The organism is Streptomyces sp. NPDC058701, from assembly GCF_042715295.1.
Classification (GTDB): domain Bacteria; phylum Actinomycetota; class Actinomycetes; order Streptomycetales; family Streptomycetaceae; genus Streptomyces.
The window spans coordinates 1-55,573 of record NZ_JBHXSY010000025.1 but is presented as its reverse complement, the minus strand read 5'-3'; the positions used below and the strand labels follow the sequence as shown (position 1 = coordinate 55,573).

Here is a 55,573-nt window from a genome sequence, read left to right as displayed (position 1 = left end):
CACACCTTCCGCCTCGTCAACGCCGAGGGTGCCGGCACCCTGGTGAAGTTCCACTGGAAGCCCAAGCTGGGGGTGCACTCCCTGATCTGGGAGGAAGCACAGATCGCCGCCGGCGTCGACCCGGACTTCCACCGCCGCGACCTCGCCGACGCCATCGAGGCAGGCGCCTACCCGCAGTGGGAACTCGGCATCCAGACGTTCCCCGACACCCCCGAGCAGACCTTCGCGGGCATCGACCTCCTCGACCCGACGAAGATCGTTCCCGAGGAACTGGCACCGGTCCAGCCGATCGGGCTGCTGACCCTGAACGCCAACCCGTCGAACTACTTCGCCGAGACCGAACAGGTCGCCTTCCACGTCGGCCACCTCGTCCCCGGCATCGACGTCACCGACGACCCCCTCCTGCAGGGCCGGCTCTTCTCCTACCTCGACACCCAGCTCACCCGCCTCGGCGGACCCAACTTCGGACAGCTGCCCATCAACCGCACCCACGCCCCGGTCAACGACATGCTCCGCGACGGCATGCACCAGACCGCCGTACACCGCGGCGTCGCCCCCTACCGGCCCAACAGCCTCGACGGAGGCTGCCCCTTCCTCGCAGGCGCCGACACCGGAGCGTTCATCGAAGTCCCCGCTCCCATCGCGGAAAGCCGCAAGATCCGCGAAGCCCCGGCATCCTTCGACGACCACTACAGCCAGCCCCGCCTGTTCTGGCTCAGCATGACCCCGCCCGAGCGCGAGCACATCATCGCCGCCTACACCTTCGAGCTGGGCAAGTGCTACGAGCAGACGATCAAGGAAAGGGCCCTGTCCGTCCTCGCCAACATCGACACGCAGCTGTGTGAGCAGGTTGCCGCGGGGCTGGGGCTGCCCGCGCCCGATGCCGCCGGCCGGCTCGCCGATCCGGAGCCGAGCCCCGCCCTCTCCCAGCTGGGTCAGACCTGGCCGCTGGACGGCCGGATCGTCGGAATCGTGGCCGACGCGGCCGCCGACCTGGACGGCGTCACAACGGTACGCCAGGCCGTCCTGGACGCCGGCATGGTCCCCCTCGTCATCGCCCCGGCAGGAGGCACGATCGCAACCGACGGCGACCCGATCACCGTGCAGCGGACCTTCGCCACCGCCCGCTCCGTCGAATTCGACGCGCTCCTGCTGGCAGGCCCTGTCTCCGCCGGGGGCGATGCCCACGGCGCGCGCGATGCCAAGGCCGCCCACTCCCAGCCTGCCGCCACCGACCCCAGGCTCCTGCTCCTTCTGAACGAGGCCTTTCGCCACGGCAAGCCCATCGGTCACTGGGCGGGCGCCGACAGCATCCTGCCCGCCGCGGGCATCCCCGCCGGCGCGTCCGGCGTCGTGCAAGGCGACAACGGCAGCGTCGTACTGGAGCAGATCACCCAGCTGATGGGCTCCCACCGCGTCTGGGAACGCTTCCCAACCACCGTGTGACCAGCGCCCCCGTGCTCCGCGCCGACGGTTTTCCGTCGGCGCGGAGCTGCGTTCTCCGGCATCCCCGTTCGGGGACGGTCGGCAGGGGACCCGCCCGTGGTCGAGGCACCGAGGCCGTTACATGGATCGTGACTGCAGACGATGCGCGCGGGGTACGTCCGCGTGCCCTTCCTCCACGATCTTCGCCAGGCGGGGGAGCATGCCGCGGTGGCGGAGCTGGAGGACGGCCTCCACCGCGGAGTTGTGCAGGGTGCCCCCGAGGCCGCGCAAGGGGTGCTCGTCGCAGACGACGAGGGTCTCCTCCCCCCAAGGCCGCAACTGCAGGAAGATCCTCGCCGTGCCGAGGGGCTTGAAAGCCGCCTCCAGCTCCAGTTCCCTGATCGGGTCCTGATGGCGGACGGTCGTCACACCCTCAGCCGACCAGGGACCGAGCTGCACGGTGTAGCGGAGCCGGGAGCCCACGGCAGGCCAGACATCGTCCAGCGGAGCGGACTCCGACGGCCCCACCACCCACGCCCCGTACAGGGTGGGATCAGCGAGAACCGCCCAGACGGCAGCAGGGGAACGCCTGACCAGCTGATTTCGGACAGCCATAGGAAATCCTTCCTCGTGTGTCCCGCAAGAACATTCCGTAGCGCCGAGATCAAGGACCGCAAGGCCGCAGCCCGCTGTAGCCGCCCGCCACGCGGCGTCAGTCGTTCCCCCTGCGACCCCGTCGCCTCGGGGGACCGTGGTGAGCAGGACGAAGAACGACCGCTCTACGAGTGGTCAGCCCCGCCCGGCGGGGCTGCAAGGGGCTCCTGCCCCGCCGCGCGGCCCCCACACGTCCCTGCGGGCTCCGCACTCCGCAGCAGGGAGGCGTGTTTCGTCGGTACGTGCATCCCTGTCGTGGCCGGCCAGAAGGACCAGCTGGACCACCGCAGGCCGGTCGCTCTGACCGGCTGATGTGCCGGGCGAAGCGCCACCGCGCGCCGCGGCGGTCGCAGAATCAGCAGATCCAGGCGTTTGAAAACGTCGACGCGGTGAAGACGGTTGTTAACACCGGCTTTATTCATCGAGGTAGGAGAAGCGCATGGGCATCATCGCCTGGATTTTGATCGGACTGCTCGCGGGCTTCATCGCGAAGGCGCTGATGCCGGGCAAGGACCCGGGCGGCGTCATCATCACCATGCTCATCGGTGTCGCAGGTGGGCTCCTGGGCGGCTGGCTCGGCAAGGTCATATTCGGGGTCGATTCGATCGACGGGTTCTTCGACCTCTCGACCTGGATCGCCGCGATCATCGGATCCGTCATCCTCCTCGCCGTCTACCGGCTCGTCACGGGCAACAAGCGCCACCACCGCCACGCCTGACAGACCCGGTCCCGCACGCAAACGGCTCCCGCTCACCGAGCGGGAGCCGTTTCCGTGCCTCCGCCAGCAGGGTGACAGCCAGGGCCGAGCGCGGAGGTTCGGTGTGGGCTGTGGTGCGGGGGAGGGCGTGCCCCGGGCCGCCTCGGGGTGTTGGTCAGGTGCCGCGTTGGCCTTGAGAGCTCTGGCGGAGTTGGTGGATGTTCCGGGTCAGGGCGTCGATGTGGGCGGCGAGTTCGGTGTCCTGGGGTCGCAGGTGGGGCCGGGTGTCGGTCAGGGGGCGTACGAGGCGGGCGGCGTCGTCGTGGCCCAGGGCCAGGTTCAGGGCGCCGACCGCGTCGGCGGGCAGGCCGGTGAGGGCGGTGATCTGTGCGGCGAGGCGTCGGAGGTCGGCTGCGTTGTCGCGGGCCCAGGCGGTGACGGTGCGGTCGGCGGCGCGCGTGTTGCGGGTGGACTGGACGCGTTCTTCGCCGGTGGAGCCGGGGGTGCCGGGGCGCAGCCGGAGGTATCGGCGTTCGGCGGCCTGGCGGCTGGCGACTCCGAGGGGTCCGGCGAGGTCGGCCCAGCTGGCACCCTCGCCGCGCGCGGTTTCGATCAGGCCGCTCTCCCAGCCGGCGAGTTGTTCACGGACCTCGCGCAGGGTGAGCAGCGCGGCCAGGGCCGGGTGTGGGCCGGAGCCGGCTGCGGACGGCGCTGTGGCAGGCGGGTGCGTGGAGGACTGTTGCGCGTCCCTGACGGACTGGTTGATGGCCTCCAGCGCCGCTGCGGCGGCGGGGAAGGGAACCGGCGTGGCGGGCGGGGCGGGTTCGGTCATGGGACTCTCCGTCATCTCGTCGTCCTCCGGATGACTCCTTGCTTGTCATCGTTCCGATGACATGTTACAACGGATGCACGTTGAAGCGCATTGGCAGTTTCTGCCTGAACCAACTGGAGGTGTTTCGCGATGTTGATGCGCACTGACCCGTTCCGCGAGATGGACCGGATCGTCCAGCAGCTGTCGGGTACGTCGGGGACCTGGTCGAAGCCGTCCGTGATGCCGATGGACGCCTACCGTGCGGGCGAGGAGTACGTGATCGCCTTCGACCTTCCCGGCGTGAGCACCGAGGCGATCGACATCGACGTCGAGCGGAACATGCTGACCGTGAAGGCGGAGCGCCGCCCGGTCGCGAAGGCCGACTCCGTGAAGGTGGAGCTCTCCGAGCGTCCTCTCGGTGTCTTCTCCCGGCAGGTCATGCTGGCCGACACCCTGGACACCGAGCGCATCCAGGCCGACTACGACGCGGGCGTCCTGACCCTGCGGATCCCGATCGCCGAGCGCGCCAAGCCCCGCAAGATCAGTATCGGCGGCGAGGCCGGCCGCAAGCAGATCTCCGGCTGAACCCTCCAGCACCAGCCGGCAGCGGAGGGTGGGAAGAGCCTGTTCCCCCTCCGGCATCCCGCCCTCCGCACCCCCTTCTGGCCTCTTCGCCCCTTTCCGGAGGTGACGCGATGTCGATGCGCAGGGAAGCGTTCCTGGCCCACGTCCAAGAGCGCGGTGAGTACGAAACCCCCGAAGAGGCCGACCGCGTGGCCCGCGTCGTCCTGGCTCTGCTGGGCGCACATCTGGTCGGCACCGTGCGGGCCGAGCTCGCCGCCCGCCTCCCCGAGACCTACGCCCTGATCCTCCTCAACCCCCTCCAGGCCGCAGAACCGCTCTCACCGGAGCGGTTCGTCCGCGCGACCGCCGCCTGGATCGACGGAGCCACCGAGAAGACGGCCCTGTGGGACATCGGAGCGGTCCTGTCCACCACGGCCGCCGCCGCGGGCGACGTCCTCACCCGCGAAGTCCTCCTCCAGCTCCCGCACGGCTACGACCTCCTCTTCGGCCACCCCCAGTCCACCTGACCCCAGCCCACCTGACCTCGGCCCGGTCGACCCTCACCGGCCGCAGGCCGGATCCTTCTCAGAGAAAGGCAATCGCAGCCATGTACGACCAGCCTCGACCGAACCGGGCCACCCCCGCCATGACGTTCGAGCAGATGCTGGAACGCGTGCGCTACGAAGGCGCCTACCCCACCCGCGAACGCGCCGCGGAAGCCGTCCACCACGTCCTGGCCGCCCTCGGCCGCCAGCTCACCGGCGACGAACGCGTCGACCTCGCCCAGTGCCTGCCCCTCGAGGCCGCCCTCACCCTGACCGCCCAGATCCCCGACACCCAGCACCTCACCGGCTGGGGCTTCGTGAAGGACCTCGCCGCCCGCACCGGCGCCACCCCGGCGACCGCCCGCTGGGACACCGGCGCCGTACTCGCCGTCGCCCGCCGCCTCGCCGGACCCGACCTCCTCGCCCGCATCCTGCGCCGGCTCCCCGACGGCTACGCCCTCCTCTTCGGCCAGGCGGAACTGCGCCGGCCCGAGCCCGCCGCCGCCTGACCCAGACGCGCGGTACGACGTCCCCCGGGCACTGGCAGGGAGCCTTCGCCGCCCCGGCGCCCGGACGGTGTCACGAGGCGTTAGCCGCACAACACATGAGCACGTCAGGGCCGGCACCGCTTCCGCGGTGCCGGCCCTGACGTGCGGCGATCCGTGCTCGAAGACGTCCTCCGGCGCCGCCACCGTGGCGCAGAGCGTTCCCGTGCGGGCCCAGCCGTGATCCCTCGCGCAGGTCCTCCCTGCGGCGATGCTCCATCCCTTACGGGCGCACACGCCCGGCCGCGAAGTCGGCTGGTCCGGCATCGCTGCTGACGGCGGCGGCGCTTCAGTGCCCGCTCCTCGCTGTCGGACTCGAGTGCGTTGTGCGGCGCGTCAGGGGTAGGAGGGCGCTATCGCCCGCGAGTGGAGGAGGTCCCCTATGTCGGCCGCTGGACCAGTGCCCGAGCACGAAGTATCAGGTGGACGCGGCGACGTTCTGGGTGGCCGGTATCTGCTTCAGGGCCCCATAGGGTGCGGCGGAACGGCCGACGTCTTTTGCGGCACCGACCAAGTGCTGGGCCGTGAGGTGGCCGTCAAAGTCTTCCGCGCCGGCACGGACACCGTCACTGCTGATCGTTTTTGCGACGAAGCGCGGATGCTGGCCCGACTGTCGCACCGTGCGCTCGTCACCGTTTTCGACGCCGGACGTCACAAGGACGGCGCCTTCATGGTCACGGAGTTGATCCGCGGCGTCACCTTGCGCACGCGGATGGATGCCGGTCCGCTGAGCCTCGTCCAGGTCGTGCGGATCGGATCCGACATCGCGTCCGCACTCGACCACGTGCACGCCAACGGCGTCATCCACCACGACGTGAAACCCTCCAACATCCTGCTGAGCGAGGGAGGGGCACCGCACCTGGCTGACTTCGGACTTTCCAGGGCCGTGCACGACCGCTCGCACGGTGACCCCGACACCCTGGTCGGTACGCTCGCCTACATGGCCCCCGAGCAGTTCCTCGGACACGGCGCGAGTACGGCCAGCGATGTCTACGCCCTGGGAGTCACCCTCCTGGAAGCGCTGACCGGGCACCGTGAGTACCAGGGGACTCCGGTGGAGATCGGTACCGCCCACCTCCTGCGGCAGCCACAGATACCCGATGGACTGCCGGACGGTCTTGCCCGCCTGTTGAAGGCGATGACGGACCAGGCCCCTCAGGCCCGCCCCGACGCTGCCGCTGTGCACGAGCGCCTGCAGGCCCTCGCACACGCCCCGTGGCCCCGGACCGCAGAGGGCGGCACCTCCACTCACCGTACTCCGTCACCGCCGTCCGCCAGCCGTGCCGGGCACGGGCCGAAGCCGTTGCGGACCAGGACAGTCAACCGGCGGCGTGCGGGATGGTTGGGCCTGGCTGCCGCGGGTGTGGCGGGTATCTGCGCCCTGGCGACGGGCGGCATCCCGGCAGGGGAGAACACACCCACCACCTCTCCCTCGCGCGGGCACCTGTCGGAGCCGCGGAACACCGAAGCGGCCGGCCCGGCAGAGTCTCAGCCGGCGGTGCCCGCGCCGCGACTGTCCACCGCGTCGGAGTCACCCGTTCAGCGGGCGGCTCAGGTGCCGTCCGCCACGGGAGAACCCCGCGCGTCCACCGCACCGTACACCTCGTCGCCTGTCCCCGACCCTCCGGCGAAGGCTCCGGCGGCAGGGAAGGCCAAGGAGAACCCCGGCAAGGCCAAGGGGAAGAAGGACAAAGGCCGGTGACCGACCGCTGCGAGGGAGACCCCGGTCGGTGTAGGTACGGGTCGCATGCGGCGATCACGGGCGTGGACGACGGTGAGCTGCCGATCCCGACAAGCGTGCTGCCGTTCGGGGAGGGCGTGAGTCCCCCGACGGCGCAGTCGTAACCCCTTCCCGGTTCCGTGAACATCACCGGGCGGTTACGCATTGGACCCATCGCCCTGACGGGCCGACAACTCGTCGCTTCCGCCGGCCGATTGGATGCCTGTATGTCGATTGTGACGTGAGTCGCGCAGAGCGAGAGTGGCGGCCTTCCCGTCGGCTACCGGCCGCCAGTATCGAGAGGGCGTTCATGTCCCACAGTCCCAGCGGTGAAGTCCACCGGCTCAAGGCGAACTCGGTCGGTCTGGTCGGGGTGGTGTTCATGGCGGTCGCCACCGCGGCGCCGATCACCGCGATGACCGGCAACCTGCCGATCGCCGTCGGGTTCGGCAACGGCATCGGCGCCCCGGCCGGATACCTCTTCGCCACAGTCGTCCTGACGGTCTTCGCCGTCGGCTACGTCGCCATGGCCAAGCGGATCACCGCGGCCGGGGCGTTCTACGGATACATCTCACACGGCCTGGGCCGGATCGCGGGCATGGCCTCCGGGATGCTTGCCGTCCTCGCCTACATCGTCTTCGAGGCGTCGATCGTCGGCGTCTTCTCGTACTTCGCCAAGACGACGGTGCACGACCAGCTCGGCGTCGATCTCCCCTGGATCCTCTACGCGGCCGTCATGCTCTGCGTCACCGCCGGCCTGGCGCACTTCGACATCAACCTCACCGCCAAGGCGCTCGGCGTGATGCTGGTCGGGGAGATAGCCGTCCTGTTCGCCGTCGCGATCGCGGTGCTGGTCGCGGGCGGCGGCCCGGACGGCATCCCGCTGGAACCGGTCAACCCGAAGAACGCCTTCACCGGCGCCTCCGCCGGCCTCGGTCTCTTCTTCGCCTTCTGGTCCTGGGTCGGATTCGAATCAACCGCCATGTACGGCGAGGAGTCCCGCGACCCCAAGCGGGTGATCCCGAAGGCCACCCTGATCTCGGTCGTCGGCGTCGGCCTCTTCTACATCTTCGTCTCGTGGATGACCATCGCCGGCAACGGCCTGTCCAAGTCCGTGGAGCTGTCCGCCTCCGCGAACCCCCTGGACCTGTTCTTCGCCCCCACGCAGCAGTTCATCGGCTCCTGGGCCGTCGACTCCTTCCAGTGGCTGCTCCTCACCGGGTCCTTCGCCTGCGGCATGGCCTTCCACCAATGCGCTGCCCGATACCTCTACGCGATCGGCCGCGAAGGCTTCCTCCACCCCGCACTCGGACGCACCCACAACCGGCACGGATCCCCCCACGTCGCCTCCCTCGTGCAGAGCGTCATCGCGGTCGTCCTCGTCGCCGCCTTCTGGCTCACCGGCCAGGACCCTTACATACACCTCTACACCCTGCTCGCGATCCTCGGCACCATGGCCATCCTCATCGTCCAGACCCTCTGCTCCTTCGCCGTGATCGGCTACTTCCGCACAAACCACCCCGAGGACCGGCACTGGTTCAAGACGTTCACCGCCCCCCTGCTCGGCGGGATCGCGATGAGCGCCGTCGTCGTCCTGCTGGTCGTCAACATGAAGACCGCGGCCGGACTCGCCGCCGACTCCCTCGTCTTCGCCCTCATCCCCTGGATCGTCGCCGCCGTCTTCCTCGGCGGCGTGGCTCTCGGCCTCTATCTCAAGTTCAAAGCGCCCGAGCGATACGAGGTCATCGGCCGGATCGTCCTGGAAGACGCCACCGAACGCACCGACCCCAGCACCGAAAGCGCCGCCCCCTCCGCCGCGAACGTCTGACACCCGAGGAGCCACCCACCATGGCCCGAACCCCCGTCATGCACGCCCTGAGGCAACTCGCCGCCGAACACGCCGCCGCCCGAAAGCTGTCCCTGCCCGCCGCCGACGTACGGGGCCTGAGCCGCCGCGCCCTCCTCGAGCGCGCCACCGCCCTCGGCCTCGGCACCGCCCTGGCCGGCGCCGCATCCACCGTTCCGGTCCGGGCCGAGACCGCGCCGGACAGCGCCAGACCACCGATCGGCAGCCCGCGCGTCGCCGTCGTCGGCGCGGGCATCTCCGGCCTGACCGCGGCCCTCACCCTCAAGGACGCGGGCATCGCCTGCACGGTCTACGAGGCCAACCCCACACGCGTCGGCGGCCGCATGTGGACCCAGCGCGGCCACTGGGCCTACGGTCAGATCTCCGAGATCGGCGGCGAGCTGATCGACACCAGCCACAAGAAGATCCTCGAACTGTGCCGCCGCTTCGACCTGCCCACCGAGGACTTCCTCGGCGGCGGGCCCAACGGAGCCGAGGAAGTCCTCTGGTTCGACGGCGCCTACTACCCCCGCGCCCAGGCCGACGAGGACTTCAAGGCCGTCTACCAGGCTCTGCGCCGCGACCTCCAGGACGCCGGCGAGGTCACCTGGAACTCCACCACACCTACCGGCACCGCCCTGGACAACATGTCCCTGTACCAGTGGATCGAGACCCGGGTCCCCGGTGGCCACACCTCACGCCTCGGCCAGTTCATCGACGTCGCCTACAACGTCGAATACGGCGCCGAGACAGTCGACCAGTCCGCCCTCGCCCTGGTCCTCCTCATGGGCTATCAGCCCAACCCCGGCCACTTCAACGTCTGGGGCCTGTCCAACGAGCGCTACCACATCACCGGCGGCAACGACCAACTCCCCCACGCCATCGCCCAGACCCTGCCCGCAGGCTCCCTGGTGATGGGACGCGAACTCACCGCCGTCCGAACCAACGCCGACGGAACGCAAACCCTCACCTTCCACGAGGCCGGCACGACCCGCACCGTCACCGCCGACCACACCATCCTGTGCCTGCCCCTGCCCGTACTCCAGCGCATCGACCTCACCGCAGCCGGATTCGACCCCCTCATGAAGAGCCTCCTGCGCGATGCCCGCATGGGCCACTGCACCAAGCTCAACATGCAGTTCACCAGCCGGCCCTGGCGCGGAACCGGCCCCTGGCCCGGCGTGTCCGCAGGTGACTGCTTCACCGACTCCGACGTCCAGCAGACCTGGGACACCACCAAACTCCAGCCCGGCAACGGCGGCATCCTGCTCCAATACGGAGGTGGCACCCTGGCGGGCGCCGTCAGCCCGGCCACCCCTTTCGCCACCGAGACCGACCCCTACGTACGCACCCTCGCCAACCGCATGCTCACCGGCATCGACGCGTTCTTCCCCGGCGCCAAGAACGCCTGGAACGGACGCGCACAAGTCTCGGCCTGGCACCGCAACCCCTACTCCCTCGGCGCATACTCCTACTGGCCCACCGGCTACCTCCACCGGTACGCCCGCTACGAGGGCACCGCCCAGGGCAACATCCACATAGGCGGCGAGCACTGCAGCTACGACTTCCAAGGCTTCATGGAAGGCGGCGCCACCGAAGGCGAACGGGCGGCCCGCGAGGTCATCGCCGCGCTCACCTAGCCGACGCCACCTGGGAGCTCCACCACCTCCCCGTGAAGGGGCGGGTGCCCGTAGCCTGCGACAGTCGTCCAGGGACCGGACAACACGTCGCCACCTCCGACGTCCGGACGCGGCCCCCGTCCCGTCACCGTGTTCCCGTACGGTGCGCCAGGCACCCGCCGTAGCGACCCCGGGCCGGTGGTGCAGCCCGCGGGCAGGAATTGCGGCAAGCCGCCCACGAGGGGAAGCTGTCAGTGTGTCGTGCTCAGCCGGGCGCGGGCGGACGGCAGTCGGTTCTGGGCGAATTTCCTGTTCGCCAGGGTCTGCTTCCGGTAGGAATCGGGTAGGTCAGACAGCTCCAGGAGCTGATCGCACGCGCGCAGTGATGCTGCCATGTCCCCGACCCAGTACGCGGTGATGGAGTACTCGAAGAGCAGGCCCCAGCGGTATACCCAGGGCTGCACGAAGAGCAGGTCGTCCGGACGGGGCTTTCCCACAGTGGACGTGGCAATGGCGTGGGCGGTGCGGTAGCGGCCCATCACGCGGAGCCCGGCGACCAGCTCGTAGCAGGCTTCCAGGCGCTCAGGCCGGACCTCCCAGGCCCGGGACAGCGCATCCATGGCGGCCGGCCAGTCGCCGGACTCGGCATGCAGCACACCGGCCTGGAAGAGTGCGTAGTAGACCTCTTCGTCCCAGCCGCCCATGGTTGCCCGGCGCTCGTAGAAGCGGATCGCGGCGGCCCTGTCGCCCATGTCGCGCATGGTCTGGGCGAGGTAGAAGACGGTGCGGGTATTGGACGGATCCCGTTCGAGCTCGGCGCCGAGCAGGCGGGCGTCACGCTCGAACTTGTCGTGCCGGGAGCCGCCGTCGGCGTAGTCCTCGATGACGAGGGCGTCCAGGTTGCGCTGTTCTTCCGCACGGTCGTCGCGGTCGCACGTGAGGTACTCGTGGGTGACGCCCACGTAGCGCCAGGGCAGATCCCCGCGGACCAGACGCTTGATGCGGTACTCCGTCGTGCCCTCGTGACGGATCATGTAGGAGTCCGAGGTCAGAGCGGGGAGCTCGCCCTCCTGACGCAGGACCAGATCGGCGTCCAGGAGCAGCAGATAGTCGGCGCGGCCGACGGCCCGCGCGATGTTGAGGCTGCGGTTGTGCCCGAAGTCGACCCACGGCTCCTCCCGGAGTTCGCCCGGGATGCCGTGCAGTGCTGTTCGGATCAGATCCTGAGTGCCGTCCGTGGACCCGGTGTCGGAGATGACCCAGGTGTCGATCAAGCCTCGGACGGAGGAGAGACAGCGCTCGATGACGGCCGCTTCGTTCTTGACGATCATGCACAGACAGATGGTCGGCTTCACGGCGCGTGACCCTAGGCAACGCACCGCCTCTCCCGGGCGCGGCGCGCCGGGGACCGGCCCGGCCAGCAGGGAGTGCACCCGAGTGGCTCCAAACGCTGAGCCGTTCCGCTGACGTTCGGGCGGGGCGTACGCCGATACCCAGCGGGATTTCACACCATGACGTCGGAGATCCGGGACCGCGTACGGGCTCCGGAACAGCCTATGACACGGCTTCGACAAAGGAGTGGCCATGAGTCCTGCCTTCAGGACCCGCTCAACCCTGGGCCCGCTGCCCAAGCGCACCGCCTGGGTCACCGGGAGCGCCTTCGCCTCGATCGCACTGGTGCTGGCGGGTATCGCCAGTCCGGCGATGGCGGCCGCCCCGGCTCCCAGGGCATCCGCCGAGTCGCCTTCCGCTGGTGATCACTGCACGAAGGACAGATCAGGCGCGCAGGCGACGTCCGCGGACCCCGGCAAGTGCCAGGGACCGACAGGCCCTCGCGGGCCACGTGGCCCGCGGGGCGCCACGGGCCCGACAGGCCCGACCGGCCCGACCGGTGCGAGGGGGCCGTGCAACGACATCGACAGCGTGAACCCGAACAACACGGAGTCGTTCAGCGCCGCTTTGACGAACGGCGTCGCCTACGCGGGCCGGGCGAGTACGCCGGGCGGTGCCCCTGTATGGCAGGACCTCACCGACGAGGACAACCCCGGCTACCCGGCCAGGGCGTGCAGCATCTCCATCCAGACCCAGGGCAACGACGCCTGGATCAAGGTGCTCACCAGAGGCGGCACCGTCTACCAGACCCACGGCGACACCAACGGAGCGAACTTCGTCTGGGACGAACCCTGGATCCAGCTCCTGCCGTCCCCCACTCCGGGCACCCTACGGAGCAATTCCGTCAGGGACCTCCCGTAGCACCTGCTGCCCATCGGTGACTGATCTCACCTCCGGGAAGTGAGCCCGACGCGATTCCGGCTCAGCGCCACAAGGGCGCGCGCGTCAAACGCGGCGCGCGCCCTGCCGGCCCGGGAAGCCGGAGGACCGGTTCAGAGGGACGGACCGCACCGGTTCGTCCCGGTGGCCGCAACGGTCACCTTCGCTGCGGCCCAAGTGGGCGAGGCCGACTGAAACGGACGACGCCTCCGCAGGTCTACTCGATCGGCCGACGCGTTGTTGCCGGCGGCGGAACCGGTCGCATGCCCGGTCGTCAAGGGTGCCGGGGACGCACACCGCCCCGGGGAGGGTCGATCGGTTCCCCCGATCCTCCCCAGGGCGGCCCCCGGTCCTGACCCCTGCCGCGCGCCCCGCCCGCTTCCCAACTCGCCGGATCGGGCCGGGCGGGAGGGATCCGTACGGTGACACCGTCGGGCCGCTCCCCAACCGCGGGCTGGGGTCACCGGAAAACGTGTCCGTGATGCGACCCCCTTGTGGATTCAGACCCAACCCGGCCCTACGCGCTGATCAGACCTGACGCGGGGGAGGGCCCGACGACGCACTGGCCCGGCTGCTCTTCGAGAACGGGCCGCGCTGTCCGGGCGACGCCAGGGCCGCGGCGCTCGACAGGTTGAGACGCGCCACACCCCCCTTCGCGTCCCTCACGGACACCGGGGGCGGCGTCCGGGCTTGCCTACGGCGCCACACGGATGCGCGGGTGAGGGGGAAGGGCAATCCCGGCGCCGGGAACGTGTCGGCTCGGGTCGCGTCTCAGGTCTTCGTCAGGGTGCATGCGCAGGGGGAGCTGCCGGACCCTCATGGGCGTCGAGCTCGGTACACGAACTCGCCTTTGCGGACGACCGTGTTGACCTTGCTGTTGTTCCCGTCCGAGGCGGCGGTCAGGGTCCAGCTGGTACACGAGTGGACGCCGGGCAGGGCCATGACGGCGTCGCATCCGGGGGTGGGGCTGCCGAACCGGGGGCGCAGCCGGCGATGACGACGACATCGAGGCTGCCGGTGCCGCCACGGATGGCGTCGAGGGCGGCGGTCATGGACGAGGCGATGATCTTGCCGTCGCCGTTCATGGTGAAGGCGGGACCCTGCCAGGACGTACGGCTGGACCAGCGAACCCGGCAGCGCCCGGAGCCTCCTCTCGCTCGGCATCGCCGTCTCTCCCCGGTAGCCCCCGTCAGAGCCCGCAGGGCTCACCGACCCCGGTGGGTGCGGCCGCCGGGCGAGGTGCCGCGTCCGCCGAGCCAGGGGATAGGCTCGGCGGACGCGGCCCGCGATCTCGTGAAAGGACACCCATGGCAGCCGGCTCGCTCGCCGACGACATCCGCACCAAACTGGGTGACCTCAGCCCCGCCGAACGCAGGGTCGCCCGAGTGCTCCTGGCCGGCTACCCCGCCTCGGGTTTCGAGACGGTGGCCACCATCGCCGAGAAGGCCGCCGTCTCCGCGCCCACAGTGCTGCGCTTCGCCGGCCGCCTGGGCTACCGGGGCTTCCCCGACTTCCAGGCCGCCCTGCGCGCGGAACTGGACGAACGCAACGCCTCCCCGCTCTCTCTGTACGAGGCCACCGACTACGGACGGCAGCCCGACCCGGATTCCGCTCCGGGCGCAGACAGCCTCCTGGTCCGCGGCAGCGCCGTGTTCACCGCCGCCGTCGGCCAGACCCTGGCCGAGATCCCGCCGCACGACCTCGACCAGGCCGTCCGGATCCTCAGCGACCGCAAACGCCGCATCACGCTGGCCGGAGGCCGCTTCACGCACCTCCTGGCCCAGTACCTGGCCATGCACCTCATGCAGCTCCGCGATGACGTCCGAGTCCTGCCCGACCGCGCTGTGGAACGTACGGCCCAACTCGCCCACCTGGCCCGGCGTGACGCCGTCGTCCTCTTCGACTACCGGCGGTACGAGGAGGACAAGGAGGCGATCGCGCAGATGACGCGGGAGGCCGGCGGCAAGGTCATCGTCTTCACCGACGCCTGGCTCTCGCCGACGACCTCCCAGGCGGACGTCGTCCTGCCCAGCCAGGTCGGCACGGTTTCGCCCTACGACAGCCTGGTCCCGACCCTGGCCGTCGTCGAGACCGTCATTGCCGGCGTGATGAAGGCCCTCGGCGAGGACGCCCACCGGCACATGCAGCAGTCCGAGGACACCGCCCGCCGCGCAGGGCTCGTCTGACGCCGTGGTCCGCGCGGACGTGCGGACCACACCGACGACCACGACCACCGGTGACGACGCACGGCGCGGCCCCCGAGTCCCCTTCGTGGCCCGGGCCGTGCCGTGCGCCCGCCGGCTGGAGCTCCCGGGGCGTGCCGTGCGTCGTCACCGGATCGATCCAGAACCGCGGCCGCGTCGTGTCCCACAGCCGATCATCTGGCCGAAGTCGAGCAGCCGTGTGCTGCCGAGCGGTGCGAGGACACGGTCGTGGAAGGCGGCCGACGCCGCCTGATCCGCCGCCTGATCCGCTGCTTGTAGCGCGATGCGGTCGAGCAGCGGTGGTCGTGGCGCCGGTGCTCCGCAGGTGGCGCATTCCGAGGTGGTGAATGCCCCCGCGCGCCGGGTGCCGACTCTTGCCTGGCCCCATCCTCACGGGGAAGAGTCCGTGCCCAGCAGAGCAAGGCGTCGGAACATTCCCGAGCGTTCCCAGAGGAGTACGATGAACCGATCGCTTGCCCGAGCCTGGCTTTTGGGCCTCGTATCGGCCGTGGCTACAGCAGGAGTGGCCCTGGCATCCGTACAGACGGCGCAAGCCGACCCCGTCGGGGTACTACGCACCCTCGACTGGGAGCAGTCCGCGGACCGCACCCTCCCCACAGCGGCGCCCACGGGTCTGAACAAGCAGTGGGGGACGGCGTACGGCGCCGGCAACGTCACGGTTCCTGTACGGGACGGCTCCCATGCCGCCCGCTTCGAGCTCCGCAAAAACGACCCGGTCGTCTCCGGCAGTAAGCGCGCGGAGATATCCCAGCGCGACGAGCAGCCCGCCGGCGCCGACCGCTGGTACGGCTTCAGCATCCAGCTCCCCTCGATCTGGGTCGCCGACACCTCGGCTGAGATCGTCAGCCAGTGGCACCAGTGCGACTCCGGCTGCCCCGGTGGCTCTCCGCCTCTGGCGCTGCTCACCGACGAAGGCCGCTGGAAGATTGACTTCCGGGGCGAGATCATCGATTTGGGCCCGTACACCACGGGAGTCTGGGCCGACTGGGTCTTCCACGTGACCTGGCGCACGGACAGCACCGGGCTGCTACAGGTGTGGAGGAACGGCGAGCGGGTCGTGCAACGCACGGGCGCGACACACGGAGGGGGCCCGCGCTCCCCCTACTTCAAGTTCGGGATTTACAAGTGGGACTGGAACACGGGCGCTCCCTCCAGCACCACGACGCGCGTCATGTACTACGACTCCCTGCGGCTGGGCGACGAGCGCGCCGCCTACCAGGACGTCACACCTCAGCGGTCCTGCACGCGGCCGGCCACGGTGACGACTGCGTCAGCCACCACCTACGAGCCGGCCAACCCGCCGGCCAGTGCGGTGGATGGTGACCTGGGGACTCGCTGGTCCGGTCAGGGCTTCGGGGCAGCCCTGATCATCGACACCGGCGCGGTCCGTCAGCTGTGCGGCACTTCCACAGCCTGGCATCGCGGAAACCTCAGGTGGAATGACTACACGATCCACGCTTCGCCGGACGGAGTCTCGTACACCAAGGTCTGGGAAGGCCGCAGTTCCGGGACGACCCTGTCACCCGAGAGCGTGTTCTTCGGCCAGGGGGCCATGGAAGCGCGCTACGTGAAGATCTCCTTCTGGGCCAACCCGGAGAACGACTGGGCGAGCATCACGGAAACCCGACCGCTGGGGATGTAGGGAGCCGCGCCGCGAGGGCGCTGGCGACGACGGAGCCTCCACCGTCACCGAGCCCGCCTTACGCATGCTGGTGCGCCGGCCCCTCGCCTTCCGCCCCGGGTGTGGACGCCTTCCACCCCGGGTGCGGACGGCGGGATCACTTCCGACCCCGACGAGTTCACCGAGGCCGCATCCGGCGCCGCCGGGACCCTGGGCCGCTGCCTGCGCCGTGGGTGACGCGGACGGCGACTTCGCCGATCGGGTGAGGGACTGATGTACTGCTCGGTAAAGGGAGGAACTTGAATGCCCACGTCGTTGCCGGTCCCGATCGATTTCCGTCTGCCCGACCGCTGGCTCCAGGCCCGTTCGGAGGGCCGTGACCCCGGCGTAGCGTTCGCCGCCGTGCATCCCGAGCCGGACGCCGGGTGCGCTGCCGACATCACCGTCGAGGGCGGCTTCCCCCAGGGGACGAGAACGCTGGCGGAGCTCGCCTCCGAGTCCGCGGAGCGCCTGGGCGAGGCCGCCGGTCCGGTGACGGTCGCGGAGCGCCGCGAGTTCGGCAGTGCCGACGCCCCCGCGACGGCCGCCCGGCACGACGCCGTGCCGTGCGACTTCCGGGAGGTCCTGCGGAGCGTGCGCGCGTACACCGGGAAGGCGGCATAGCGGTGGGCCGTTTGTGGGACAAGTGGATGGGGACCCGCCACGCCGACCCGGGGACCAGGGCCGTGCCCACCCAGGAGCTGCGGGCCGCCCTGCTCGGACTGGCCGGCGCCGACGTGCCGTTCAGCATCCGCGAGACGGGGACGGGCGGAGCGGACCTGCTGGCGGAGTGGCGCCTCCTGGAGCCTGCCACCGGTTCCGGGGTCACCCGACGCCAGGTCGAGAGGACGCTGAAGGTCTGGATGCACCTGAGCCCCAGTGAGCGCGAGGTACGGGCCATGGACGAGCAGTACGAGGTGACACGGGCCGGCCCCCCGCCCGGCCGGACCGTAGCACGTGCGCGCGGGCGCGGGCCGATCCGCCGAGTCCAGAAGCAATGGGCCCTGGACAAGGGGCCCGATGGACGGCGGCGCAGGGTCGAGACGTTCAGCTTCGACTCGCGGGACATGAAGCACCCCCTGCGCTCCACCGTGATCGGGGCGGGGTGGACGTGGCGCGGCGTGTACAAGCTATGACCGTGGGACGAAAAGCCCCTGGACGAACCACGGCCCCGCGCCGTACGCAACTCTGCGGCGTGTGAACGGCCATGCGCGAAACGGGGACCGTACTGCGAGGGCACGGTCTTCGCGATCAGGTTGAGCGAGGCCCGTCGCGGCTGATGACGGGCCCCCTCCGCTGCGCGTACGCGCCGGCCTCGCTCCCGGTCAGGCGGCGGGGTTGTCTTCCTGTGTCGGCAGGCCCGCGGTTGCGGTGATGCCCTGCTGAAGGGCGGCGAGTCCGGTGGTGAGGGCGCGGCGGCTGTCGGCGGTCATCGTGTCCAGGGCGAGAGCGAGCCGACGTTCGCGGGCCTCCCGTATCTCGGCCAGGTGCTTCTCCCCGGCAGGGGTGAGCCGGAGGGTGAGTTCGCGGCCGTCGCCGGGGCAGGGGTGGCGGCGCAGGAATCCGGCGGCCTCGAGGCGGTCGCAGAGCCGGGTCATGGAGGGGCCGGTCGCGCCGAGGCTCTGCGCGAGGGTGCGCATGCGCAGGCCGGGCCGGCGGTCGACGAGGCACATCAGCCGCAGCTGGGTCGGAGAGACCGGTGAGGCGGTGGAGTGGCGGGCGTTCTCGTAGAGAAGGTCGAGGAGTTCGGCGATGTCGCCGATCGAGCGCGCGCTCTCAAGGTGGGGGGCGGGGGGCCCGGGGGCCGGTATGGACATGTGCGTTCTCTCCGCACGGGCGGGTTGTCCGCCGGTGCCGGTCAGGTGGTGTCCGGTCCGCCGGAGCGTAGGGTCATGCTGTCGTCCGTGCCGCCGGCCCGCCCTTCCACGGCGGAGGTCGCCGGGCGGCTGTCGGTGTGAGGGCCGGTGAGGCGGTCCAGGGTGCCGGTGACCCGCAGCATCCGGTCCAGCTGCGCCGGCCGGTTGTGGAGGTGGAGCCGTACGCCGGCGGCGTCGGTGCGTCGGCGGACCATCAGCAGGACCGACAGCCCGCTGGAGTCGACCGTGGCCACACCCCCGCAGTTCACGTGCAGATCGTGCGTCCGGCCCGCTTCGGCCAGAGCCTCGGTGACGGCGTCGAGCAGGGTGTCGGCGTTCTGGTGGTCGAAGTCGCCGTGCAGCTCGATGCGCACGGTGGTGTCCGTGCCCGTGTCGGTGCGGACGAGGCGGAGCGGGCCGGGTATGGGGTTCATTCGGAGGCTCCGCCCACGGTGAGGGGTGTACTGGTCAGGCGCACGGCTGCCGAGCGCAGGATGTCGGTGGCCCGCGGAAAGTCCTTCAACTCCCGGCCGAGGACGTCGAGGGCGGGCGGCAGGCTCTGCGCCGGGACCCCCCGGGCTTCCAGGATTCCGGCGGTCCACAGCAGGAAGTGGGAGAAAAGGGCCTCGTCGCCGGTGTAGAGCGCGGTCCCGAGGAACTCCACGACATGGGAGAGGTCCTCGGCCGTGCGCTCGCGCTGCGCCTCGCTGTAGCCGCGCATCGCCGGGTAGTGCTCTTCCAGCCCGGTGAAGACGGCCCGTACGAGCTGCGGGCGGGTGCGGGTGACGAGGGTGTACTCCTGGTCGGCCAGGTGCGGCAGGTCGTCGATCGGCTGGTGGTCGGGCTGCGGCCGCGGCAGGGGGTGACGCTCCAGCCGGTCGGCGGCCGTGCGGGCGTCGGGTGCCCAGGCGTCGGCGCCGAGCAGGCGGGCGTACTCGCCGTCGGGGCCGAAGGCGGCTCCGCCGACCAGGACCGGGGTGCCGGCGGCCTGGCATGCGGTGATCGTGGCGTGCGCGGTCGGCAGCCGGGTCGGTATCGAACTCGACAGGGCGACGACGTCCGGCCCGGTGCGGTGGATGTGCGCGACGAGGTGCGGCGTCGGGACGTGCGCGCCGAGGTAGTCCACGTGCCAGCCGCGCAGCTTCAGGACCTCGGCCACGAGCCGGGCCGGCAGGCCGTGCCACTCGCCGTCCACGCACGCCACCAGGACCCGCCCCCGCGACGGCTTCGTTCGCGCCGCGGGATGTTCGGCGATCACTGCGACGGCGCGTTCGTTGATCGCGGTCGCGGCATGTTCCTGCGTGACCGTTATGCGGTTGGCGGCCCATTCCTCTCCGACCTGCCCCTGTACCCGGGCAACCACGTAGAGCAGTACCTGTTCCGGGTCCGCCCCGTCGTCCAGCGCTCGGCGGATCGTGGCGGCCGCGGCGCGCTCGTCGCCGGCCAGGACCGCCGCCCACAGCCGTTCCACCAGAGGGTTGAGCGCTTCGACACAGGCCAGATCTGCTGTCACGCCGTGAACCTGCCCCTCGTGTGCCCGTCCACCGCGGTCAGGTGGTTCGTGCGCGGGGCGGAGACGACCACCACGGCCATGTCGTCATGGGCACCCGTACCGACCCATTCGGAGGCGATCATCTGCACCCGCTTGACCACCGCCTCCGCCGACATCCCGGCGCATTCCCCGAGGGCACGCTGGAGGCGGGCCTCGCCGAACATGTCGTCGCCCATCGGTCCGCCGCGGGCCTCGGTGATCCCGTCGGTGAACAGGACGCAGGCGTCACCCGGTGCCAGCGTCGCGAGTACCGTCGCCGCCGTCACCTCGGGCAGCGCGCCGACGAGCGTGCCGTGCGTGGGCGCCTCCTCCACGCGGCCGTCGGCGCGCACGATCAGCGGCGCGGGATGGCCGGCGCTGGTCAGCCGCAGCTTGACAGCGTTGCCTTCACGGGCCGCGGAGGCCAGCACCATGGTGGCGAAGCGGGCGTGGTGCGTGCTGAGCAGCGCGGTGTTGAGCAGGCTCAGCATCCGCTGATGGTCGTCGGCCATGGGCAGCAGGGCGTGCAGGGTGTTGCGGATCTTGCCCGTCATCACCGCCGCCTCAAGGCCCTTGCCGCACACGTCGCCGAGGACGACGAGCGAGGCGTCGCCCTCGACGGCGGCGGGGTGCACGTCGTAGAAGTCCCCGCCGATCCGCTCATGCTCCTGGGAGGCCCGGTAGCCGCCCGCGTACTCGACACCGGAAACCTGGTGCAGGGACGGGGGCAGCAGGTCCCGCATCAGCGTCTCGCTGATCGACGCCTGCTCCGCGTACAGCCGGGCCGCCGACATCGCCGCCCCGGCCCGGGCTGCGAACAGGCGCGCGAAGACTTCTTCCTCCTCCGTGAACTCGGTGCCACCGCTGCGGCGCAGGAGGACCAAACCGCCCGCGGGGACGCCGTGCCCGGGCAGCGGCGTGATCACGATCGACCCCACCGCCCCGAAGCCTTCGGGAATCAGCCAGGCCGGGGCCGTCGCGGGATCGATCCAGCGGGACGGCACCGGCGGGAACCCCTGCAGCGCCTCCGCCAGCCCCGGCACCCCTTCCGCGAGCGCGGTGACCCGTGACGACTTCGGCATGCCCCCGTGCAGGCAGGACACGATCGGCAGCTCCCGGCCGCGGGCGGGGGAGATGACCACGGCGGCGTCGGCGAGGTGCTCGGCGGCCATCTGCGCGGTTGCGTCCATGCACCGCTCCAGGTTCAACGAGGACAGCAGCAGGTTCGACGCCTGCCCCAGGAACACGGTGCGCTCCCGCTCGATCCGCAGGGCCTCACGGGCCAGGCGGTGATCGGTGTCGTCGATGAGCCACCACACCACCGTCCCGTCCTCACGGACCGTGGGATGCGCCTCGTACGAACGCTCCCCGACCAGACCCTCCACAAGCCCACCGGCACCGGCCGCCGCGGGCCCGGCGGCGGCCGGCGCGAGAGTGCGGGTATGGGCGTCGGCGAGCCACGCGGGCACGCTGCCCGTGATCGGTGAACCCGGGCGGGCGCCGGGGAAGAGGAGGCCCGCAACCTCGTTGGCGAACAGCAGGGTTCCCCCGCCGTCGGCGACAAGCACGGGGTAGGGGGCCTCACTCCACGGCGCGCGCACCGTAGCGGCGGCTTCCTGGGTGGGATTCACCACATCGTTGAGGGCCCGCTGAGCGAACCCCTCACCTCATAGCCTCTCGGGGAAAGATGGTTGCCTCGCGGCAACCATCCTCCATCCGGCACCCTCCTGGCAACCGCAGCCCCCGCCCCGCGTCGTCCTTCACCCGGTGCACACACCGTGTTCACGAAGCCGGAGTGAAAGCCGTCACCTTCGCCCGCGCCGCCCCAGCCTGCGGCAGGGCCCTGAACCCCTCTACCAGGCCCCGAAGACCGCCCGTACGCCCGGCGGCCGCCGCTTTCCCCCGGGCCGCCGCATCCCCCGGCCGGCCCCCCGCAGGTCTGCCGTCCGCGGCACGGATGTACGAGGATGTCGGGATGATCGGAGACAGAGACGAGACGGTGGTCTGCGAGACCACACCCGATGGCATCACCGTCGTCCGCGTGCGCGGGGACCTGGACGAGGACAGCACCCCCGCCCTCACCCGCGTCCTCGCCGCCGCCGCGGGCAGCGGCTCCGCACGGACCGTGGTGGACCTGTCCCAGGTGGGCTTCGCGGACTCCTCCGCCCTTCACGCGCTCCTCTCAGCCCTGCAGGCCCACACCGCGACCGGAACCGCACTCATCCTCGCCGGGCCCGTGCAGACCGCGGTCGGCCGCCTGTTCGAGGTCACCAACACCGGGTCCGCCTTCCGGTGGGCCGACAGCGCACACGAGGCGATGACATGCTGACCACCACACTTCAACCGATCGATTCCGTGGCCTGTATCACCCGGGGGAGGCGATAACGGCATGATCCCGCCCGCGCCAGCCGACAGCACCGCCGCCCCCGAGCCCGGACACCACGGCGCTCCGGGCGCAGCGCGAGGCCGGCCGGCCGCCACCACCCCGGCGACCGCCCGTCACCACGTCACCGAGCTGCTCCGGGCCGCGGGCGCCAGCCTCGACAGCGTCACGGCCGCGGACGCCCTCCTGGTCACATCGGAACTCGTCACCAACGCGATGCGCCACGGCGGCGGCATCACCCGCTTCCACGCCGCCCTCATCGGCGACACCCTGCACCTGACCGTCAGTGATGCCAGCCCCCACCACCCCGCACTCCGCCCCGCCGCCCGCGGGCGAGTCGGCGGATTCGGCTGGCCCCTCATCCAACGCCTCACCGACCACGTCGGTATCACCTCCCTCCCCGGCGGCGGGAAATCCATCACCACCATCCAGGGCCTGACGTAGCCCCGGCACGTCTCCCGAACCCGTACGGCATTCGGGCTGAGCAGAAAGCAGCAGGGGGCACGGATGAGCGACGCGAAGGCAGCCAAGGCGATCGCCGCCCAGATCGCCTCGTACCTGGCCGCGGTCCACCCGGACGAGCCGGATCCCGACGACCTGGCCTGGGCCATCATCCACACCCTGAAACAAGCAGGGCTGTACGGCCACACCGACTACAGCGGCCGAAGCGACACGAACGAGCCGGGAGAACAGCACGTCCTCGCCCTGCCGGACCAGGACGACGGGGTACGCGTCATCGTCTGCGTCGGTCAGTTCGACCAGCAGACCCTGGGCCCCTTCGGGGAAGCCGGCGCCAAGGCCACCGCCGACCCCACGATCCGGCGCATCGTCCTGGACGTCAGCCGCATCACCTTCGCCGACTCCTCCATGCTCAACGAGATGTTCCGCCTCCGGCGCAACACTGACCTGATCCTCGTCGGCCCTCTGCCGCCATCCCTGGAACGAGTTCTGGAACTCATCCAGGCCCGCGCCCTGTTCCCGGCCGCCGAGAGCATCCAGACAGCCCGCACCCTGTAGACCCCGCAGACACCGGAAGTCCGCCGGACCTGCGACCACCACCCCCTGTCGACTTCACTCACTGCCCACACGTGTCGGCGGCCCCGTTCCCGCTCCACGCCACGTCCGCCTCCGCGGCCTCCGGCCAGCCGGCCCCGGCGGAAGCCGCCGTCCGCCGACGCTCACGCTCCCCGGGGCGTCAGTGCCCTCCGGATCAGCCGCCTCGGACACCAGCGCCGCCTCGCTCTCCAACAGTGCCGCCGGCGCGTCCTGTTCGGGTGCGTCGTCCCGCCGGAACAGCCGCAGCAACCCGGAGCGCGCGACGCCCCAGGCGTCCGCCGCCATCGCGGCGACGAGCGTCGTCGAAGCGGCCGCCGCGACCGCCGCGAGGGATTCGATCATGGGTGTCCTCCCATTGTCGTGCCCGCCCTGCGCCGTGTTGGTGAGTACGAGAGCACCGCACCGGGTGAGTACGATCGCCCATGCCAATCTGGATGCGGGAGCGGTTGGCCACGGGGCGCGGCTGGGGGAGGGTGGACCCATGCGCCGACTCTTCCTGCTCGCCCCGCTGTTGCTGTTCGCCGTCGGCTGCGGGGTGGTGCAGTCCTCCGCGGACGAGGCGACGGACGTCGCGCGCGAAGTGGCCCGAAAGGCGGGTGAGCGGCTTTACGGGCAACGGCCCCGGACGGCCGAGGACGTCGGGCGCTCCGCCTCCGGCATCGACGGGGTGGAGGTGCTCCGCGTGCAGGGTGCTTCGACCCATGACGGGAACGGCATCGACGTGGTCGTCCGCACGACCGGCTCGGCGTACGAGGGGTGGCTCGCCCCTCGGGAGGTCGCCGTGCGCCGCTGTTTCGCGGTACGGGTGTCGCCCACGTCGGCGTGGGGTGAGGACCCCCGTGACGTGGACTGCCCCGATGGCCCGGCGCTCACCTTCGCCCCGCTGCCCCCACCGCCCCGGCTGCCCTACGCCGAGCTCCGCGCGACGCTTCCCCGGGTGCCGGTGGGCGGCCTGGCGGACGAGGCGGCGGTGCGCCGGGTCGTCGCCGCCCTGAACCTGCAACCGGAGATCCTTGCTGAGGTGAAGGCGGACGGCGGCCGGGTCGGGGTTCTCCTGTCGGTGCGGGGCAACGGCTTCGACGCGCAGGACTGCCTGCTGGCCCGGGTGGGCCCCGGCGCCACCGAGGTGTGGGCGCCGCCCCGTATCCAGCGGATGCCCGGAGAGGGCGGATGCGGCATCGGCAACGCCCTGGACCCGCAACCGGCACCGCACTGAACGGGAGGGCGCGGCAACCCGGCTCACGGCTCCGGCGTGGTCCCGGTCCTCAGCAGGGCGAGGCCCAGCGGGGTGATGAGGTGGCGTACGGATCCGCCCCGGCGGGTGGTGGTGATCAACTCGGCGTTCCGGAGCACCGTCGCGTGCTGGCTCGCGGCCGCGCCCGAGACGCCGAGGCGCCGGGCCAGCTCCGTGGTCGTGACGCCGTCCGCGGTCGCGCGCAGTGCGGCGGCTCGGGTGCGGCCGAGCAGCGACTCCAGGTTCCGGCCGGGGGCGCCGTACGGCTCGTTCGGGCCGGTGCCGGTCAGGGGCCCGCGAAGGGCCGGTACGGTCAACCGGGGAGGCTCGGCGGTGTCGAGCGGGTCCCACAGCAGGCTCACGCCGGGCGGTGAGAAGACCAAGGGCGTGATGACCAGCCCTCGGCCTCGCAGGTGCACCTCCACCGGGCGCGGGTAGGGGGCTTCCAGGACGGGCGGACACCAGCGGACCAAGGGGGTGCAGAGGGAGCGCAGCAGCAGGTCGACCCCTCCCTCGAGCACCAGGTTCGTGTAGCGGGAGGACAGTGCGACGAGCTCGGAACGTCCCTTGTGCCAGTACGGCTCCACGGTCAGCCGGTGGCAGGCGCGCACGGCCGCCGCGAGCTCGCGGCGCGCTTCGCGGTCTCCCTCGGTCAGCCGTCTGGCCCACGGCAGGTGTCCGGGCCGGTAGGCGAGGCCTGACAGTTCGCGTCGCAGCCGGGCGACGGGTGCGTGCAGCAGGTTGTCCACGGCGTGGTCCAGACAGGGCGCATCGCCCATCAGAGCCAGCAGGTCGACTCCCGGGCCGCGCACCGGGAGCAGGGACGTCAGCGGTCGTGTTTCCGCCCCCATCCGGCTCATGACCGCCGACCGCCAGGGGCGGAAGTGGGGCAGGTTCCGGTTCTCCCGCAGGAGTTCCAGGCTGTAGTAGGTCTCCGCCGCGGCTCCGATCGTCGCGGCCACGCGAATCCGCGCGAGGTCTTCCGATGTGAAGTGGATGCGTAACACCGATACGGCTCCCTGCCCGAGCGCTGGAACGGGTCCGCGCACCGCCCAGCCTTCCCCGGCCCGGCGCACCGCACGCTTTTCGTTGTATTGCTCCTCACAGCGGAACAAAAACGACCGGAAAAGGGCTCAGGGATCCGGCCAATCGCCGGACCCCTCAGCCTTCTTGACCGGGGGAGCGGCTCCGTCGTCACCGAGCAGCCGGAATCCCCAGCCGGTTAGGAGAGGGAACAGCCGGCGCCGCCGACGTAGTTCGCGTCCCGGATCTGGCTCTTGAGGCCGAGCCGGGTTTCGTCGGGCCCCACGCAGATGGTCCTGTCCTTGCCGCGGACGATGTCGAGCCTGATCTCGATGGTGGTGGGGCCGCAGTGGTTGTAGAACGCGATCTGCCTGCCCGCGAAGTACCCGCACGGGGAGGCCGCGGCGTGCGCGGCGACCTCTTCTGCTCCGCCGCTGCCGCCGGCGTTCGCAGGGGTGACCGTGCCCATCACCGCGGCGGAGCCGACGGCGGCGACCGCCAGCCATCGCCGCATGTCGCCGGTACGTAAGAACTTCATTCTCGCCACACTCCGCTTCATGTCGAACGGCTCGGAGAGCGAGCCGCTTCGTAGTGCCAGGAGCATCGCTCCTTTGCCACAGCACACACTGGCAGGGGTCGATTCGAACCGGCAAGCCTCTAAGTGACGGCTTAAAGCCGCAGGTGGAACGGTCATGTGACGCGTGAGGAGAAGTCGGATCCGCGTCTGCGCCGTTCCGGATGTGCGGAAGCGTTCATGTGGCCGGAAGGTGTCGTCCGCCGCTCCCTGACGTGAGACTCTCGCTCACAAACCGGGCGATCCACCTTCGTGGGTTTCCACCGCCGGATGTGTCGCCGTGCGAGGCGCCGTACGAAGGGTCAGGCGAGGCGGGAGGCGAGGCGGGAAGCGAGGCGGAACCGCAGGTCGCCCGCTGCCCGTCGGACCTCCTCGGGCTGGCCGGCGTCGTCGAGCAGCCCGAGGAGCACCATCAGGGCCCGTGCCTCGTCCGCGCTGATCAGTTTCAGGCGCGGCTCCGTCACGCCGTCGAGGTACACGTCGAGCAGGTCAAGGGTCTCGTCCATACGGGAAACAACGTCCGGCGCCCCGCGCGCGTTACAGGCGTGCGCGGGCTGCCGACCGAACTCACCCGCCTCGGCAGAGAACGGCGGCGTCCGGCCCGCATCAGACGTCGTCCACCCCCGTGCCGGCAATCGCGGCCCGCCACCATGGCCTCAGGCCCCGGGCCCCCGCCGCGAAAGGCCTGGCGCCGAGGTGATGCCATCCGGCACCGGTTGGGCGCCACGTGGTGTCACTCAGTGCGCAGAGGGGAGTCCCTCCGTACGCGATAGGGCGTGAGGGTTCCCTCATATCAGCCTTCCCTTGCTCGTTTGCACCGGTCAAGGGGGTGCGAACGGGTCTCGCGTCTGCTGCGGCCCGGCGAGGCTTGCGCGTGGCGCCATTGTGGTGCCATGATGGCGTCATGGACCTGACCCCGTATGTCGACACCCTCCGCCGTGAACTCGCGGTGGCCGCCGAGGCCGGCGGGGAGGACGCCCGCGCCCTGGCCGACCGGCTCACCGCCCCGCTGGAGTCGGCGGCCCGGCTGACCATGCTCAACGTGCTCTCCGACGCGATGAACGAGATCACCCGCGAGCTCGCCCCCGGCTCGGTCGACGTACGGCTGCGCGGGCTCGACCCCGACTTCGTCGTGACGCTGCCGCCCTCGGGCGGCGGCCCCGCCGAGTCGGCAGCGCCCGCCGAACCGCTCAAGCCTCAGGCCCCCGTCGACGCCGACGAGGGCGGCACCGCGCGCGTCAACCTCCGTCTGCCGTCCCACCTCAAGGCGCGTGCCGAGGAGGCTGCGAGCCGTGAGGGCCTGTCGGTCAACGCGTGGCTGGTCAGGGCCGTGTCGGCCGCGGTCGACGGCGGTGCCGCGCCGCGCACGCCGGAGCGGACCCGCACCGTGGGGCAGAGCTTCACGGGCTGGGTGCGCTAGGAGGCCCCGGCCGCCCGCCCGATCCACTTCACCCCGACCGCGCTCGACCGGCGGGGACACCCCAAGGACTCACGAGGACGGTACAGCCATGCCTTCTTTCGACACTCCCGAACCGATTTCGGCCATTGCCCACGTGGACGCCGGCTCCATCCGGTTCGCGGCGGGCGACCGCCTCGACACGGTGGTCGTGGTACAGCCCCGGGACCCGAAGCGGGACCAGGACGTCCGGTCGGCCGACCAGACCGAAGTCACGTACGCGAACGGCGTCCTGACCGTCAGGACGCCCAAGCAGCGCTACTTCCTCGGACGCACCGGGACCGTCGACGTGACGGTCGAACTGCCCACGGGCTCGCGGGTCGACGTGACCGGCGCCTGGGCCCAGGTCCTCGGTGAGGGCCGGCTCGGCGAGGTCCGCGTGAAGACCTCGTCCGGCGACGTCCGCCTCGACACGACCGGTCCGCTCCACTTGGCCGCCTCCCACGGCTCGATCTCGGTCGACCGGATCGAGGGCGCGGCCGAGATCGCCACCAGCTCCGGCAGCCTGCGCATCGGCATCGTGGACGGTTCCGCCGTCCTGAAGAACTCGCACGGCACCACGACCGTCGGCGCGGCGACCGGCGACCTGCGGGTGAGCGGGGCCAACGGTGACATCGACATCACCCGCGCCGAGGGTTCGGTCGCCGCCACCACCGCCCACGGAACCCTGCGCGTCGCCGAAGTCGCCCGCGGAACAGTCCAGTTGGAGACCTCGTACGGAGCCATCGAGGTCGGGATCCGTGAGGGCACCGCCGCTTGGCTCGACGTCACCTCCGCCCAGGGACAGGTGCGCAACACGCTCACCGCCTCCGACAGCCCGGAGCAGGCCGAGGACACCGTCGAGGTCCGTGCCCGCACCCGCTACGGCAACATCGACGTCCGCCGCGCCCGCGCCTGAGCACCCGGCCCGCGCCCTCGCCCGTCCCGCACCCCGTCCCTCGCCCGTCCCGCACCCGCCCCTTCCCCGCCCGTGCCTCGCAGTCCCCTTCCACCTTCGAACGGAGGGCTCCGTGCCTTCGTCTGTCATGCCCATGCCCGCCCCCCTGCCCACTCCCAGGAATGCCGGCGATGCGCCGTCGTCCGCGGCCGTCTCCGCCGTCGGGCTGCGCAAGTCGTACGGCGACAAGACCGTGCTCGACGGCATCGACCTGCAGATCCCGACGGGGTCCGTCTTCGCGCTGCTCGGGCCGAACGGCGCGGGCAAGACCACCGTTGTGAAGATCCTGTCCACGCTCATCTCCGCCGACGGCGGACAGGCCCGGGTCGCGGGTCACGACATCGCCGCCGATGCGCAGGCCGTACGCCGCGCCATCGGTGTGACCGGGCAGTTCTCCGCCGTCGACGGCTTGATCACCGGCGAGGAGAACATGCTCCTCATGGCGGACCTGCACCACCTGTCGAAGAGCGAGGGGCGGCGTACCGCCGCCGAGTTGCTGGAGCGGTTCGACCTGGTCGAGGCGGCGAAGAAGCCGGCCTCCACCTACTCCGGCGGCATGAAGCGCCGCCTGGACATCGCGATGACCCTGGTCGGCGACCCGCACATCATCTTCCTCGACGAGCCGACGACCGGCCTCGACCCGCGCTCCCGCCACACCATGTGGCAGATCATCCGCGAGCTGGTCACCGGCGGCGTCACCGTCTTCCTCACCACCCAGTACCTGGAGGAGGCGGACGAGCTCGCCGACCGCATCGCCGTCCTCCACGACGGCAGGATCGCCGCCCAGGGCACCGCGGAGGAGCTGAAGCGACTCGTCCCCGGCGGACACGTACGGCTGCGCTTCGCCGACCCGGCCGCCTACCGCTCCGCCACCCACGCCCTCGACGACGCCACCCGGGACGACGAGGCGCTGGCGCTCCAGATCCCCAGCGACGGCAGCCAGCGGGCACTGCGCGCCGTCCTCGACCGGCTGGACACCGCCGGCATCGAGGCCGACGAACTGACCGTCCACACCCCCGACCTCGACGACGTGTTCTTCGCCCTCACCGCCGCCACCGACCAGCGCAAGGAGGACCTCCGATGAGCTCCCTGTCCCTCGCAGTCCGCGACTCGTCCACGATGCTGCGCCGCAACCTCCTGCACGCGCGGCGCTACCCGTCCCTCACCCTGAACCTCCTGCTCACCCCGATCGTCCTGCTGCTGCTCTTCGTCTACGTCTTCGGCGACGTGATGAGCGCGGGCATGGGCGGGGGAGGAGCCGACCGCTCCCGGTACATCGCGTACGTCGTCCCGGGCATCGTGCTGATGACCATCGGCGGCACGGTCGTCGGGACCGCGGTGTCCGTCTCCAACGACATGACCGAGGGCATCATCGCCCGCTTCCGCACCATGGCGATCCACCGCGGGTCCGTGCTCATCGGGCACGTCCTGGGCAGCGTGCTCCAGTCGATCATGAGCGTGGTCCTCGTCGGCCTCGTGGCGGTGGCCATCGGCTTCCGGTCCACGGACGCCACGCCCCTGGAGTGGCTGGCGGCGTTCGGGCTGCTCGCACTCGTGGCCATGGCGCTCACCTGGATCGCGGTCGGCATGGGCATGGTCAGCCCTAACGCCGAGGCGGCCAGCAACAACGCCCTGCCGCTGATCGTCCTGCCGCTCATCTCCAGCGCCTTCGTACCGATCGACGCGATGCCGGGCTGGTTCCAGCCGATCGCCGAGTACCAGCCCTTCACCCCCGCCATCGAAACCCTCCGGGGCCTGCTCCTGGGCAGCGAGATCGGCCACAACGGGTGGCTCGCGGTCGCCTGGTGCCTGGCCCTGTCCGCGCTCGGCTACTTCTGGTCCCGGACGGTCTTCAACCGCGACCCCAGGTAGCCCGCGACGACCGCGCGGTTCCCCCCGCAGCTCGAGGGCGGCGGCGGCGTACCCCGACACCGCGTCGGGGTACGCCGCCGGTCGGCGTGGGGCGTGCCGCCGTCCGAGGCCGCCGCGCCGGTGTGCCTCCACGGCGGCAATCCGGTGGAAGACGCCGGCGGCGCCCGTCAGGCCGGTCCGACCGCGGGCGGGTTGAGCCGGGCGAAGCCCTCCTGGCGGTAGTACGGGAAGTAGGGGTAGGGGGCGGTCCGGCTGCTGGCCGCGTCGAGCCTTCCCATCTGCTCCGGGGTGAGCGTCCAGCCCACCGCGCCGAGGTTCTGGCGCAACTGCTCCTCGTTGCGGGCGCCGATGATGACGGAGGACACGGTCGGCCGCTGCAGCAGCCACCGGAGGGCGATCTGCGGGATCGCCCTGCCGGTCTCCCGCGCGATCTCGTCGAGGGCGTCGACCACGCGGTGGAGGTACTCGTCCTCGACCGGCGGGCCGTAGTCCGCGGTGTCGTGCAGCCTGCTGCCGGCGGGCAGCGGACGGCCCCGGCGGATCCGGCCCGTGAGCCGGCCCCAGCCGAGCGGGCTCCAGACGATCGCGCCCAGCCCCTGGTCGAGGCCCAGGGGCATCAGCTCCCACTCGTAGTCGCGCCCGACGAGGGAGTAGTGGACCTGGTGTGCGACGTAGCGCGGGTGACCGTGCAGGTCGGCGGCCGCGAGGGACTTCATCGCCTGCCATCCGGAGAAGTTGGAGACTCCGAGGTAGCGGATCTTTCCGGCCCGGACGAGGTCGTCCAGGGTGGACAGGACCTCATCGACGGGCGTGCCGGCGTCGAAGGCGTGCAGCTGAAAGAGGTCGATGTGATCGGTGCCGAGGCGGCGGAGGGCGGCGTCGACGGACGAGATGAGGCGGGACCGGGACGTACCCGCGTCGCCCGGGCCGTCGCCCAGTGGCAGGCCGGCCTTGGTGGAGATGAGCACCCGGTCCCGGCGCCCCTTGAGCGCGGCGCCCAGCACCTCCTCCGACGCGCCGTCGGAGTAGACGTCGGCGGTGTCGAACATCGTGATCCCGGCGTCGACGCAGATGTCCACGAGGCGACGTGCCTCCTGTACTCCCGTGCTGCCCCAGGCACCGAAGAGCGGACCCTGCCCGCCGAAGGTTCCCGCGCCGAAACTCAGGGCCGGGACCTGCAGTCCCGAGGCACCCAGCCGCCTGTACTCCATGACGCGTCCCCTCTCCTCCACAGCCCGCATTAACGGGGCTGTGGTTCCGTTAATATGGCCAGCGTACCAAGGTCCGCCATTTAAAGGAACTGGAGTCCCGTTATGGAGTTCGAAGGAGCCGAGGCCGGACCGGGCACCGCGCGGCCCGGAGGGCGGACCGCCCGGGTCCGGGCAGCCGTGCTCCGGGCGGCCGGAGACGTCCTGGCCGAGCAGGGGTTCGCCCACCTCGACCTCGCCGACATCGCGCGCCGCGCCGACGTCGGCAAGACGACGGTCTACCGCCGTTGGGGGACCGTCGCCGGGCTCGTCACCGACCTGCTGGAGGACATGGCTCAGCAGTCCGTACCGCGTACGGAGACGGGCTCGCTGCTCGGCGACCTGACCGCCAACGCCCGGCTGGTCCAGCGCACGCTGGCCGACCCCCGACAGGGCCCCCTGTTCAAGGCGGTGATCGCGGCCGCCACCGGCGACCCCGGGACGGCGCGGGCGCTGCACGGGTTCTACGCCGTGCGCGTCGAGGAATGGGCGCCGTGCGTCGAAGGCGCCGTCGCCCGCGGCGAGGCCCCCGAAGGCACCGACCCGCACGAGGTGGTCCGTGCGGTGTCCGCCCCGCTCTACTACCGCCTGCTGACCACCGCCCTCCCGCTCGACGAGGCGTCCGCCGACCGCGCGGCGGCCGCCGCGACCGCCGCTGCGCGTGCCGGAGCGTACGTACGGGGCGGATAGCCACGCGGCCCGCCGGCACGGCTCCGGGGCCCGCCCTTCCGGCGGCGCGGCGGATCCGGGACGTTCGCACCGGGTTCGAGGGTTTTCGGCCGGCCGGCGGACCGCGCGGGCGTCCCCTGGAGAGCGGGCCCGTCTCCGGAAGCCTCCGGCGAACGGACCGAGGGACGCCCGCGTCGGCACGGTGTTGTCGACGAGGAACGGGAGCCCGGCCCCGTGGGCGACGTCGTCGACGCCCCCGTCGTGCGCCCCGCCGGGCCGGCCCGGCGGACCCCGGGCACACCACACACCGGCCGGTGGAGGAGTCAAAGGATCGCCTCACCAGCCACCTCCTATAACGTCAGGGCATGAGTCATCCGCATCCCGAACTGAAAACCGCCCCGCCGCTGCCGGCGAACGGGCTGAGAGTCATCGCCCTGGGCGGCCTGGGCGAAATCGGCCGTAACATGACCGTCTTCGAGTACGCAGGCAAGCTGCTCATCGTCGACTGCGGCGTGCTGTTCCCCGAGGAGCACCAGCCGGGGGTCGACGTCATCCTCCCGGACTTCACATCGATCCGGGACCGGCTGGACGACATCGTGGCCGTGGTGCTGACCCACGGCCACGAGGACCACATCGGGGGAGTGCCGTACCTGCTGCGCGAGCGGGCGGACATCCCGGTGGTCGGCTCGAAGCTGACGCTGGCGTTCCTGGAGGCCAAGCTCAAGGAGCACGGCATCCGCCCGCGCACCGTACGGGTCCGCGAGGGCGACCGGCGCGGCTTCGGCCCCTTCAACTGCGAGTTCGTGGCGGTCAACCACTCCATCCCGGACGGCCTCGCGGTCGCCATCCGCACCGGCGCCGGAATGGTGCTGCACACGGGTGACTTCAAGATGGACCAGTTCCCCCTGGACGAGCGCATCACCGACCTCCGCGCCTTCGCCCGGCTCGGCGAGGAGGGCGTCGACCTCTTCCTCACCGACTCCACCAACGCCGAGGTCCCGGGCTTCACCACCTCGGAGCGCGAGCTCAACCCGGCGATCGAGCAGGTCCTGCGGACCGCCCCGCGGCGGGTGATCGTCTCCAGCTTCGCCAGCCACGTGCACCGCATCCAGCAGGTCCTGGACGCCGCCCACCAGCACGGCCGCAAGGTCGCCTTCGTCGGGCGGTCGATGGTCCGCAACATGGGCATCGCCCGCGAGCTGGGCTACCTGAAGGTCCCGTCCGGCCTGGTCGTGAACATGAAGGAGCTGGAGAAGCTCCCCGACCACAAGATCGCCCTCGTGTGCACCGGCTCCCAGGGCGAGCCGATGGCGGCGCTGTCGCGCATGGCCAACCGCGACCACGTGATCCGCATCGGCAAGGGCGACACCGTCCTGCTCGCCAGCTCCCTGATCCCGGGCAACGAGAACGCGATCTACCGGGTGATCAACGGACTCACCCGGTGGGGCGCCAACGTCGTCCACAAGGGCAACGCCAAGGTGCACGTCTCCGGACACGCCAGCGCCGGTGAGCTCGTCTACTGCTACAACATCGTCAAGCCCCGCAACGTGATGCCGGTGCACGGCGAATGGCGCCACCTGCGCGCCAACGGCGACCTGGCCATCCGTACCGGCGTCGACCCCGACCGGGTCGTCATCGCCGAGGACGGTGTCGTCGTCGACCTCGTCGACGGCCGCGCCTCCATTACCGGCAAGGTTCCCGCGGGCTACGTCTATGTCGACGGCATGACGGTCGGCGGCGCCACCGAGGCGTCCCTCAAGGACCGTGTCACGCTGGCGCAGGAGGGCGTGGTCACCGTGGTGGCCATCGTCGACGCGAACACCGGATCCCTCGCCGAGGCCCCCGACTTCCTGGCCCGCGGGTTCGAGCACGACGACACCACCTTCGCGCCCGTGATCCCGGTGATCGAGAAGGTCCTGGCCACCGCGGCGTCGGAGGGTGTCGGGGACGCGGTCCAGTTGGAACAGCTCATCGCCCGCGCGGTGGCGAACTGGGCGTTCCGCACGCACCGCCGCAAGCCCCTCATCATCCCGGTGATCATCGACGCGTGATCATCGACGGGTGATCCGCGCTTCGGACGCTCACTGTGTACACCGTACTCATCTTCGGGTACGGTGTACACAGTTGTCGGCAGGGCCCCGGCCCGTGATCCGAGGAGCACACCCATGACCATGTCCGAGAGTTCCGGCGGCGGCGACGTCTCGCGCAGTCTCGAACTGCTGTGGGGGACCGGCGAGCGCCCGTCCCGCGGCCCGAAGCCGGGCCTGACGCTGGAGCGGATCGTCGAGACCGCCGTGGCCGTCGCCGACGCCGAGGGGCTCGAAGCGGTGTCGATGCGGCGGGTGTCCAACGAGCTCGGCACCGGCGCCATGTCCCTGTACCGCTACCTGCCGGGCAAGGCCGAGCTCCTGGACCTGATGCTCGACCAGGTCCAGGCCGAGGGCGAAGGCGCGCTCAAGGAGGCCCGGACCTGGCGCGAGGCACTGCACGCCGCCGCCCATGCCTCCCTCGCCCTCTACCACCGCCATCCCTGGCTCCTCCACGTCAACCAGGCCCGCCCGGTGATGGGGCCCCACGCGGTCCGCGCGCTGGAGCGGACCCTGGCCCACATCCAGGACATGGAGGGCCTCAGCGACCAGGAACTGATCTCGGTGATCATCACCCTGGAGGGGTACGTCACCGGCGTCGCCCGCACCCACGTCCACGCCGTCGAGGCCAGGGACAGCGGCGCCATGAGCCCGGAGGAGTTCTGGCAGGCGCAGACCCCGGTGCTCGCGCAGGCCATGGCCAGCGGCGCCTACCCGAGGATGGCGGCCCTCGACGAGAACGCCTTCGCGGGCGACGTCGACCACTTCGGCTTCGGCCTGCGGTGCCTGCTGGACGGGTTCGAGGCCCTCGTGGCGTCCCGGGCCGGAGGCCACGAGGGCGGACCGGACGCCCGGGGCTGACGCTCCCGGAGCCGGGCGCGACCGCGCGGAACGGCCGTGATGCGGGGTCAGCAGGCGGTGAAGAGGGCCTGGTCCACGTCGTCCAGGATGAACCCGTTGTCGAAGCGGACCCGGACCGTGACGCGGGGACCCTGCTCCTGATAGGCGGTCCACGCCGGCTCCAGGGCGCCGATCTTCTCCTCCAACTGCTGCCTGCTTCCCGCGGGCATCTCGGGGCCGAAGGCGTCGAGGAGTGACGTGAGCCGCTCGTACTCGCGCACCTCCCCGCTCTGGTGCCGGTGCTCGACCACCCGCTCGACGGTGCCCTCCGTGCCCGCCGCGAGGGACAGGGACCCGGCGAAAGCGGTCGGCGGCGCCGACGGGTCGTCCGCCACCGCCGTCGCCTCGATCAGCCTGGTCTCCGTCGCGAGCCGGACCCGCCGGCCTTCCATCAGGGTCATCGCTTCGTCATCCCTCGGGTTCGGTACGCGCCGGCCGCCGGGACCGGCCGCCCGCCACACCCCCAGTATCGGTGCCGGGCCGTCCCGACCGGCGCCCGGGACCTCCGGCGTCGGACCTACCGGACGCGCCCCCGGACGGGGCGCGCGTGGTCGAGATCGGCTGAGGGTCGTCCCGTGGTCCTGGTGGATCAGCGCGCGGCGTCAGATGCGGTGCATCGCAAGGCGGAGGGACGCCCTCATACCGGGCGTTTGGGGGCGTACCGACAACGTGACCGCATCCCGGGGGTCCGGGGACGGGCACCGGGGTGGGTGTGCGCCCCGGTGCGCGCCGGTCGCGCTTTCGCACGCCCCTGCACGAGGGCTGACCAGGGGCCGGGCCGCCGACGACCATGGGGCGCCGGGACCGACTCCGGCTCGGCATCACCGACGTGCGGGGGGATCCATGGCGCGACGCTGGCTGGTGACGGGATGTTCCTCCGGACTGGGGAGGGCGCTGGCCGCCGCGGCGGCCGGGGCCGGTCACCGGGTGGCGGTCACCGCGCGCAAGACGGCCGCCCTGGACGACCTCGCCGCGGACTGGCCCGGCCGGATCACCCCGATCGCGCTCGAACTGCGCGATGCGGCCCAGTGCGAGGATGCGGTGCGGACCGCCGCCGACCGGCTCGGCGGCATCGACGTGCTCGTCAACAACGCCGGATGCGGCCTCTTCGGCGCCGTCGAGGAGGTCTCCGACGCGGAGCTGCGCGACCAGCTGGAGACCCTGGTCGTCGGCCCGTGGCGGCTGTCCCGGCTGGTCCTGCCGCTCATGCGGGCCCAGGGGCACGGCCACATCGTCAACGTCTCCTCGCTCGCCGGTCGCATGGCCTTCCCCGGGCTGGGCGCGTACGTCGCCGGCAAGTACGCCCTGGAAGGCATGAGTCAGGCGCTGGCCGCCGAGGCCGCCCCCCAGGGCGTCCGGGTCACCGTCGTCGAACCGGGGGTCTTCGCCACCCGCTACGGGACCTCCCTCGCGGAGGCGGGCCGCCGGATGCCGCAGTACGCCGAGTCGACCGGGGCGATGCTCGACGCGTTCCGCGTCATGGCGGACGACACCGCGACCGGCAGGCCCGAGGACTTCGCCGCCCGGGTCCTCGACATCGTCGCCGCGGACGCATCGACCCCGCTGCGGGTCCCGATCGGCGACGACGCGTACGCCTACGTGGACCTGGCGGAGCAGGCGGCCCGCGAGGAACTCGCCGCGGCGCGCGCCCTCGTGGACGGCCCGCCCCCGCTCTGACCGGGCGGCGCCTCCCGGACCGTTCGGTCGTTCCCCTGCCGCTGCTTTACGTGCTGCTGTACGGTCGTGACCATGTCTAAGACGGTGACGATCAGGGTCGAGGAACAGTTGCACGCGCTGCTCAGGGAACGGGCGGACGCGGAGGGCACCACGGTGACCGCGCTGATCACGCAAGCGGCGCAGGACGCGGTCCGCGACCCGCGCCTGGAGGAGGCGGGCGAGGTCTTCCGGGCCTTCCTCACCGACCAGGGCGACGCCTTCGACCAGGCGTTCCCCGGCGACGCGCCGACCCGCCCCGATGCGCCCCGTCCCGGCGCGCCGTCCCGCCGTGGCGCCCCGGGCCGGGCCGCCTGAGCCGTGGAGCTCTACGTCGACATCCGCTGGCTCCTGGAGCGCCAAGCCGAGGTTCTGCCCAAGCAGCCCTCCATCCACGACTTCTCCGCCCTCGTCGCCGCAGTCGGCCGGCACCGCGTCAACACTCCCCAGATCGGCGCCACCGTCGACAACGCCTGGCGGGCGGCCGCCCTCATGCACGCCGTGATCCGGCTGCGCCCGCTCCCGGCGCGCAACGCCCTGTTCGGCGCGGGCCTGGTGGCGGCGTACATGCACGCCGCCAACGAGGGGATCGACGCCCCTTACGGGGCGCTCGTCGACCTGGCGCAGGACATCGACGCCGGCCGCGCCGACGCGTACGACGCCGCCGACCGCATCCGGTCCTGGCGCGTGTGAAACGCGGCCGTTCCAACGGGAACGGCCCGTCGGCCAGCGGCCGTCGCCCGCCCGGCGACACGCGTCCCGCGCCCCGTAGCATCGCGGCCATGACGCGTTCCGAGCACGGCGGCCGAGCCGGCGGGGGATCCACCGCTCCCTGGCGCGTCACCGTGGAGACGTACGGGCAGCGGCCCGGCCCGCCGCCGTACGACCGGCGCGGCGTCGCGGCCGAGCGGCCGCTCGCCTCGCGCGACGGCCTGGGCGTCCACGGCCGGGTGGGTGCCGTCAGCTGCGTCGACGCCGCGGGAGAAACCCGTTGGACCCACCGCTGCGCGGGCCGGCCCAACGCGGCGCACATCGCCGGAGGGCGGGTCCTGGTCACCACGGACTCCCTGGAGTACACCCCGTGGGGCAACCTCGGCCCGGCCCTGCTCCTCGACCTCTCGGACGGCGCCAAGATCGCCGAACTGCGCGGCGAGCGCGGCGCGGCCCTCCCCGGTGGCCGCTTCCTGCTCGGCCTGGAGGGATACGACGTCTTCGACACGTGGGAGCACGACCGCGACGGCGCCGTCGTCGACACCTGGCGGAGCTACGGTCACTACGTCGTCGGTACCGGGATCCGGGTCGTCGAGGCCGACCGCGCCGTCCCCACCAGCAGCCGGGTGGTCCGTCTGCAGCCCGGCGGCGTCATCGAGCGCGGTCCGCGGCTGAACGATCCGACGCCCCCACGTCCCCTCGTCCTCGACGACGGCACCATCCTCGCCCTCGACGCGGGAGTGCTGCGCGCCGTCGACCGCCGCCTCCGCGGCACGGTCCTCGCTGAGCTCCTGCCGATCGCCCCCGACCGGGCGTCCGGGCACGTCTGTACCTTGCGCCGGGAAGGCACGCAGGTCACCGCGGTCATCGCCGAACCGCTCCCGGACCAGCACCCGATCCGGTACACCATCCACACCTGGACCCTGAACCTCCGGCCGCCGCGCACCTGAGGGAGCGCAGGACCGACCCCGGCCGCGGCGAGCCGGACAACACCGCCCTGGTCACCGGCGACCTGACCGCGGTCATGGCCGCGCCGGTCCACCGCCTCTGACGCCCCCTGCCCTCCCCGCCCACCCGGTCCCGCACGGAGCGCCAGGGGCCGATCCGGGGCGGCGGCCGCGCCGGGCATACTGCTCGTCATGACGTCCCCGCTCGCCTCGCGCGTCCAGCTGATGCTCACGTTCGTGCTCGTGACGTGCGGGGCGGTCGGCGGAGCGTGCCTCGGGTTCCTGCTGTCCGGCCGGCTGGCGGCCCTGGTCCTGGCGGGAACGGCCGGTCTGGGCGCGGGGATCGGGGCCCACCTGTCCCGTCGGCAGGTCGTCGCCCTCCTCCGCCCCGCCCCCGTACCGACTCCGGTCGACGGCTACGCGGAGGGGCTCGCGGACGCGGCGCTGCTGTGCATCGCGACGTACCAGGCGGCCGTGTTCCCGCTCACGCCCGACGGGGTGACGGAGGAGGAGCGCAGGGCCCGCCGCCACATCGCCTACCGGATCTCCGCCTACGAGGGCCTGCCGCACCCGGTCCAGACCTCGGCGGCCGCCGCGCTCGAAGCCATCGACCACGGAGGGGACGCGGAACGGGCCGAGGCCGCCATGAGGGCCCTGGGCATCACGGTCTACGACCACCGCGGCGGCCGGTGACCCGGTGACCCGGTGACCCGGTGACACGTCCGGGCCGTCCGGGTCCCGACCCGCTCCGGGATGTGTCAGCGCCCTCCGCCGGAGCTGCGCAGTACCGCCAGCACCTGGGACGTGATGGCGCTCTCGTTGCGCTCGAAGTCGGTGCCGGTCAACTGGGCCGGATCCGAGGGCAGTCCGGTCAGTACCGGGGTGTGCAGATGACCGCCGGGCAGGCCGGGGCGCAGTTCCGTCCGGAGGCGGTTCGAGCGGTAGGCGACCTCGTTGGAGAGGTAACCGCCGCCACCGCCCGCCACCGCGCGCGAGCCGGGGGTCGGTCCGTCCGCCCGGTCCACCGGCGTCTGCTGACCGTCCGGGATTTCGGTGACGGCCGTGTTCAGGCGTACGGGGTACGGCGTCTGGACGGAGGTCATGGCCTCCGTGGGCAGGCTGGTCCGCAGGAACTCGGGCCCCGGGCCCATCCCCGGCGCGGTGACGGGGCGATCGTACGTACCGCCCGACAGGGCGCCCGTGTTGTCGGGGTACGGATCGGCCGAGCGGGCGCGTCCCGCCCAGGCCTCCAGGGTGAAGATCCCGGGGTAGCCCTGGCTGATACTGGTGATCATGTCCGCGGAGCGCGGGCCTGCGGCGAACCGCGGACCGTAGGCGCGCTCGACGATGCCGGCGTTGAAATCGGCGTAGCGCACCGGCAGGACCACGGCCCGGAACTCGGCGACCGTACCGTCGGTCAGGGTGATCCGGCGGCCGTTGAGCTGGAGCGCCGCCGAGCCCGACGGATTGGCCCGGCGCAGCTCGGCATCGAGCCCGAACGGGTCGAATCCGCTCACGAAGATCCGCCGCACGCCCGGGGTGCCCCGGAACTCGTTGTCCGTCAGGCCGCGCGAGGCGTCCTCGAAGCCGGACCTCAGCGCGGCCCGGTCGACCGGGAACTGCGGCTGCCACCGGGCCAGTTGCACCGTCATGGCGAGCCGGGCCCAGTACAGGGGGCGGTCGTCCCCGGCGGCGAGGTCCCCGCCGGGACGCCGCCCCTGCGCGCGGTCGACGGAGGCCTGCCACAGGGCTTCGCCCCAGGCCTCCAGCAGCCGCACCGCCTCGGCGGCGCTGCGCACGCCGCACAGTGCGGCCGGGAAGCGGTGTACGAAGCCGTCGAGCCCCGCCCGCTGGGGGAAGGCCGCGGACCGGGGGTCCGTCAGGCGGTTCTGCTCGGGATCCGGGGAGGGGACCGCGGCCGCGGTGACACCGCCGGGGCAGGCGGATGCGGTGTCCGCGTGCGCGGTGGCGGGCGGGAGGACGGCGGTCATGCCCAACAGGGCGGCGGCGAGGGCCACACGACGTAAGAACATCATGCGATGTGACATTACATAGGCCGCCGCCCACGTCACCCCACCAGGGTCGAACTCGCGCCATGCCGTTCCCCTCCCGGGCACCGCATACTCGGCGGGATGGAGCGGGGACGCATGACGGAGACGATGCCTGTGGTGCGCACGTACGGTTCGCGGAGGGGCTGTCCGGCCCGTACGGTGTAGATCACCGCAGCTCCTGACCGCGTACCCCGTACGGATACGGCGGTGAGAAGTCCAAGGGCAGCCTGGTGGCCGTGCGCGAGGGCAACACCCTGGCGACGTTCTACACCTTCGGTGTCGACGCGCAGTTCCCGGGTGACGTGGTCGACGTCCAGCACATGAAGATCGGCTGACGCCGCACGGGCGTACGGGGGCCGGCGTGCGTCGGACCCGTACGGGCGGGTGTGGGCACCGGCCGGGCGGCAGTGGCCCACACCGGGTGGAGACGCCGCAGGGGGGATGCGGTCCGGCCACGGTTGGATATCGGGGCGCCGGCAAGGGGTGACGTGCCAGCGGCACGGGCGTTGTTCCTGGTGTGGAAGACCCCGGGAAGCTGTTCGCGCGGGCGCCGCTCGACGGCGAGATGTGGCAGGACGCCCTCGTGCACGGTGCGGAGTGCCCGCGGTGCCGGGACCTCGGTAGCCCCCGCCCCGGGGGTCTCGCCGTCGCCCGGGACCCTGAGGGGACGAGGCCGGGGAGCAGCAGGGGCTGGATGGTCGCCCTGGCGGCGGTCACCGTCTTGGCCGCCGTGCTCAGCACGGCCCTGCACTGACACCGCGGCAGGCGGCCCCGCCGACTCGCTGTCGGCGGCGAGCCCGCCCGCTCCCCCGTGCCGGGTACGCGCCCCGGCGCTCCCGGCGGCGCGGAGCCGTCGGGAGCGCCGGGGGAGCGGAGCGCCGGATCAGCCGACGATGACCGGTGCCGGGTCGATGCCGGTCGCCGTGGACCGGAACCAGACGGCGGTGCCGTCAGCGCGGGTGGCTGCCAGGTCTGTACGGCCGTCGCGGTCGAAGTCGCCGGCCGAGACCAGGGCCGGGTAGGCGGACCGGGTGAGACCCGAGCCGATCTTGACCCGGTCGCCCTCGGCCCAGCTCGCGAGAGCGAGCCGCCCGTCGCCGCCCTTGGCCCCCCGTACGGCGAACAGGTCGCCCGTCGCGTCGTCGCGCACCCACAGGTCGGCTGCGCCGTCGCCATCGGTGTCGCCGGGGATCAGGACGGAAACCGCGTCCCAGCCGCCGTCGCCGACCAGGACCGGCGGGCCGTCGATGTCCAGGTAGCCGGAACGGCTGCCGTGGTACGCCCAGAGCTTGGTGCCCTGCTTCACCAGTAGGTCGGGCTGCCCGTCGCCGTTGACGTCACCGGCGTCGGCGATGTCCCGGGCGTCGGCCCAGTGATTGTTGCCGGTCCACGCCGGATCGTCGCTGACGCACCCCTGATCCGGGTCGGCGACCGGGCAGAACACGTCCAGCAGCACGGCGTCGTGCGAACGGACGCTGCCGAGGCCCGTGTTCGGCACGACCTTGAGCTGGTTCCCCTTCACGACCTCGTTGTACTCCAGGACCAACAGGTCGTTGTAGCCGTCCTCGCCCCAGTCCCCGCCGATGGCGATCCGGGTGCCGGGGGCGAAGGACGCCCCGGCGTCGGCAGGGGCGGCGAAGGTGCCGTCGGCACGGCCGGCGGAGAAGCGGAGCCGTCCGTCCGCGGCCAGGCTCCACAGGTCGCGCAGGCCGTCGCCGTTCAGGTCGCCGGACGTGTCGCGGACGCCTCCGTTGCCGAGCGCCCAGATGCGGTAGAGAGCCTGGTCGGAGCGATTCCCGGCCTTGTCGACGCTGTAGGCGTAGACGGTGTGCGGGCCGGAGGAGGCCGGAGTGAGGACCGCGGTGCCGCCGGGCGTCACGGTCGCCTCGCGGAAGTCCCAGTCCGACCAGTAGACGACCTTCTCGATGTTGGCCGCGGCGCCCGCGCCGAAGGTGAACGTACCCGGCGTGCGGGCCTTGCCCGTGTGTGCGGGCGTGCCGTTCGAGGCGTCGGGGAACTCGGGCGAGCTGATCGCCGGCGCCGCGGGCCGGGCCACGACGGCGCTCAGCCGTACGCTCGCCGGGGCGAAGCGCTTCCAGGCACCGGCGTCGGACTCGTTCGCGGCGAACAGGCCGACGGTGACCGAGCCGAGGCCGCCGGCCGCCGCCTCCTTGACCACGGCGGTGGCATCGAATTCGAGGTCACCCGCAGGGCAGCCGGCGGGGCCCTTGGCGGCCTTCACCGTGGCGAGCTTGACGCGCTTGGCCGGCTGCGCCTTCCAGGTCGTCTTCGCCGAGACGGCATCGGTGCTCCACAGCTCGACCGGCTTGGCCGTGCACGAGGCCGCGCCCGTGTTGCCGATCCGGAAGGTCGCCCTGGAGACGGTGGCGCCCTTGAACGCGGTGGTGTCCAGCTGGACGTACGAGCGGGACAGGCCCCCGGAGGCACCCTCGTTGCCGACGCGCAGATCTTCGGCGGCGTTCCAGTACGAGCGGGTCGGGAACTTCCGGGACACCTGCGTCCAGGCCTGCGCGCCGACGGAGCTCTCCCCCGGCCCCACGGCGGCCGCTGCCGTCGCCGCTCCGGCCAGCACGCCGGTCACGGCGAGCCCTCCGACCAGGGCGAGCGACACCGCGCCCGAAACTGTCTTTAGCATGCACACTCCAGATGTCGATCAGTACGCGTCCGACCTTAGTCGCACACCTGATCGCTGGAGGAATGCTTTTTCGGTCCGTCAGCAGGGCCGTGGCCAGGGAGGATTCCCCATCACCGCGGTGGCGGTCAGCCCGCGGGGATGATGTCGGGGGCGCCGAGGCGTACCGCGTCGGCGGTCCGGTCGTCCGGCTGCTGCTGCGCCTCGCGTTCGGCGGCCACCCGCTTGAGGTAGTGGTCGACCTCACGGTCCTGGTGTGCCCGGTCCCATCCCAGGTGAGGAGCCATCAGCTCGGCGACGGTCCGGGCGGCGTCCACGCCCCGGTCCCACGACTCGATGGAGATCCGGGTGCGCCGGGCCAGGACGTCCTCCACGTGGCGGGCGCCCTCGTGGGTCACCGCGTACACCGCCTCGACCCGCAGGTAGTCGTCGGAGCTCGGCAACGGCTCCCCGAGCGAAGGATCTTCCGCGACCATGGCGAGCAGCTCGTGCACCAGTGAGCCGTAGCGGTTCAACAGGTGCTCGATCCGGGCGACGTGGAGCCCGGAACGGGCGGCGAGGCTCTGCCGCGCGTTCCACAGCCCCGGATAACCGTCGGCGCCGAGCAGGGGAACGCGCTGGGTGGTGCAGTCGGGGACCTTCTCGTCCAGTCCGCGCACCGCCTCGTCGACCGCGTCCTTCGCCATGATCCGGTACGTCGTGTACTTGCCGCCCGCCACCACGACCAGCCCGGGCACCGGGTGCGCCACCAGGTGTTCCCGCGACAGCTTGCTGGTCTCCGCGGCCTCGCCGGACAGCAGGGGGCGCAGCCCCGCGTAGACGCCTTCGACGTCCTCGGGGACGAGGGGGGTCGTCAGGACCGCGTTGACGTGGTCCAGCAGGTACGTGACGTCCCGGGAGCTGAGGGCGGGATGCGCCTTGTCGAGCGTCCAGTCGGTGTCGGTCGTCCCGATGATCCAGTGCCGTCCCCACGGGATGACGAACAGCACGCTCTTCTCGGTGCGCAGGATCAGCCCGGTGCGCGAGTTGATCCGGTCGCGCGGGACCAGGAGGTGCACGCCCTTGGACGCGCGGACGTGGAACTGGCCGCGGGTGCCGGCCATCCCCTGGGTGTCGTCGGTCCACACACCGGTGGCGTTGATGACCTGCTTGGCCCGCACCTCGGTCTCGGCGCCGGTCTCCAGGTCGGTGACGACGGCGCCCACCACCCGCTCGCCCTGGCGCAGGAACCGGCTGACGCGGGTGCGGTTGGCGGCCAGCGCCCCGTACGCGACGGCCGTGCGGGTGAGGAACATGGTGTGCCGGGCGTCGTCGACCTGGGCGTCCCAGTACTGGACCGCGCCGACCAGCGCGTCGGAGCGCAGGGCGGGTGCCTCCCGCAGGGCTTGGCGCTTGAGCAGGTGCCGGTGGTGGGGCAGGCCCCTGGACGTGCCGGAGGCGGTGGCCATGGTGTCGTACAGGAGCACGCCTGCGCCCACGTACGGCCGTTCCCAGACCCGGTGTTGCAGGGGGTAGAGGAAGGGCACCGGGCGCACCAGGTGAGGAGCCAGGAACTGGAGCAGAAGCCCGCGTTCCTTGAGCGCTTCGGCGACGAGCCGGAAGTCCAGCATCTCCAGGTAGCGCAGTCCGCCGTGGATCAGCTTGCTGGAGCGGCTGGACGTGCCCGACGCCCAGTCCCGGGCCTCGACGAGGCCGACCCGCAGGCCCCGGGTGACGGCGTCCAGCGCCGCCCCGGCGCCGACGACGCCGCCGCCGACGACCAGGACGTCGAGCTCCCCCTCGCCCAGCCGGGCGAGGGCCTCCGAGCGGGCTCCGGGCGACAGAGCCACCGGATTCACCATGGTCTCCTCCTGGTCGTGCGGGTGCGGGTGCGGCGGACGCGGATGCCGGCGCGGATGGGGTGAGGGCTTTGTCGCCCGCCGCGGCCTACTCGACCGTGGCCCAGTCGAGCGTGCGCTCCACCGCCTTCTTCCAGCCCGCGTACCCCTCCGCCCGCTGCTCCTCGGACCACTCGGGCTCCCAGCGCTTGGATTCCTGCCAGTGGGTGCGCAGTTCGTCCGTGTCCCGCCAGAACCCGGTGGCCAGTCCGGCCGCGTACGCGGCGCCGAGCGCGGTCGTCTCCGCCACGACGGGGCGGCTGACCGGGACACCCAGCACATCGGCCTGGATCTGCATGCACAGGTCGTTCGCGGTCACGCCGCCGTCGACCTTGAGCACGTCGAGGTGCACGCCGGAGTCCTGCTCCATCGCCTCCACCACATCGCGGCTCTGGTAGCAGATGGCCTCGAGTGCGGCGCGCGCCAAGTGACCGTTGTCGTGGTAGCGGGCGAGGCCGACGATCGCGCCGCGGGCGTCGGAACGCCAGTACGGGGCGAACAGGCCGGAGAACGCGGGGACGAAGTAGATGCCGCCGCTGTCCTCGACGGTACGGGCGAGGCGTTCGCTCTCCGCGGCGTCACCGATGATCTTCAGCTGGTCGCGCAGCCACTGGATCGCGGAGCCGGTGACGGCGATGGACCCCTCCAGCGCGTAGATCGCCGGGCTCCCCTCGAACTGGTAGGCCACGGTGGTGAGGAGGCCGTGCTGCGACCGGACCAGCTCGGTGCCCGTGTTGAGCACCAGGAAGTTGCCGGTGCCGTACGTGTTCTTGGCCTCGCCGGGGGCGTAGCAGACCTGACCGACGGTGGCCGCCTGCTGGTCGCCGAGCACGCCGGTGATGGGGATGGCCTCCCGCAGCGGCCGGGACGTCCGGGTACGGCCGAATGCCTCCCGGTGGGAGGACGGATTGATGGTCGGCAGCATCGACCGGGGTACGCCGAAGAAGCCCAGCAGTTCGTCGTCCCAGTCGAGGGTCTCCAGGTCCATCAGCATGGTGCGGCTGGCATTGGTCACGTCGGTGGCGTGGATGCCGCCGTCGGGTCCTCCGGTGAGGTTCCACAGCACCCAGCAGTCGGTGTTGCCGAAGAGCGCGTGGCCCTGCTCGGCCGCCTCGCGGACTCCGTCGACGTTCTCCAGGATCCACTGGATCTTCCCGCCGGAGAAGTAGGTGGCCGGCGGGAGTCCCGCCTTGCGCCGGATGACGTCGCCCTGGCCCGAGCGCTCCAGCGCGGCAGCGATGGAGTCCGTGCGGGTGTCCTGCCAGACGATGGCGTTGTAGTAGGGACGGCCGGTCCGCGGATCCCAGACGACGGTGGTCTCGCGCTGGTTGGTGATGCCGATGGCCGCGAGGTCGGAGGCGGAGATGTTCCCGTGCCGGAGCGCGTTCTGCATCACCGAGTTGGTGCGCTCCCATATCTCGACCGGGTCGTGCTCGACCCATCCCGAGCGCGGGAGGACCTGTGTGTGCTCCAGCTGGTGCTTGGCCACCTCGTTGCCTGCGTGGTCGAAGATCATGAAACGGGTGCTGGTGGTCCCCTGGTCCACTGCGCCGACGAAGTCAGCCATGGGATGCCGCCTCTCTTGGGGCTTCTCCTGCGGCGGGGCGGACCGGTACCGGCCCGCCCCGGGATCCGGTCAGCTCTCGTCCGGGGACGGGACCCGCCCGGGCGGTTCCGGCTCGGCGGTCGGCAGGAACCGGCCGATGAAGAACTTGTACAGACCCGCGCCGAGCAGACCGCCGATCAGCGGTCCGATGATGGGCACCCAGAAGTAGAAGTGCCCGTACTGATCCCGCCACGCTCCGCCGTACCCGGTGAGGAAGCTGGCGAGCCGGGGGCCGAAGTCGCGTGCCGGGTTGATGGCGTAACCGGCGTTGGTGCCCCAGGCCATGCCGATCGCCACGACGATCAGGCCGACGATGAACGGAGCCAGGTTGGCGCCGGGCGGCGTGCCCAGCAGGTCCGTGACCGCGAGGATCAGCAGGAGCAGGATCGCGGTGCCGATGATCTGGTCGCGCAGTGCGCCCCATTCGGTGACCGGCAGGTTCGTGTTCCCGTTGGCCGGCAGCGTGGAGAAGACGCCTTGCGTTTTGATCGTGTGCCCGGGGTCGGCCTTGGCCAGTGCCTCGGTGTAGTTCCACCGTACGATCAGGGCCGCCACGAAGGCCCCTGCCGTCTGCGCGAGGGCGTAGGGAGCCACCTTGCTCCACGGAAAGCCCTTGAACGCCGCCAGCGCCACGGTCACGGCGGGATTGAGATGGGCGCCGCTCAGCCGTGCGGCCACGTACACGCCCAGGGTGACGCCGAGGCCCCAGGCCCAGGCGATGCTGTCGTGATTGCCCAGACCGCCCGCGGGGTCCGTCAGGGCCCCTCCGGCGACCACCTGGGCCACCACTCCACAACCGAAGAGGATGAGGATCATGGTGCCGGCGAACTCGGCCGACAGCTCGCCCACCAGCCCCGACCGCTTGAACCGCTCCGTCATGGGTGCCCGCTTCCCGCCGGGCCTAAGACCGGCCGTCGACAGCCCCGAGTCTCCGCAAGCATTTTAGTACCGGGATCGCCGGCCGTGCGAGCGGACGGTCGCCGCCCGTGCCGGCGGACGGTACGGGGACGGCGCGCGCCCGCGGCGACGACGGGGTACCGGGGACGGCGCGCGCCTGCCACGACGGTACGGGGACGCGCGCGCCCGCGGCGATGCGGTCTTCCGGGCGGCGCATCCGTCGCGGATGCCGGGGCCCCGGCGGCACACTGGGTGGGAGGGCGCGCGCCGCACCGGTCGCGGGCCCGCCCGTCCGTTCCCCCGGGAGGTACCCGATGAAGATGCTGATCAACAGTGCGGACACGGTGGTCGCGGACGCCCTGCGCGGGATGGCGGCCGCCCACCCGGAGCTCGACGTCGACGTGGAGCGGCGGATCATCGTACGGCGGGACGCCCGGGAAGGCGGCCGCGTCGGGCTGGTGTCCGGCGGCGGCTCCGGACACGAGCCCCTGCACGGGGGATTCGTCGGGTACGGGATGCTGTCGGCCGCGTGTCCCGGCGAGGTGTTCACCTCACCGGTGCCCGACCAGATGGTGCAGGCGGCCAAGGCCGTGGACGCGGGGCAGGGCGTGCTCTTCGTCGTCAAGAACTACACCGGGGACGTCCTCAACTTCGACATGGCCGCCGAGCTCGCCGAGGAGGACGGCATCCGGGTCGAGCGCATGCTGGTCGACGACGACGTCGCGGTCACCGACAGCCTGTACACGGCCGGGCGGCGCGGCACCGGGGCCACGCTCTTCGTGGAGAAGATCGCCGGCGCGGCGGCCGAGGCGGGCGCCCCGCTGGACCAGGTGGCGGCGGTGGCCCGCAGGGTCAACGGGGCCTCGCGCAGCTTCGGCGTGGCACTGAGCGCATGCAGCACCCCCGCGAAGGGCAGCCCGACCTTCGACCTGCCGGAGGGCGAACTGGAACTCGGCGTCGGGATCCACGGCGAACCGGGCCGCGAGCGGCGCGCGATGATGTCGGCCCGGGAGATCGCGGAGTTCGCCGTCGGCGCCGTCCTCGACGACCTGGCGCAGGTCGCGCCGGCCGACGGACCGGTGTTGGCTCTGGTCAACGGGATGGGCGCGACACCGCTGCTGGAGCTGTACGGGTTCCACGCCGAGGTGGCGGCGGTGCTGGCGGCCCGGGGCGTCCCGGTGGCGCGCACCCTCGTGGGCAACTACGTGACCTCGCTGGACATGGCGGGCTGCTCCGTGACCCTGTGCCGGGCCGACGACGAACTGCTGCGGTTGTGGGACGCGCCCGTGCAGACGTCCGCGCTGCGGTGGGGCCGCTGACCCCGCTGACCGTAAGGTGGCGGTAGGACGATGGCGGCCGCCGGGCGGGTTGGGTTCCGGCGCGAGGCGAGGAGATCCGGTGCGAGACGCAGACTTCTTCCGGCGCTGGATGGTGGCCACCACGGCCGCCGTGGAGCGCGAGTCGGACCGGCTCACCGAACTCGACTCACCCATCGGGGACGCCGACCACGGCAGCAACCTCCTGCGCGGCTTCACCGCGGTCCGGGCCGCCCTGAACAAGGACACCCCGGCCACGCCGGGAGGGGTGCTCCTGCTCGCCGGGCGGACCCTGATCTCGACCGTCGGCGGCGCTTCGGGCCCCCTCTACGGGACGCTGCTGCGGCGTGCCGGCAAGGACCTCGGGGACGCCGCCGAGGTCTCCGACGAGGACCTCAGGCAGGCCTTGGACGCGGCGGTCGGTGCGGTGGCGTCCCTCGGCGGGGCCGCCCCGGGCGACAAGACGATGCTGGACGCCCTGCTGCCGGGGATCGCCGCGCTGGGCACCTCCTACCGGGCCGCCGCCGACGCGGCGGACGGCGGAGCCCTGGCGACGGTCCCGATGCAGGCGCACAAGGGCCGGGCCAGTTACCTGGGCGAGCGGAGCATCGGGCACCAGGACCCGGGCGCGACCTCGTCGGCACTGCTGCTGGGGGCACTGGCGGACGTCGCGGACGGTGTGCTGTGAAGGGGCCGGAGGTGGGGACGGGTGGTGGCCCGGGTCCGGGTCCGGGTCCTGGTTCGGGCGCGGACGCGGGTACGGGTGCGGGTTCGGATGCGCGCTCCGGCCCGGTCGGCGTCGTACTGGTCTCGCACAGCGCGGCGGTCGCCACGTCGGTGGCCGACCTGGCACGGGGCCTGGCCGCGGGTGGGCCCGTGGCGCCGGTGGCCGCTGCGGGCGGCACGCCCGACGGCGGGCTGGGCACGAGCGCCGAGCTGATCCTCGCCGCCGCGCACGAGGTGGACCGCGGCGCCGGGATCGCCCTGCTGGTCGACTTGGGCAGTGCCGTACTCACCGTCAAGGCACTGCTGGAGGACGACGAACTCCCCCCGGGGTCCCGGCTGGTGGACGCCCCGTTCGTGGAGGGCGCGGCGGCGGCGGTCGTCGCAGCCTCCGCCGGAGCCACCCTGGACGCGGTCGCCTCGGCCGCGGGGGAGGCGTACACGTACCGCAAGAGCTGAACGGCGCCGGTCGGCACGCAGGCAGGCCGTCCGTAGGCCGTCTGTAGGCCGTCTGTGGGCCGCACGCAGCCCCCGGCGGCACTGCCGCGGGCGCCGGCCGCGCGCAACCATCGGCGCCGGCGAGCCGTCTGCGAGGGCATGACGTTTCGGAAGGTATCCCACGGCTGTGCACAGTTCTGGCGCTTCGGATGCGACCAGGTGCGGGCCGTGGCCTTCGCCGTGGTGCTCGTGGGCGGCATCGGCGCATCGCGGCTGCTGCCCGCCGATCTGCCGGTCGCGCGCTACGACCTGCTCCTGCTCTTCGGCGTGGCCCTGACCGTCCTGGCCCGCAAGGTCGGCTGGGACGACGCCCGGGACACCGCCGTGATCCTGGGCTGCCACGTCGTCGGGCTGCTCTTCGAGCTGGTGAAGGTACGCATGGGGTCGTGGAGCTACCCGGAGGACGCGCTGACCAAGGTCGCGGGCGTTCCGCTCTACGGCGGCTTCCTCTACAGCGCCGTGGGAAGCTACTGCTGCCGCGCCTGGAAGATCATGGACCTGTCGCTGGTCCGGTACCGGCCGCGCACCATGGCCGTACTGGCGGCCGCCGTCTACCTGAACTTCTTCACGCACCACTGGCTGCCGGACGCCCGGCTCGTGCTCGCCGTGCTGCTGATCGCGGCGATGGCCGGTACCTGGGTCCACTTCACGGTGGGCGCATCCCGCTACCGGATGCCGCTGGCCCTGGCCTTCGCGCTCATCGGCTTCTTCCTCTGGGTGGCGGAGAACGCGGCCACCTACGTCGGGGCCTGGAGCTATCCCCACCAGCTCGACGGCTGGCAGCCGGTCCCGCTGAGCAAGTTCGGCGCCTGGGCGCTGCTGATCAGCGTGACGTTCGTGCTGGTCGCCCGTACCCGCCGTCGAGGGGCGGGGGACGCGGGGATCCGGTCGGCGTCCGGCGAGACGGACCGGACCGGTACGACGGGCGGGTCGGTGAAGGACGCGCCCGCTCTGGCGACGTCGTAAGACCGCGCCCGGAACCCCTGCCGGGCCCACAACCTGGGCCGGGGGTCCGGGCACGGGCCGCGCGGTGCGGGGCACGCGTACGGCTGGTGGCTCGGTCAGCCCTGCAGTCGCTCCGCGAGCTGCTCCTTGTCCTGTACGAACCAGAGCTGGCGCCCGTTGTTGCACTCCCGGACGAAGTCCCCGAATGCGGGGCTGGTTTCCGTGTGCCGGGTGATGTCGCCGAGTACGACCAGGCCGATGCGGTACTGCGCGAACTTCTGGCTGATGTGACCGGCGACGCGGGTGCGGAGCCGGAAGAAGTCGTCACTGAGCCGCGCGGCGGGCACCACGACCCAACGCGCCTCCTGATAACCGGCGTTGCCGATGAGGTCCAGTGCGTCCTGCTCGCTCCCGATGGACGGTCCCTCGGCTGCGCAGACGAGGACGGGGATGTCGTGGATCTCTTCCAGGGTGGTCATGCCGAAAGGCTATAGCGGTTGTTCGTGCGTGTGGGTGTTGTGGGTGGTGGTGTGTGGGTGGGTGCGGGTGGTTATCGGGTGGTCCAGCCGCCGTCGATGGAGAGGGTGGTGCCGATGACGAAGGTGGCGCGGGGGCTGCAGAGCCACGCGGCGGCTTCGGCGATTTCGGTGGGGGTGGCGATGCGGGGGAGGGGGGTGGTGGTGAGGAGGGTTTGTTCCATGTGGGGGTTTTCGTTGAGCCAGTTGGTGATCATTTCGGTGCGGGTGGTGCCGGGGGCGATGGCGTTGATGCGGATGTTGTGGGGGGCGTATTCGTTGGCGGCGGCTTTGGTGAGGCCGATGATGGCGTGTTTGGAGGCGATGTAGGGGGCGGTGACGGGGGTGGCGACGAGGCCGGCGGTGCTGCTGTTGTTGACGATTTGGCCGTGTCCGTTTTTGAGCATGGCGCGTATTTCGTGGCGCATGCTGTTCCAGGTTCCGCGGGTGTTGGTGTCCATGATGGTGTCGTAGGTGGTTTCGTCGAGGAGGTGCATGGGTTGGGGGGTGGCGCCGGTGCCGGCGTTGTTGAAGGCGGAGTCGAGGCGTCCGTAGGTTTTGATGGCGGTGTTGACGGCGTGGGCGATTTGGTGGGTGTTGCGGACGTCGGCGATGACGTATTGGGCGTGGTGGCCTTGGTCTTGGAGTTCTTGGGTGAGGGCGGCGAGTTGGGGTTCGCGGCGGGCGACGAGGGTGACGGCGGCGCCTTCGCGGCAGAAGACGCGGGCGGCGGCGGCTCCGATGCCGCTGCTGGCGCCGGTGATGAGGGCGGATTGGTTGGCCATGAGGGGTGTGCTGGTGCCGCTGGTCATCGCGTGAACGTAGCATGCGGGGATGGGTGTTGTGGGGTTTGGTGGGCGGGTTTTGGTGGTGGGGGCGGCTGGTTTTGTGGGGTCGGCTGTGGTGGGGCGGTTGGTGGGGTTGGGGGTGGGGGTGAGGTTGTTGGTGCATCGGGTGGGGGTGCCGGTGGGGTTGGAGGGTGTGGAGGGGGTTGAGGTGGTGTGGGGGGATTTAGGGGTGGTGGGGTCTTTGCGGGGGGTGTGTGAGGGGGTGGGGGTGGTGTTGCATTTGGCGTCGCGGGTGGGTGGGGGGTGGGAGGAGTGCCGGGTGGTGAATGTGGAGGGGACGCGGGCGTTGTTGGGGGAGGCGCGGCGGGCGGGGGTGGGTCGGGTGGTGCAGTTGGGGACGGCTGCGGTGTATCGGGACGGGGTGCATCGGGGTGCGGTGGAGGGGGAGTTGGAGGAGGGGCCGGTGTCTGCGGCGAGTGTGACGCGGTTGGAGGGGGAGCGGTTGGTGTTGGGGGCGGGGGGGACGGTGTTGCGGCCGCATCTGGTGTTCGGGCAGGGGGATCGGTGGGTGGTGCCGTCGTTGGTGGGGTTGTTGGGGCGGTTGCCGTTCTGGGTGGATGGGGGGCGAGCGCGGATGTCGATGGTGTCGGTGGATGTGCTGGCGGATGTGCTGGTGGAGTTGGCGTTGGGGGGTGGGGTGTCGGGGGGTGTGTTGCATGTGGGGCATCCGGTGCCGGTGAGTGCGCGGGAGTTGGTGGGGACGGTGGTGGGGGAACTGGGTTTGGTGTTGCCGTCGGGGGAGGTGGATGTGGAGGGTGCGCTGGCGTGGTTGGGGGGTGTGGGTGGTGGGGGTGCGGATGCGGGGGTGCGGCGGTTGGTGTCGTTGCTGGCGGTGGATCACTGGTATGACAGTGGCCGGTTGTGGGGTTCGGTGGGTGTGTCGCCGGGGCCGAGGTTTTCGCAGGCGTTCGGCCGGTATGCGGAGTGGTATCGGCAGCAGTTGTGAGGCGGCCGAGGACAGGCCGGCCCGCCCCGGGCCCGCCCCGGTCCGGCCCGCCTCGTCCCCGGTCCGGTCCGCCCTGGTCCGCCTCGCCGCGGTCCGGTCCGGCCCGGTCCGCCTCGGTCCGCTTTGCCTCGCCCCGGTCCGCCGACTGGCCTTGGCCCGCCTCGGCTGGCCCCGGCCCGCCTCGCCTCGCCCCGCCTCGGCTGGCCCCGCCTCGCCTCGCCTAGCCTCGGCTGGCCCCGGCCCGGCCCGGCCCGCCTCGCCTCGCCGCGGTCCGTCTCGGCTGGCCCGGCCCGCCTCGCCCCGCCTCGCCCCGGCCCGCCTCGCCCCGGCCCGCCGCGGCCCGCCCCGGTCCGCCTCGGCTCGCCTTGGCCCGCCCCGGCCCGGTCCGGTCCGCCTCGCCTCGCCGCGGTCCGCCTTGGCGCGCCCCGGTCCGGCCCGCCTCGTCTCGACCTGGTCCGCCTTGGTTGAGGCCCCGGTGCTCTGACCGCAACGGTTCACCCGGTTCTTGTATCTGGCTCTGCGGCGTCAGAGTGCCTGGTGGTCGCTCATGCGCGGAAGATCGCGAGTGTCTTTCTGGGGTTTCGGGGGCCGTGTGCGGTGTGGAAAGCTTTTGCAGCGGTCCAGGCCGGGACTCGATCCTGGGCGTTGCGTTTGATGTTCTGGCGGGGGTATTCGCGTCTGTTGAGGTCTGTCTCTTCTGAATCGATTTGGTTTGGATGGTTTAGCGGGTTGTTGAGCGTGGCGGTCCTCATGCCTTACTCGTGTTCCCAGTCGCTGTGGTCCTGCGTCGCGTATCAGTCCTGTGGCTGGGCAAGGAGATGCTGTTCCGCCTCATTCATGGGGGGAGAGGCTGGTGCTGCGGCCGTCTGGTGCGCTGGGGCGGGTGCTCATCAGGCTGCTGTTCGTGGTGGTCTGCCGCCCTGGCGGATGTCTTTCTCCCTGCGGATGCGGATGCGGATGCGGGCGCGTTCGCGTTGTTGTACTGCGGGGTTGTGGTTGGTGGCGTGAGGTTGCGCGGATGGGGCGGATAACGGTTTCCCGCGCGTTTGCAGTGCGGGGGCACCACCGCCGGTACTGCTCCCGCAGAGCTTCCGGGTATCGGGGCCGTGCGGCCTTCTCGTTCTGCCCCGTTGCCGGTTGCCGGTTGCCGGTGCCGGTGCCGGCTGGTGTGGGGGTGCGGGGCTGGGAAGGTGTTGATGTCGTGGGTGCCGGTTGTGTGCGGGTTCCTTCAGCATGCTTGTCCGGGTTGGCGGGGTGCCGGGTTGTCACGTGGGGTGGCGCAGAGGGCTTTTCGGTTCGGGTTTAGCCGGTGCTCAGGCCGCTGATCTGCGGATCGCCGGTACCTGTGGTTGCCCGGTGGCATCACCATCCCGGCGGATTGTGTGGGGGGTTGGTGTCCTGTTTCTGGGTGCGCCTGGGTTGTGTGGTGGGTTGGCTGGTTGCCGTGTGTGTGCTGGGTGGCGTGGAATCGGCTGGTGGCGGTGTGGGGGCGGGCTGCCTGGCCGTGTGGCTTTTTGCGGGGGTGGTGCCCGGTGTGTTGGCGCCCGGCCGTGGGTGTGGGTGCGGGGCGGGCTGGGGGCCTGGGTGTGGCGTGGTGGGGATTCCCGGGCCGTGTTCCCCGGGTGGGGGAGGGGAGTGGTGGTGTGGCACCGGCGGGTGGCTGCGCGGCTTGGTGGGGCTGACCGTGCGGTGGGGCTGACCGTGCGGTGGGGGGCGTTGTGGTGTGCGTGCCGTTGTGGTGACGGGTCCTGTGAAGGTGTGTGTGGCGTCACGGGCGGTGCCCCGCCTCTGCCGGGAGGTGTCCGGGTGCCGGCCTTGCCCGGTGCCCGGTGCCCGGTGCCCGGTGCCCGGTGCCCGGTGCCTGGTGCCCGGGTGTGGGGTGTGGTGGGCCGGTGGGCCGGTGGGCCGGTGGGCCGGTGG

At 71.7% G+C, this 55,573-nt stretch carries 54 protein-coding genes (1 of these 54 cut by a window edge); 35 read left to right on the top strand and 19 right to left on the bottom strand.

What is annotated here, in order from left to right:
* A protein-coding gene (locus ACFWW8_RS24640; RefSeq protein WP_386531348.1) for a catalase crosses the window boundary here: on the top strand, positions 1–1,446 show its 3' portion. 828 nt of this gene lie to the left of the window's left edge; the window shows 1,446 of its 2,274 coding nt (coding positions 829–2,274); its start codon lies beyond the left edge, outside the window; it ends in the stop codon at positions 1,444–1,446.
* 117 nt (positions 1,447–1,563) lie between these two features.
* On the opposite strand, the gene ACFWW8_RS24635 is transcribed toward ACFWW8_RS24640, so the two are convergent.
* Positions 1,564–2,040 carry an SRPBCC family protein gene (locus ACFWW8_RS24635; protein WP_386531346.1) on the bottom strand — a complete coding sequence of 159 codons (477 nt, stop codon included), beginning with the start codon at positions 2,038–2,040 and terminating at the stop codon, positions 1,564–1,566.
* Positions 2,041–2,518: 478 nt separating this feature from the next.
* Here ACFWW8_RS24635 and ACFWW8_RS24630 point away from each other — a divergent pair, with 478 nt between their 5' ends.
* Positions 2,519–2,797, top strand: coding sequence for a GlsB/YeaQ/YmgE family stress response membrane protein (locus ACFWW8_RS24630; protein ID WP_386531344.1), 279 nt, complete (start codon positions 2,519–2,521; stop codon positions 2,795–2,797).
* Positions 2,798–2,951: 154 nt separating this feature from the next.
* Here the strand turns inward: ACFWW8_RS24630 and ACFWW8_RS24625 are convergent, their stop codons facing one another.
* Positions 2,952–3,608, bottom strand: coding sequence for an HSP18 transcriptional regulator (locus tag ACFWW8_RS24625; RefSeq protein ID WP_386531343.1), 657 nt, complete (start codon positions 3,606–3,608; stop codon positions 2,952–2,954).
* Positions 3,609–3,737: 129 nt separating this feature from the next.
* On the opposite strand from ACFWW8_RS24625, the gene ACFWW8_RS24620 reads away from it, so the two are divergent.
* The 6 genes from ACFWW8_RS24620 to ACFWW8_RS24595 all read left to right on the top strand — a co-directional run bounded on the left by ACFWW8_RS24620 (position 3,738) and on the right by ACFWW8_RS24595 (position 10,447).
* Entirely contained in the window at positions 3,738–4,172 is a 435-nt protein-coding gene (locus tag ACFWW8_RS24620) for an Hsp20/alpha crystallin family protein (protein ID WP_386531341.1), read from the top strand.
* 110 nt (positions 4,173–4,282) lie between these two features.
* Positions 4,283–4,678, top strand: a complete 396-nt coding sequence (locus ACFWW8_RS24615) for a DUF2267 domain-containing protein (protein ID WP_386531340.1) — start codon at positions 4,283–4,285, stop codon at positions 4,676–4,678.
* A gap of 80 nt (positions 4,679–4,758) precedes the next feature.
* Entirely contained in the window at positions 4,759–5,205 is a 447-nt protein-coding gene (locus ACFWW8_RS24610; RefSeq protein WP_386531338.1) for a DUF2267 domain-containing protein, read from the top strand.
* Between the two features lie 436 nt (positions 5,206–5,641).
* Positions 5,642–6,943, top strand: coding sequence for a protein kinase (locus tag ACFWW8_RS24605; protein ID WP_386531336.1), 1,302 nt, complete (start codon positions 5,642–5,644; stop codon positions 6,941–6,943).
* A 328-nt stretch (positions 6,944–7,271) separates the two neighbouring features.
* Positions 7,272–8,789, top strand: a complete 1,518-nt coding sequence (locus ACFWW8_RS24600; protein ID WP_386531334.1) for an APC family permease — start codon at positions 7,272–7,274, stop codon at positions 8,787–8,789.
* Between the two features lie 20 nt (positions 8,790–8,809).
* Positions 8,810–10,447, top strand: coding sequence for an FAD-dependent oxidoreductase (locus ACFWW8_RS24595; protein WP_386531333.1), 1,638 nt, complete (start codon positions 8,810–8,812; stop codon positions 10,445–10,447).
* 230 nt (positions 10,448–10,677) lie between these two features.
* Here the strand turns inward: ACFWW8_RS24595 and ACFWW8_RS24590 are convergent, their stop codons facing one another.
* Entirely contained in the window at positions 10,678–11,781 is a 1,104-nt protein-coding gene (locus ACFWW8_RS24590; protein WP_386531331.1) for a glycosyltransferase, read from the bottom strand.
* A 568-nt stretch (positions 11,782–12,349) separates the two neighbouring features.
* Between ACFWW8_RS24590 and ACFWW8_RS24585 the strand changes: the two genes are divergently transcribed.
* From ACFWW8_RS24585 to ACFWW8_RS24565, 5 genes are all read left to right on the top strand, one after another.
* Entirely contained in the window at positions 12,350–12,679 is a 330-nt protein-coding gene (locus ACFWW8_RS24585) for a hypothetical protein (RefSeq protein WP_386531329.1), read from the top strand.
* A 1,325-nt stretch (positions 12,680–14,004) separates the two neighbouring features.
* The gene (locus tag ACFWW8_RS24580; protein WP_386531328.1) at positions 14,005–14,883 is read left to right on the top strand and encodes a MurR/RpiR family transcriptional regulator; all 879 of its coding nucleotides are present in this window, start codon (positions 14,005–14,007) and stop codon (positions 14,881–14,883) included.
* Between the two features lie 526 nt (positions 14,884–15,409).
* Positions 15,410–16,564, top strand: coding sequence for a heparin lyase I family protein (locus ACFWW8_RS24575; protein ID WP_386531326.1), 1,155 nt, complete (start codon positions 15,410–15,412; stop codon positions 16,562–16,564).
* 282 nt (positions 16,565–16,846) lie between these two features.
* On the top strand, positions 16,847–17,206 hold the full coding sequence (locus tag ACFWW8_RS24570) for a hypothetical protein (RefSeq protein WP_386531324.1): 360 nt from the start codon (positions 16,847–16,849) through the stop codon (positions 17,204–17,206).
* Positions 17,207–17,208: 2 nt separating this feature from the next.
* A complete protein-coding gene (locus ACFWW8_RS24565) occupies positions 17,209–17,718 on the top strand; it encodes a hypothetical protein (RefSeq protein ID WP_386531322.1) in 510 nt (169 codons plus the stop codon).
* Between the two features lie 189 nt (positions 17,719–17,907).
* Here ACFWW8_RS24565 and ACFWW8_RS24560 read toward each other — a convergent pair whose 3' ends face one another.
* Genes ACFWW8_RS24560 through ACFWW8_RS24545 form a run of 4 tightly spaced genes read right to left on the bottom strand, consistent with a single transcriptional unit; the run spans position 17,908 to position 21,537 of the window.
* Positions 17,908–18,399: a MarR family winged helix-turn-helix transcriptional regulator gene (locus ACFWW8_RS24560; protein ID WP_386531321.1), complete on the bottom strand. Its 492-nt coding sequence runs from the start codon at positions 18,397–18,399 to the stop codon at positions 17,908–17,910.
* Positions 18,400–18,440: 41 nt separating this feature from the next.
* Positions 18,441–18,872, bottom strand: coding sequence for an STAS domain-containing protein (locus ACFWW8_RS24555; RefSeq protein ID WP_386531320.1), 432 nt, complete (start codon positions 18,870–18,872; stop codon positions 18,441–18,443).
* Entirely contained in the window at positions 18,869–19,951 is a 1,083-nt protein-coding gene (locus tag ACFWW8_RS24550) for a B12-binding domain-containing protein (RefSeq protein ID WP_386531318.1), read from the bottom strand. The genes ACFWW8_RS24555 and ACFWW8_RS24550 overlap by 4 nt, the downstream gene beginning before the upstream one ends.
* A complete protein-coding gene (locus ACFWW8_RS24545) occupies positions 19,948–21,537 on the bottom strand; it encodes a PP2C family protein-serine/threonine phosphatase (protein WP_386531316.1) in 1,590 nt (529 codons plus the stop codon). The genes ACFWW8_RS24550 and ACFWW8_RS24545 overlap by 4 nt, the downstream gene beginning before the upstream one ends.
* A 407-nt stretch (positions 21,538–21,944) precedes the next feature.
* Between ACFWW8_RS24545 and ACFWW8_RS24540 the strand changes: the two genes are divergently transcribed.
* From ACFWW8_RS24540 to ACFWW8_RS24525, 4 genes are all read left to right on the top strand, one after another.
* The gene (locus ACFWW8_RS24540; protein ID WP_386531314.1) at positions 21,945–22,298 is read left to right on the top strand and encodes an STAS domain-containing protein; all 354 of its coding nucleotides are present in this window, start codon (positions 21,945–21,947) and stop codon (positions 22,296–22,298) included.
* A gap of 60 nt (positions 22,299–22,358) precedes the next feature.
* On the top strand, positions 22,359–22,796 hold the full coding sequence (locus tag ACFWW8_RS24535; protein WP_386531312.1) for an ATP-binding protein: 438 nt from the start codon (positions 22,359–22,361) through the stop codon (positions 22,794–22,796).
* A gap of 63 nt (positions 22,797–22,859) precedes the next feature.
* A complete protein-coding gene (locus tag ACFWW8_RS24530; protein ID WP_386531311.1) occupies positions 22,860–23,369 on the top strand; it encodes an STAS domain-containing protein in 510 nt (169 codons plus the stop codon).
* Positions 23,370–23,889: 520 nt separating this feature from the next.
* Positions 23,890–24,624: a translation initiation factor IF-2 gene (locus tag ACFWW8_RS24525; RefSeq protein ID WP_386531309.1), complete on the top strand. Its 735-nt coding sequence runs from the start codon at positions 23,890–23,892 to the stop codon at positions 24,622–24,624.
* 23 nt (positions 24,625–24,647) lie between these two features.
* Here the strand turns inward: ACFWW8_RS24525 and ACFWW8_RS24520 are convergent, their stop codons facing one another.
* From ACFWW8_RS24520 to ACFWW8_RS24510, 3 genes are all read right to left on the bottom strand, one after another.
* Positions 24,648–25,604, bottom strand: coding sequence for an ArsR/SmtB family transcription factor (locus ACFWW8_RS24520; protein WP_386531307.1), 957 nt, complete (start codon positions 25,602–25,604; stop codon positions 24,648–24,650).
* 260 nt (positions 25,605–25,864) lie between these two features.
* Entirely contained in the window at positions 25,865–26,203 is a 339-nt protein-coding gene (locus tag ACFWW8_RS24515; protein WP_386531305.1) for a DUF6355 family natural product biosynthesis protein, read from the bottom strand.
* Between the two features lie 338 nt (positions 26,204–26,541).
* Positions 26,542–26,745 carry a hypothetical protein gene (locus ACFWW8_RS24510; RefSeq protein WP_386531303.1) on the bottom strand — a complete coding sequence of 68 codons (204 nt, stop codon included), beginning with the start codon at positions 26,743–26,745 and terminating at the stop codon, positions 26,542–26,544.
* A 398-nt stretch (positions 26,746–27,143) separates the two neighbouring features.
* Between ACFWW8_RS24510 and ACFWW8_RS24505 the strand changes: the two genes are divergently transcribed.
* The 4 genes from ACFWW8_RS24505 (at position 27,144) to ACFWW8_RS24490 (ending at position 30,504) form a co-directional block, all read left to right on the top strand.
* Positions 27,144–27,659, top strand: a complete 516-nt coding sequence (locus tag ACFWW8_RS24505) for a toxin-antitoxin system HicB family antitoxin (RefSeq protein WP_386531302.1) — start codon at positions 27,144–27,146, stop codon at positions 27,657–27,659.
* Positions 27,660–27,747: 88 nt separating this feature from the next.
* Positions 27,748–28,593, top strand: a complete 846-nt coding sequence (locus ACFWW8_RS24500) for a DUF4097 domain-containing protein (RefSeq protein ID WP_386531300.1) — start codon at positions 27,748–27,750, stop codon at positions 28,591–28,593.
* A 133-nt stretch (positions 28,594–28,726) separates the two neighbouring features.
* On the top strand, positions 28,727–29,716 hold the full coding sequence (locus ACFWW8_RS24495; protein ID WP_386531437.1) for an ATP-binding cassette domain-containing protein: 990 nt from the start codon (positions 28,727–28,729) through the stop codon (positions 29,714–29,716).
* A complete protein-coding gene (locus ACFWW8_RS24490; protein WP_386531299.1) occupies positions 29,713–30,504 on the top strand; it encodes an ABC transporter permease in 792 nt (263 codons plus the stop codon). Before ACFWW8_RS24495 ends, ACFWW8_RS24490 begins: the two co-directional genes overlap by 4 nt.
* 167 nt (positions 30,505–30,671) lie before the next feature.
* On the opposite strand, the gene ACFWW8_RS24485 is transcribed toward ACFWW8_RS24490, so the two are convergent.
* On the bottom strand, positions 30,672–31,715 hold the full coding sequence (locus ACFWW8_RS24485) for an aldo/keto reductase (RefSeq protein ID WP_386531298.1): 1,044 nt from the start codon (positions 31,713–31,715) through the stop codon (positions 30,672–30,674).
* 102 nt (positions 31,716–31,817) lie between these two features.
* Between ACFWW8_RS24485 and ACFWW8_RS24480 the strand changes: the two genes are divergently transcribed.
* From ACFWW8_RS24480 to ACFWW8_RS24470, 3 genes are all read left to right on the top strand, one after another.
* Positions 31,818–32,441 carry a TetR/AcrR family transcriptional regulator gene (locus ACFWW8_RS24480; RefSeq protein WP_386531296.1) on the top strand — a complete coding sequence of 208 codons (624 nt, stop codon included), beginning with the start codon at positions 31,818–31,820 and terminating at the stop codon, positions 32,439–32,441.
* A gap of 344 nt (positions 32,442–32,785) precedes the next feature.
* Positions 32,786–34,471: a ribonuclease J gene (locus tag ACFWW8_RS24475; RefSeq protein WP_386531294.1), complete on the top strand. Its 1,686-nt coding sequence runs from the start codon at positions 32,786–32,788 to the stop codon at positions 34,469–34,471.
* Positions 34,472–34,585: 114 nt separating this feature from the next.
* Positions 34,586–35,368, top strand: coding sequence for a TetR/AcrR family transcriptional regulator (locus ACFWW8_RS24470; RefSeq protein WP_386531291.1), 783 nt, complete (start codon positions 34,586–34,588; stop codon positions 35,366–35,368).
* A 47-nt stretch (positions 35,369–35,415) separates the two neighbouring features.
* Here ACFWW8_RS24470 and ACFWW8_RS24465 read toward each other — a convergent pair whose 3' ends face one another.
* Entirely contained in the window at positions 35,416–35,808 is a 393-nt protein-coding gene (locus ACFWW8_RS24465) for a hypothetical protein (protein WP_386531289.1), read from the bottom strand.
* A gap of 442 nt (positions 35,809–36,250) precedes the next feature.
* Here ACFWW8_RS24465 and ACFWW8_RS24460 point away from each other — a divergent pair, with 442 nt between their 5' ends.
* The 5 genes from ACFWW8_RS24460 to ACFWW8_RS24440 all read left to right on the top strand — a co-directional run bounded on the left by ACFWW8_RS24460 (position 36,251) and on the right by ACFWW8_RS24440 (position 39,471).
* The gene (locus ACFWW8_RS24460; protein WP_386531287.1) at positions 36,251–37,084 is read left to right on the top strand and encodes an SDR family oxidoreductase; all 834 of its coding nucleotides are present in this window, start codon (positions 36,251–36,253) and stop codon (positions 37,082–37,084) included.
* A gap of 72 nt (positions 37,085–37,156) precedes the next feature.
* Entirely contained in the window at positions 37,157–37,438 is a 282-nt protein-coding gene (locus ACFWW8_RS24455) for a hypothetical protein (protein ID WP_386531285.1), read from the top strand.
* A gap of 3 nt (positions 37,439–37,441) precedes the next feature.
* Positions 37,442–37,813 (top strand): toxin Doc, encoded by a 372-nt coding sequence (locus ACFWW8_RS24450; protein ID WP_386531283.1) that lies wholly within the window; start codon positions 37,442–37,444, stop codon positions 37,811–37,813.
* Positions 37,814–37,902: 89 nt separating this feature from the next.
* Positions 37,903–38,781 carry a hypothetical protein gene (locus ACFWW8_RS24445; protein WP_386531281.1) on the top strand — a complete coding sequence of 293 codons (879 nt, stop codon included), beginning with the start codon at positions 37,903–37,905 and terminating at the stop codon, positions 38,779–38,781.
* A 189-nt stretch (positions 38,782–38,970) separates the two neighbouring features.
* Positions 38,971–39,471, top strand: a complete 501-nt coding sequence (locus ACFWW8_RS24440) for a hypothetical protein (protein ID WP_386531279.1) — start codon at positions 38,971–38,973, stop codon at positions 39,469–39,471.
* 65 nt (positions 39,472–39,536) lie between these two features.
* Here the strand turns inward: ACFWW8_RS24440 and ACFWW8_RS24435 are convergent, their stop codons facing one another.
* Positions 39,537–40,814 carry a pyroglutamyl peptidase gene (locus ACFWW8_RS24435; RefSeq protein ID WP_386531278.1) on the bottom strand — a complete coding sequence of 426 codons (1,278 nt, stop codon included), beginning with the start codon at positions 40,812–40,814 and terminating at the stop codon, positions 39,537–39,539.
* Positions 40,815–41,346: 532 nt separating this feature from the next.
* On the opposite strand from ACFWW8_RS24435, the gene ACFWW8_RS24430 reads away from it, so the two are divergent.
* Entirely contained in the window at positions 41,347–41,583 is a 237-nt protein-coding gene (locus ACFWW8_RS24430) for a hypothetical protein (RefSeq protein ID WP_386531276.1), read from the top strand.
* Between the two features lie 129 nt (positions 41,584–41,712).
* On the opposite strand, the gene ACFWW8_RS24425 is transcribed toward ACFWW8_RS24430, so the two are convergent.
* The 4 genes from ACFWW8_RS24425 to ACFWW8_RS24410 form a co-directional block, all read right to left on the bottom strand.
* Entirely contained in the window at positions 41,713–43,485 is a 1,773-nt protein-coding gene (locus ACFWW8_RS24425; protein ID WP_386531274.1) for an FG-GAP-like repeat-containing protein, read from the bottom strand.
* Between the two features lie 125 nt (positions 43,486–43,610).
* On the bottom strand, positions 43,611–45,323 hold the full coding sequence (locus ACFWW8_RS24420; protein ID WP_386531273.1) for a glycerol-3-phosphate dehydrogenase/oxidase: 1,713 nt from the start codon (positions 45,321–45,323) through the stop codon (positions 43,611–43,613).
* A gap of 85 nt (positions 45,324–45,408) precedes the next feature.
* Complete coding sequence (glpK, locus tag ACFWW8_RS24415; RefSeq protein ID WP_386531272.1) at positions 45,409–46,926, bottom strand: glycerol kinase GlpK; 1,518 nt, start codon at positions 46,924–46,926, stop codon at positions 45,409–45,411.
* A 69-nt stretch (positions 46,927–46,995) separates the two neighbouring features.
* A complete protein-coding gene (locus tag ACFWW8_RS24410) occupies positions 46,996–47,844 on the bottom strand; it encodes an MIP/aquaporin family protein (RefSeq protein WP_386531270.1) in 849 nt (282 codons plus the stop codon).
* 332 nt (positions 47,845–48,176) lie between these two features.
* Here ACFWW8_RS24410 and dhaK point away from each other — a divergent pair, with 332 nt between their 5' ends.
* From dhaK to ACFWW8_RS24390, 4 genes are all read left to right on the top strand, one after another.
* Entirely contained in the window at positions 48,177–49,181 is a 1,005-nt protein-coding gene (gene dhaK / locus ACFWW8_RS24405) for a dihydroxyacetone kinase subunit DhaK (RefSeq protein WP_386531268.1), read from the top strand.
* Between the two features lie 79 nt (positions 49,182–49,260).
* On the top strand, positions 49,261–49,866 hold the full coding sequence (gene dhaL / locus ACFWW8_RS24400; RefSeq protein WP_386531266.1) for a dihydroxyacetone kinase subunit DhaL: 606 nt from the start codon (positions 49,261–49,263) through the stop codon (positions 49,864–49,866).
* A 116-nt stretch (positions 49,867–49,982) separates the two neighbouring features.
* The gene (locus tag ACFWW8_RS24395) at positions 49,983–50,360 is read left to right on the top strand and encodes a PTS-dependent dihydroxyacetone kinase phosphotransferase subunit DhaM (protein ID WP_386531435.1); all 378 of its coding nucleotides are present in this window, start codon (positions 49,983–49,985) and stop codon (positions 50,358–50,360) included.
* Positions 50,361–50,567: 207 nt separating this feature from the next.
* A complete protein-coding gene (locus ACFWW8_RS24390) occupies positions 50,568–51,365 on the top strand; it encodes a DUF817 domain-containing protein (RefSeq protein ID WP_386531265.1) in 798 nt (265 codons plus the stop codon).
* A 95-nt stretch (positions 51,366–51,460) separates the two neighbouring features.
* Here the strand turns inward: ACFWW8_RS24390 and ACFWW8_RS24385 are convergent, their stop codons facing one another.
* Together ACFWW8_RS24385 and ACFWW8_RS24380 are read right to left on the bottom strand one after the other, a co-directional pair.
* The gene (locus tag ACFWW8_RS24385; RefSeq protein WP_386531263.1) at positions 51,461–51,823 is read right to left on the bottom strand and encodes a DUF4180 domain-containing protein; all 363 of its coding nucleotides are present in this window, start codon (positions 51,821–51,823) and stop codon (positions 51,461–51,463) included.
* Between the two features lie 71 nt (positions 51,824–51,894).
* Entirely contained in the window at positions 51,895–52,671 is a 777-nt protein-coding gene (locus tag ACFWW8_RS24380) for an SDR family NAD(P)-dependent oxidoreductase (protein WP_386531261.1), read from the bottom strand.
* A 22-nt stretch (positions 52,672–52,693) separates the two neighbouring features.
* Between ACFWW8_RS24380 and ACFWW8_RS24375 the strand changes: the two genes are divergently transcribed.
* Complete coding sequence (locus ACFWW8_RS24375; protein WP_386531259.1) at positions 52,694–53,653, top strand: NAD-dependent epimerase/dehydratase family protein; 960 nt, start codon at positions 52,694–52,696, stop codon at positions 53,651–53,653.
* The last annotated feature ends 1,920 nt before the right edge of the window (positions 53,654–55,573 follow it).

Coding starts and splice junctions, on each gene's coding strand:
- ACFWW8_RS24540 (WP_386531314.1), top strand. CDS start 21,945: ATGATCGGAGACAGAGACGAGACGGTGGTCTGCGAGACCACACCCGAT.
- ACFWW8_RS24485 (WP_386531298.1), bottom strand. CDS start 31,715: ATGGAGTACAGGCGGCTGGGTGCCTCGGGACTGCAGGTCCCGGCCCTG.
- ACFWW8_RS24385 (WP_386531263.1), bottom strand. CDS start 51,823: ATGACCACCCTGGAAGAGATCCACGACATCCCCGTCCTCGTCTGCGCA.
- ACFWW8_RS24475 (WP_386531294.1), top strand. CDS start 32,786: ATGAGTCATCCGCATCCCGAACTGAAAACCGCCCCGCCGCTGCCGGCG.
- ACFWW8_RS24515 (WP_386531305.1), bottom strand. CDS start 26,203: ATGAAGTTCTTACGTACCGGCGACATGCGGCGATGGCTGGCGGTCGCC.
- ACFWW8_RS24570 (WP_386531324.1), top strand. CDS start 16,847: ATGCCCACGTCGTTGCCGGTCCCGATCGATTTCCGTCTGCCCGACCGC.
- ACFWW8_RS24455 (WP_386531285.1), top strand. CDS start 37,157: ATGTCTAAGACGGTGACGATCAGGGTCGAGGAACAGTTGCACGCGCTG.
- ACFWW8_RS24490 (WP_386531299.1), top strand. CDS start 29,713: ATGAGCTCCCTGTCCCTCGCAGTCCGCGACTCGTCCACGATGCTGCGC.
- ACFWW8_RS24495 (WP_386531437.1), top strand. CDS start 28,727: ATGCCCGCCCCCCTGCCCACTCCCAGGAATGCCGGCGATGCGCCGTCG.
- glpK (WP_386531272.1), bottom strand. CDS start 46,926: ATGGCTGACTTCGTCGGCGCAGTGGACCAGGGGACCACCAGCACCCGT.
- ACFWW8_RS24635 (WP_386531346.1), bottom strand. CDS start 2,040: ATGGCTGTCCGAAATCAGCTGGTCAGGCGTTCCCCTGCTGCCGTCTGG.
- ACFWW8_RS24420 (WP_386531273.1), bottom strand. CDS start 45,323: ATGGTGAATCCGGTGGCTCTGTCGCCCGGAGCCCGCTCGGAGGCCCTC.
- ACFWW8_RS24410 (WP_386531270.1), bottom strand. CDS start 47,844: ATGACGGAGCGGTTCAAGCGGTCGGGGCTGGTGGGCGAGCTGTCGGCC.
- ACFWW8_RS24610 (WP_386531338.1), top strand. CDS start 4,759: ATGTACGACCAGCCTCGACCGAACCGGGCCACCCCCGCCATGACGTTC.
- ACFWW8_RS24505 (WP_386531302.1), top strand. CDS start 27,144: ATGGACCTGACCCCGTATGTCGACACCCTCCGCCGTGAACTCGCGGTG.
- ACFWW8_RS24460 (WP_386531287.1), top strand. CDS start 36,251: ATGGCGCGACGCTGGCTGGTGACGGGATGTTCCTCCGGACTGGGGAGG.
- ACFWW8_RS24380 (WP_386531261.1), bottom strand. CDS start 52,671: ATGACCAGCGGCACCAGCACACCCCTCATGGCCAACCAATCCGCCCTC.
- ACFWW8_RS24525 (WP_386531309.1), top strand. CDS start 23,890: ATGCGCCGACTCTTCCTGCTCGCCCCGCTGTTGCTGTTCGCCGTCGGC.
- dhaK (WP_386531268.1), top strand. CDS start 48,177: ATGAAGATGCTGATCAACAGTGCGGACACGGTGGTCGCGGACGCCCTG.
- ACFWW8_RS24530 (WP_386531311.1), top strand. CDS start 22,860: ATGAGCGACGCGAAGGCAGCCAAGGCGATCGCCGCCCAGATCGCCTCG.
- ACFWW8_RS24500 (WP_386531300.1), top strand. CDS start 27,748: ATGCCTTCTTTCGACACTCCCGAACCGATTTCGGCCATTGCCCACGTG.
- ACFWW8_RS24375 (WP_386531259.1), top strand. CDS start 52,694: ATGGGTGTTGTGGGGTTTGGTGGGCGGGTTTTGGTGGTGGGGGCGGCT.
- ACFWW8_RS24630 (WP_386531344.1), top strand. CDS start 2,519: ATGGGCATCATCGCCTGGATTTTGATCGGACTGCTCGCGGGCTTCATC.
- ACFWW8_RS24620 (WP_386531341.1), top strand. CDS start 3,738: ATGTTGATGCGCACTGACCCGTTCCGCGAGATGGACCGGATCGTCCAG.
- ACFWW8_RS24480 (WP_386531296.1), top strand. CDS start 31,818: ATGGAGTTCGAAGGAGCCGAGGCCGGACCGGGCACCGCGCGGCCCGGA.
- ACFWW8_RS24425 (WP_386531274.1), bottom strand. CDS start 43,485: ATGCTAAAGACAGTTTCGGGCGCGGTGTCGCTCGCCCTGGTCGGAGGG.
- ACFWW8_RS24615 (WP_386531340.1), top strand. CDS start 4,283: ATGTCGATGCGCAGGGAAGCGTTCCTGGCCCACGTCCAAGAGCGCGGT.
- ACFWW8_RS24445 (WP_386531281.1), top strand. CDS start 37,903: ATGACGCGTTCCGAGCACGGCGGCCGAGCCGGCGGGGGATCCACCGCT.
- ACFWW8_RS24510 (WP_386531303.1), bottom strand. CDS start 26,745: ATGGACGAGACCCTTGACCTGCTCGACGTGTACCTCGACGGCGTGACG.
- ACFWW8_RS24435 (WP_386531278.1), bottom strand. CDS start 40,814: ATGATGTTCTTACGTCGTGTGGCCCTCGCCGCCGCCCTGTTGGGCATG.
- ACFWW8_RS24440 (WP_386531279.1), top strand. CDS start 38,971: ATGACGTCCCCGCTCGCCTCGCGCGTCCAGCTGATGCTCACGTTCGTG.
- ACFWW8_RS24600 (WP_386531334.1), top strand. CDS start 7,272: ATGTCCCACAGTCCCAGCGGTGAAGTCCACCGGCTCAAGGCGAACTCG.
- ACFWW8_RS24555 (WP_386531320.1), bottom strand. CDS start 18,872: ATGAACCCCATACCCGGCCCGCTCCGCCTCGTCCGCACCGACACGGGC.
- ACFWW8_RS24470 (WP_386531291.1), top strand. CDS start 34,586: ATGACCATGTCCGAGAGTTCCGGCGGCGGCGACGTCTCGCGCAGTCTC.
- ACFWW8_RS24465 (WP_386531289.1), bottom strand. CDS start 35,808: ATGACCCTGATGGAAGGCCGGCGGGTCCGGCTCGCGACGGAGACCAGG.
- ACFWW8_RS24535 (WP_386531312.1), top strand. CDS start 22,359: ATGATCCCGCCCGCGCCAGCCGACAGCACCGCCGCCCCCGAGCCCGGA.
- ACFWW8_RS24595 (WP_386531333.1), top strand. CDS start 8,810: ATGGCCCGAACCCCCGTCATGCACGCCCTGAGGCAACTCGCCGCCGAA.
- ACFWW8_RS24625 (WP_386531343.1), bottom strand. CDS start 3,608: ATGACCGAACCCGCCCCGCCCGCCACGCCGGTTCCCTTCCCCGCCGCC.
- ACFWW8_RS24560 (WP_386531321.1), bottom strand. CDS start 18,399: ATGTCCATACCGGCCCCCGGGCCCCCCGCCCCCCACCTTGAGAGCGCG.
- ACFWW8_RS24580 (WP_386531328.1), top strand. CDS start 14,005: ATGGCAGCCGGCTCGCTCGCCGACGACATCCGCACCAAACTGGGTGAC.